The 55,130-nt window shown below is 59.2% G+C and carries 56 protein-coding genes and 3 pseudogenes (1 of these 59 only partly in view); 32 read left to right on the forward strand and 27 right to left on the reverse strand.

Annotated features, from left to right (window positions below; genetic code table 11):
* Positions 1-88: 88 nt before the first annotated feature.
* The gene (locus AAEZ10_RS09000) at positions 89-943 is read left to right on the forward strand and encodes a D-hexose-6-phosphate mutarotase (protein ID WP_350568840.1); all 855 of its coding nucleotides are present in this window, start codon (positions 89-91) and stop codon (positions 941-943) included.
* A 122-nt stretch (positions 944-1,065) separates the two neighbouring features.
* On the opposite strand, the gene AAEZ10_RS09005 is transcribed toward AAEZ10_RS09000, so the two are convergent.
* Positions 1,066-1,926, reverse strand: a complete 861-nt coding sequence (locus AAEZ10_RS09005) for a MurR/RpiR family transcriptional regulator (protein WP_169842436.1) — start codon at positions 1,924-1,926, stop codon at positions 1,066-1,068.
* A gap of 226 nt (positions 1,927-2,152) precedes the next feature.
* Between AAEZ10_RS09005 and zwf the strand changes: the two genes are divergently transcribed.
* From zwf to AAEZ10_RS09025, 4 genes are all read left to right on the forward strand, one after another.
* On the forward strand, positions 2,153-3,619 hold the full coding sequence (gene zwf / locus AAEZ10_RS09010) for a glucose-6-phosphate dehydrogenase (RefSeq protein ID WP_016773537.1): 1,467 nt from the start codon (positions 2,153-2,155) through the stop codon (positions 3,617-3,619).
* Positions 3,606-4,319, forward strand: a complete 714-nt coding sequence (gene pgl, locus AAEZ10_RS09015) for a 6-phosphogluconolactonase (protein WP_130928866.1) — start codon at positions 3,606-3,608, stop codon at positions 4,317-4,319. Before zwf ends, pgl begins: the two co-directional genes overlap by 14 nt.
* A gap of 17 nt (positions 4,320-4,336) precedes the next feature.
* The gene (locus tag AAEZ10_RS09020; protein WP_016773539.1) at positions 4,337-5,002 is read left to right on the forward strand and encodes a bifunctional 4-hydroxy-2-oxoglutarate aldolase/2-dehydro-3-deoxy-phosphogluconate aldolase; all 666 of its coding nucleotides are present in this window, start codon (positions 4,337-4,339) and stop codon (positions 5,000-5,002) included.
* Positions 5,003-5,172: 170 nt separating this feature from the next.
* A complete protein-coding gene (locus AAEZ10_RS09025; protein ID WP_350568843.1) occupies positions 5,173-5,745 on the forward strand; it encodes a peptidase associated/transthyretin-like domain-containing protein in 573 nt (190 codons plus the stop codon).
* On the opposite strand, the gene AAEZ10_RS09030 is transcribed toward AAEZ10_RS09025, so the two are convergent.
* On the reverse strand, positions 5,742-6,923 hold the full coding sequence (locus AAEZ10_RS09030) for an aminotransferase class V-fold PLP-dependent enzyme (protein WP_350568845.1): 1,182 nt from the start codon (positions 6,921-6,923) through the stop codon (positions 5,742-5,744). The genes AAEZ10_RS09025 and AAEZ10_RS09030 overlap by 4 nt on opposite strands.
* Before the next feature lie 30 nt (positions 6,924-6,953).
* On the reverse strand, positions 6,954-7,190 hold the full coding sequence (locus AAEZ10_RS09035; protein WP_350568847.1) for a DUF3820 family protein: 237 nt from the start codon (positions 7,188-7,190) through the stop codon (positions 6,954-6,956).
* A gap of 206 nt (positions 7,191-7,396) precedes the next feature.
* On the opposite strand from AAEZ10_RS09035, the gene AAEZ10_RS09040 reads away from it, so the two are divergent.
* Entirely contained in the window at positions 7,397-7,864 is a 468-nt protein-coding gene (locus AAEZ10_RS09040; protein WP_016773542.1) for a ferritin-like domain-containing protein, read from the forward strand.
* Between the two features lie 139 nt (positions 7,865-8,003).
* Here AAEZ10_RS09040 and AAEZ10_RS09045 read toward each other — a convergent pair whose 3' ends face one another.
* Positions 8,004-8,474 (reverse strand): MaoC family dehydratase, encoded by a 471-nt coding sequence (locus AAEZ10_RS09045; protein WP_003227420.1) that lies wholly within the window; start codon positions 8,472-8,474, stop codon positions 8,004-8,006.
* Positions 8,475-8,521: 47 nt separating this feature from the next.
* On the reverse strand, positions 8,522-9,466 hold the full coding sequence (locus AAEZ10_RS09050) for an alpha/beta hydrolase (protein ID WP_350568849.1): 945 nt from the start codon (positions 9,464-9,466) through the stop codon (positions 8,522-8,524).
* A gap of 225 nt (positions 9,467-9,691) precedes the next feature.
* Between AAEZ10_RS09050 and fadD2 the strand changes: the two genes are divergently transcribed.
* Both fadD2 and fadD1 read left to right on the forward strand, forming a co-directional pair.
* Positions 9,692-11,380, forward strand: a complete 1,689-nt coding sequence (gene fadD2, locus AAEZ10_RS09055; RefSeq protein WP_350568851.1) for a long-chain-fatty-acid--CoA ligase FadD2 — start codon at positions 9,692-9,694, stop codon at positions 11,378-11,380.
* Between the two features lie 347 nt (positions 11,381-11,727).
* Positions 11,728-13,425, forward strand: a complete 1,698-nt coding sequence (fadD1, locus tag AAEZ10_RS09060; RefSeq protein ID WP_024014053.1) for a long-chain-fatty-acid--CoA ligase FadD1 — start codon at positions 11,728-11,730, stop codon at positions 13,423-13,425.
* A 162-nt stretch (positions 13,426-13,587) separates the two neighbouring features.
* Here the strand turns inward: fadD1 and AAEZ10_RS09065 are convergent, their stop codons facing one another.
* Positions 13,588-13,965, reverse strand: coding sequence for a hypothetical protein (locus AAEZ10_RS09065; RefSeq protein WP_016775519.1), 378 nt, complete (start codon positions 13,963-13,965; stop codon positions 13,588-13,590).
* A gap of 194 nt (positions 13,966-14,159) precedes the next feature.
* On the opposite strand from AAEZ10_RS09065, the gene AAEZ10_RS09070 reads away from it, so the two are divergent.
* From AAEZ10_RS09070 to def, 3 genes are all read left to right on the forward strand, one after another.
* Positions 14,160-14,351, forward strand: coding sequence for a CsbD family protein (locus AAEZ10_RS09070; protein WP_016775518.1), 192 nt, complete (start codon positions 14,160-14,162; stop codon positions 14,349-14,351).
* Positions 14,352-14,514: 163 nt separating this feature from the next.
* Positions 14,515-15,471, forward strand: coding sequence for a YihY/virulence factor BrkB family protein (locus tag AAEZ10_RS09075; protein ID WP_130887394.1), 957 nt, complete (start codon positions 14,515-14,517; stop codon positions 15,469-15,471).
* Positions 15,468-16,007, forward strand: coding sequence for a peptide deformylase (def, locus tag AAEZ10_RS09080; protein ID WP_122704263.1), 540 nt, complete (start codon positions 15,468-15,470; stop codon positions 16,005-16,007). The genes AAEZ10_RS09075 and def overlap by 4 nt, the downstream gene beginning before the upstream one ends.
* Positions 16,008-16,088: 81 nt before the next feature.
* Here the strand turns inward: def and AAEZ10_RS09085 are convergent, their stop codons facing one another.
* A complete protein-coding gene (locus tag AAEZ10_RS09085; protein WP_350568855.1) occupies positions 16,089-16,496 on the reverse strand; it encodes a GNAT family N-acetyltransferase in 408 nt (135 codons plus the stop codon).
* An 827-nt stretch (positions 16,497-17,323) separates the two neighbouring features.
* Between AAEZ10_RS09085 and AAEZ10_RS27895 the strand changes: the two are divergent.
* Together AAEZ10_RS27895 and AAEZ10_RS27900 are read left to right on the forward strand one after the other, a co-directional pair.
* Positions 17,324-17,995: pseudogene (locus AAEZ10_RS27895) on the forward strand (PAS domain-containing protein); the annotation flags it as partial.
* Between the two features lie 117 nt (positions 17,996-18,112).
* Positions 18,113-18,538: pseudogene (locus AAEZ10_RS27900) on the forward strand (methyl-accepting chemotaxis protein); the annotation flags it as partial.
* Between the two features lie 134 nt (positions 18,539-18,672).
* Here AAEZ10_RS27900 and AAEZ10_RS09095 read toward each other — a convergent pair.
* Positions 18,673-20,097 (reverse strand): MFS transporter, encoded by a 1,425-nt coding sequence (locus AAEZ10_RS09095; protein ID WP_122752181.1) that lies wholly within the window; start codon positions 20,095-20,097, stop codon positions 18,673-18,675.
* 125 nt (positions 20,098-20,222) lie between these two features.
* Positions 20,223-20,663, reverse strand: a complete 441-nt coding sequence (locus AAEZ10_RS09100; RefSeq protein WP_350568857.1) for a PACE efflux transporter — start codon at positions 20,661-20,663, stop codon at positions 20,223-20,225.
* Between the two features lie 122 nt (positions 20,664-20,785).
* On the opposite strand from AAEZ10_RS09100, the gene AAEZ10_RS09105 reads away from it, so the two are divergent.
* Positions 20,786-21,658 (forward strand): LysR family transcriptional regulator, encoded by an 873-nt coding sequence (locus tag AAEZ10_RS09105; RefSeq protein ID WP_350568859.1) that lies wholly within the window; start codon positions 20,786-20,788, stop codon positions 21,656-21,658.
* A gap of 139 nt (positions 21,659-21,797) precedes the next feature.
* On the opposite strand, the gene gntR is transcribed toward AAEZ10_RS09105, so the two are convergent.
* Positions 21,798-22,829, reverse strand: a complete 1,032-nt coding sequence (gene gntR / locus AAEZ10_RS09110; protein WP_024014046.1) for an HTH-type transcriptional regulator GntR — start codon at positions 22,827-22,829, stop codon at positions 21,798-21,800.
* Between the two features lie 216 nt (positions 22,830-23,045).
* Here gntR and AAEZ10_RS09115 point away from each other — a divergent pair, with 216 nt between their 5' ends.
* Both AAEZ10_RS09115 and AAEZ10_RS09120 read left to right on the forward strand, forming a co-directional pair.
* Positions 23,046-23,579: a gluconokinase gene (locus AAEZ10_RS09115; RefSeq protein WP_016773550.1), complete on the forward strand. Its 534-nt coding sequence runs from the start codon at positions 23,046-23,048 to the stop codon at positions 23,577-23,579.
* A gap of 82 nt (positions 23,580-23,661) precedes the next feature.
* Positions 23,662-25,014, forward strand: a complete 1,353-nt coding sequence (locus AAEZ10_RS09120; RefSeq protein WP_016773551.1) for a GntP family permease — start codon at positions 23,662-23,664, stop codon at positions 25,012-25,014.
* Between the two features lie 186 nt (positions 25,015-25,200).
* Here the strand turns inward: AAEZ10_RS09120 and alaC are convergent, their stop codons facing one another.
* Positions 25,201-26,409, reverse strand: a complete 1,209-nt coding sequence (gene alaC, locus AAEZ10_RS09125) for an alanine transaminase (RefSeq protein WP_350568862.1) — start codon at positions 26,407-26,409, stop codon at positions 25,201-25,203.
* A gap of 138 nt (positions 26,410-26,547) precedes the next feature.
* On the opposite strand from alaC, the gene AAEZ10_RS09130 reads away from it, so the two are divergent.
* The 3 genes from AAEZ10_RS09130 to AAEZ10_RS09140 all read left to right on the forward strand — a co-directional run bounded on the left by AAEZ10_RS09130 (position 26,548) and on the right by AAEZ10_RS09140 (position 28,342).
* Positions 26,548-27,210 (forward strand): LysE family translocator, encoded by a 663-nt coding sequence (locus AAEZ10_RS09130; RefSeq protein ID WP_016773553.1) that lies wholly within the window; start codon positions 26,548-26,550, stop codon positions 27,208-27,210.
* A gap of 69 nt (positions 27,211-27,279) precedes the next feature.
* A complete protein-coding gene (locus tag AAEZ10_RS09135; protein WP_073472062.1) occupies positions 27,280-27,765 on the forward strand; it encodes a GyrI-like domain-containing protein in 486 nt (161 codons plus the stop codon).
* 88 nt (positions 27,766-27,853) lie between these two features.
* Complete coding sequence (locus AAEZ10_RS09140; RefSeq protein ID WP_024014042.1) at positions 27,854-28,342, forward strand: GNAT family N-acetyltransferase; 489 nt, start codon at positions 27,854-27,856, stop codon at positions 28,340-28,342.
* 142 nt (positions 28,343-28,484) lie between these two features.
* Here AAEZ10_RS09140 and AAEZ10_RS09145 read toward each other — a convergent pair whose 3' ends face one another.
* Positions 28,485-28,970 (reverse strand): GNAT family N-acetyltransferase, encoded by a 486-nt coding sequence (locus AAEZ10_RS09145; protein ID WP_350568865.1) that lies wholly within the window; start codon positions 28,968-28,970, stop codon positions 28,485-28,487.
* Between the two features lie 142 nt (positions 28,971-29,112).
* Between AAEZ10_RS09145 and AAEZ10_RS09150 the strand changes: the two genes are divergently transcribed.
* Genes AAEZ10_RS09150 through AAEZ10_RS09160 form a run of 3 tightly spaced genes read left to right on the forward strand, consistent with a single transcriptional unit; the run spans position 29,113 to position 31,151 of the window.
* Entirely contained in the window at positions 29,113-29,538 is a 426-nt protein-coding gene (locus tag AAEZ10_RS09150) for a YybH family protein (protein WP_350568867.1), read from the forward strand.
* Between the two features lie 40 nt (positions 29,539-29,578).
* The gene (locus tag AAEZ10_RS09155; protein WP_110646584.1) at positions 29,579-29,923 is read left to right on the forward strand and encodes a YciI family protein; all 345 of its coding nucleotides are present in this window, start codon (positions 29,579-29,581) and stop codon (positions 29,921-29,923) included.
* Positions 29,916-31,151: an RNA polymerase sigma factor gene (locus tag AAEZ10_RS09160; protein WP_350568869.1), complete on the forward strand. Its 1,236-nt coding sequence runs from the start codon at positions 29,916-29,918 to the stop codon at positions 31,149-31,151. Before AAEZ10_RS09155 ends, AAEZ10_RS09160 begins: the two co-directional genes overlap by 8 nt.
* 224 nt (positions 31,152-31,375) lie before the next feature.
* Here AAEZ10_RS09160 and AAEZ10_RS09165 read toward each other — a convergent pair whose 3' ends face one another.
* Positions 31,376-32,230 (reverse strand): LysR family transcriptional regulator, encoded by an 855-nt coding sequence (locus AAEZ10_RS09165; RefSeq protein ID WP_350568871.1) that lies wholly within the window; start codon positions 32,228-32,230, stop codon positions 31,376-31,378.
* Between the two features lie 89 nt (positions 32,231-32,319).
* Between AAEZ10_RS09165 and AAEZ10_RS09170 the strand changes: the two genes are divergently transcribed.
* Entirely contained in the window at positions 32,320-32,757 is a 438-nt protein-coding gene (locus tag AAEZ10_RS09170; protein ID WP_122704247.1) for a multidrug/biocide efflux PACE transporter, read from the forward strand.
* Between the two features lie 119 nt (positions 32,758-32,876).
* Here AAEZ10_RS09170 and AAEZ10_RS09175 read toward each other — a convergent pair whose 3' ends face one another.
* Entirely contained in the window at positions 32,877-33,635 is a 759-nt protein-coding gene (locus AAEZ10_RS09175; RefSeq protein WP_350568873.1) for an SDR family NAD(P)-dependent oxidoreductase, read from the reverse strand.
* Between the two features lie 119 nt (positions 33,636-33,754).
* Here AAEZ10_RS09175 and AAEZ10_RS09180 point away from each other — a divergent pair, with 119 nt between their 5' ends.
* A complete protein-coding gene (locus tag AAEZ10_RS09180) occupies positions 33,755-34,651 on the forward strand; it encodes a LysR family transcriptional regulator (protein ID WP_016773563.1) in 897 nt (298 codons plus the stop codon).
* A 138-nt stretch (positions 34,652-34,789) separates the two neighbouring features.
* On the opposite strand, the gene AAEZ10_RS09185 is transcribed toward AAEZ10_RS09180, so the two are convergent.
* Positions 34,790-35,812: a transporter gene (locus AAEZ10_RS09185; protein WP_350568875.1), complete on the reverse strand. Its 1,023-nt coding sequence runs from the start codon at positions 35,810-35,812 to the stop codon at positions 34,790-34,792.
* Positions 35,813-36,667: 855 nt separating this feature from the next.
* Here AAEZ10_RS09185 and AAEZ10_RS27905 point away from each other — a divergent pair.
* Positions 36,668-36,826 (forward strand): annotated as a pseudogene (locus tag AAEZ10_RS27905) (HAMP domain-containing protein); the annotation flags it as partial.
* Positions 36,827-36,943: 117 nt separating this feature from the next.
* Complete coding sequence (locus tag AAEZ10_RS27910) at positions 36,944-37,711, forward strand: methyl-accepting chemotaxis protein (RefSeq protein WP_408005036.1); 768 nt, start codon at positions 36,944-36,946, stop codon at positions 37,709-37,711.
* A gap of 291 nt (positions 37,712-38,002) precedes the next feature.
* On the opposite strand, the gene AAEZ10_RS09195 is transcribed toward AAEZ10_RS27910, so the two are convergent.
* Together AAEZ10_RS09195 and AAEZ10_RS09200 are read right to left on the reverse strand one after the other, a co-directional pair.
* Entirely contained in the window at positions 38,003-38,308 is a 306-nt protein-coding gene (locus AAEZ10_RS09195; protein ID WP_030142484.1) for a PepSY domain-containing protein, read from the reverse strand.
* A gap of 156 nt (positions 38,309-38,464) precedes the next feature.
* On the reverse strand, positions 38,465-39,592 hold the full coding sequence (locus AAEZ10_RS09200) for a glycerophosphodiester phosphodiesterase (protein ID WP_122704241.1): 1,128 nt from the start codon (positions 39,590-39,592) through the stop codon (positions 38,465-38,467).
* A gap of 220 nt (positions 39,593-39,812) precedes the next feature.
* Between AAEZ10_RS09200 and AAEZ10_RS09205 the strand changes: the two genes are divergently transcribed.
* Entirely contained in the window at positions 39,813-40,139 is a 327-nt protein-coding gene (locus tag AAEZ10_RS09205; RefSeq protein ID WP_350568878.1) for a DUF2025 family protein, read from the forward strand.
* Positions 40,140-40,247: 108 nt separating this feature from the next.
* Here AAEZ10_RS09205 and AAEZ10_RS09210 read toward each other — a convergent pair whose 3' ends face one another.
* The 3 genes from AAEZ10_RS09210 to AAEZ10_RS09220 form a co-directional block, all read right to left on the reverse strand.
* The gene (locus AAEZ10_RS09210; RefSeq protein ID WP_240996758.1) at positions 40,248-40,748 is read right to left on the reverse strand and encodes a DUF1003 domain-containing protein; all 501 of its coding nucleotides are present in this window, start codon (positions 40,746-40,748) and stop codon (positions 40,248-40,250) included.
* 135 nt (positions 40,749-40,883) lie between these two features.
* The gene (locus AAEZ10_RS09215; protein WP_256808959.1) at positions 40,884-42,203 is read right to left on the reverse strand and encodes a methyl-accepting chemotaxis protein; all 1,320 of its coding nucleotides are present in this window, start codon (positions 42,201-42,203) and stop codon (positions 40,884-40,886) included.
* Positions 42,204-42,434: 231 nt separating this feature from the next.
* Positions 42,435-43,043, reverse strand: a complete 609-nt coding sequence (locus tag AAEZ10_RS09220; protein ID WP_350568881.1) for a TetR/AcrR family transcriptional regulator — start codon at positions 43,041-43,043, stop codon at positions 42,435-42,437.
* A gap of 212 nt (positions 43,044-43,255) precedes the next feature.
* Here AAEZ10_RS09220 and AAEZ10_RS09225 point away from each other — a divergent pair, with 212 nt between their 5' ends.
* Positions 43,256-44,311 carry an MBL fold metallo-hydrolase gene (locus AAEZ10_RS09225; RefSeq protein ID WP_350568883.1) on the forward strand — a complete coding sequence of 352 codons (1,056 nt, stop codon included), beginning with the start codon at positions 43,256-43,258 and terminating at the stop codon, positions 44,309-44,311.
* A gap of 38 nt (positions 44,312-44,349) precedes the next feature.
* Here AAEZ10_RS09225 and AAEZ10_RS09230 read toward each other — a convergent pair whose 3' ends face one another.
* The 3 genes from AAEZ10_RS09230 to AAEZ10_RS09240 form a co-directional block, all read right to left on the reverse strand.
* Positions 44,350-44,607: a helix-turn-helix domain-containing protein gene (locus AAEZ10_RS09230; RefSeq protein WP_024014028.1), complete on the reverse strand. Its 258-nt coding sequence runs from the start codon at positions 44,605-44,607 to the stop codon at positions 44,350-44,352.
* Between the two features lie 12 nt (positions 44,608-44,619).
* Positions 44,620-44,937: a helix-turn-helix domain-containing protein gene (locus AAEZ10_RS09235; RefSeq protein ID WP_122752174.1), complete on the reverse strand. Its 318-nt coding sequence runs from the start codon at positions 44,935-44,937 to the stop codon at positions 44,620-44,622.
* A 93-nt stretch (positions 44,938-45,030) separates the two neighbouring features.
* On the reverse strand, positions 45,031-45,798 hold the full coding sequence (locus tag AAEZ10_RS09240; RefSeq protein WP_122507661.1) for an AraC family transcriptional regulator: 768 nt from the start codon (positions 45,796-45,798) through the stop codon (positions 45,031-45,033).
* Between the two features lie 113 nt (positions 45,799-45,911).
* Here AAEZ10_RS09240 and AAEZ10_RS09245 point away from each other — a divergent pair, with 113 nt between their 5' ends.
* The 3 genes from AAEZ10_RS09245 (at position 45,912) to AAEZ10_RS09255 (ending at position 49,281) form a co-directional block, all read left to right on the forward strand.
* Positions 45,912-46,727, forward strand: a complete 816-nt coding sequence (locus AAEZ10_RS09245) for a sulfite exporter TauE/SafE family protein (RefSeq protein WP_350568886.1) — start codon at positions 45,912-45,914, stop codon at positions 46,725-46,727.
* Complete coding sequence (locus AAEZ10_RS09250) at positions 46,715-47,965, forward strand: hypothetical protein (RefSeq protein ID WP_350568888.1); 1,251 nt, start codon at positions 46,715-46,717, stop codon at positions 47,963-47,965. Before AAEZ10_RS09245 ends, AAEZ10_RS09250 begins: the two co-directional genes overlap by 13 nt.
* A gap of 125 nt (positions 47,966-48,090) precedes the next feature.
* The gene (locus AAEZ10_RS09255) at positions 48,091-49,281 is read left to right on the forward strand and encodes a hypothetical protein (RefSeq protein ID WP_122704230.1); all 1,191 of its coding nucleotides are present in this window, start codon (positions 48,091-48,093) and stop codon (positions 49,279-49,281) included.
* A 3-nt stretch (positions 49,282-49,284) separates the two neighbouring features.
* On the opposite strand, the gene AAEZ10_RS09260 is transcribed toward AAEZ10_RS09255, so the two are convergent.
* The 4 genes from AAEZ10_RS09260 to AAEZ10_RS09275 form a co-directional block, all read right to left on the reverse strand.
* Positions 49,285-50,271 carry a hypothetical protein gene (locus tag AAEZ10_RS09260; RefSeq protein ID WP_350568890.1) on the reverse strand — a complete coding sequence of 329 codons (987 nt, stop codon included), beginning with the start codon at positions 50,269-50,271 and terminating at the stop codon, positions 49,285-49,287.
* Between the two features lie 250 nt (positions 50,272-50,521).
* Positions 50,522-51,235 carry an HNH endonuclease gene (locus tag AAEZ10_RS09265; protein WP_350568892.1) on the reverse strand — a complete coding sequence of 238 codons (714 nt, stop codon included), beginning with the start codon at positions 51,233-51,235 and terminating at the stop codon, positions 50,522-50,524.
* A gap of 227 nt (positions 51,236-51,462) precedes the next feature.
* A complete protein-coding gene (locus AAEZ10_RS09270; protein ID WP_016773579.1) occupies positions 51,463-52,713 on the reverse strand; it encodes a ribonucleotide-diphosphate reductase subunit beta in 1,251 nt (416 codons plus the stop codon).
* A 550-nt stretch (positions 52,714-53,263) separates the two neighbouring features.
* A complete protein-coding gene (locus AAEZ10_RS09275) occupies positions 53,264-53,524 on the reverse strand; it encodes a DUF2790 domain-containing protein (protein WP_016773580.1) in 261 nt (86 codons plus the stop codon).
* Positions 53,525-53,947: 423 nt separating this feature from the next.
* On the opposite strand from AAEZ10_RS09275, the gene acs reads away from it, so the two are divergent.
* Positions 53,948-55,130: the 5' portion of an acetate--CoA ligase gene (acs, locus tag AAEZ10_RS09280; protein WP_016773581.1), read on the forward strand. The gene runs 773 nt beyond the window's last position; the window shows 1,183 of its 1,956 coding nt (coding positions 1-1,183); it begins with the start codon at positions 53,948-53,950; its stop codon lies beyond the right edge, outside the window.

Consider the following 55,130-nt stretch of genomic DNA (forward strand, 5'->3'; position numbering starts at 1 on the left):
CGCAGTCGAACGGGGATAAATCCCCTCGCCACAGTATTCAAGGGTCACAAAGGTAATTGTACCCCCATGATTTTCAGGACCGTAGCCAATGCATGAGCATCCGCTGCAACGCTTCTTCAAATCCCTGCGCGAGCGGCCGGTGTTCGCCTGGGAGCGCTATCAGATGCGCGACGTGTTGGTGATCGATCATCCGCTGTGTCAGGCGGTGTTCAGTCGCCAGGGCGCGCAGTTGCTGCACTTTCAACCGCGCGGGCAGAAGCCGTGGTTGTGGTGCGCGGCGAAGTGGCCGCATGTCGGCGCGATTCGCGGTGGCGTGCCGGTGTGCTGGCCATGGTATGGCCGTCATCCGAGCGAAAACGCGTGGCCGTCCCATGGTTGGGCGCGACTGCTCGACTGGAAACTGCTCGACAGCAGCAGCGCCGAGGATGGCGTGCGCCTGCACTGGCAATTGCAGCTGTGCGATTGGCAGGTCGACCTGCACGCGCACCTGGGCGAACGCATGGAATTGCGCCTGAGCACCGAGCATCAGGACGACATGCCGTGCCAGTTGAGCCAGGCTTTGCACGCTTACTGGCGTATAGGCGATGTTGGTGAGATAGCGCTGTCTGGCCTCGAAGGCGCGCAGGGTTATGATCAATTGAATCGTCAGGTTTGCCAGCAGGAAGGCGAGTTGCGCGTCGATGGCGGGTGTCAGCGGGTGTTCCAGCATGACGGCGAATTGCAGCTCAAGGATCACGCCTGGCAGCGCGAGTTGTGCATCGATACCGGTGACAGCGGCGACACCGTCGTCTGGCATCCCGGAACGCGGCCGTTGCTGGGGGTAAGTTGGGACGAGATTTCCGAGTTCGTCTGCGTGGAAGCAGCGGCGGGTGGCACGGACAGCCTGCACCTGGCGCCGGGGGAGAAGGCGCATTTGAGTTTGCAGGCGTGGGCGGCGGCTTGATCGTTCCCACGCTCTGCGTGGGAATGCAGCCCGGGACGCTCTGCGTCCCTTTCGGAGCCGGAACGCGGAGCGTCCCTTGAGGCATTCCCACGCAGAGCGTGGGAACGATCAGCCTTCAGAGATCAATTGAACTCGTCACCCACCGGATACCGGCTGGCATTCAAGCTCTCTTTGATCTTGCGCAGATGCGGCTGGAAATCCACGCCACGGCGCAAGGTCATCCCGGTCGCCAACACATCCAGCACCGTCAACTGAATGATCCGCGACGTCATCGGCATATAAATGTCGGTGTCTTCCGGCAACGGAATGTTCAGGCTCAAAGTACTGGCCTTGGCCAGCGGTGAATTCTCCGCCGTCAGGCCCAAAACCGAAGCGCCGTTCTCCCGGGCAATCCGCGCCACTTCCACCAGCTCACGGGTACGTCCGGTGTAGGAAATGATCACGAACAGCTCACCGGTGTGCGCCACCGAAGCAATCATCCGCTGCATCAGCACATCGGCATGCGCGGTGACGGCGAGGTTGAAGCGGAAGAACTTGTGCTGCGCATCCAGCGCCACCGGGGCAGAGGCGCCGAGGCCGAAGAAATGGATCTGTCGGGCCTGGATCAACAGGTCGACGGCGCGGCTGATCAGATTCGGGTCGAGCGCCTGGCAAGCACTGTCCAGGGAAGCGATGGCGCTGCCGAAAATCTTCTGCGTGTACGCCTCGGGATTGTCGTCAGCCTCGACCGCGCGGCTGACATACGCCGCGCCACTGGCCAGGCTCTGCGCCAATTGCAGCTTGAGCTCGGGATAGCCGCTGACACCGAACGAGCGGCAGAAGCGGTTGACCGTCGGTTCGCTCACCGAGGCGGCCTGGGCGAGGGCGGCGATGCTGAAGCGGGTGGCCTGCTGCGGGTTGAGCAGGATCACCTCGGCGACCTTACGTTCGGCCTTGTTCAGCTCTTCAAGGCGACTCTGGATCTGTTCCAGTAAATTTCGCACGCGGTCCATATGGAATTCCTGATTCACCGACGCAGAGTTGCGTCGGGCTATGCAAATTGGGCCTTTGATATGGCCCGTGACGGTGGCCTATCCTACTGATGCGTCCGGGCGACCACCACTCGGATTGAGTATTCTGCGAAAATGTTGTGGTTATTACTACATTTTCGCTTGAGTGATGCCTTGAAAAAAGGTATTTGTAGCTTAACTTGATAAAAGAACAAACATCATGCCTTCCATTACGGTTGAACCGTGCACCTTTGCCTTGTTCGGCGCGCTTGGCGATCTGGCCCTGCGCAAGCTGTTTCCTGCCCTGTATCACCTTGACGGTGCCGACCTGCTGCACGAGGACACGCGCATCATCGCGCTGGCCCGTGAGCCCGGCAGCGAGCAGCAGCACATGGCGTTCATCGCCGCCGAATTGCGCCGTTACGTCGGCAAAGAGCTGAACGAAACCGTGGCCGAGCGCTTTCTCGCGCGCCTGACCTATCTGCACGTCGACTTCCTCAAGGCTGAGGATTACGTGGCGCTGGCGGAACTGGCCGGCAGCAGCCAGCGCATGATTGCCTACTTCGCCACCCCGGCGGCGGTGTACGGCGCGATCTGCGAGAACCTCGAGAAAGTCGGTCTGGCCGAAAATACTCGCGTGGTGCTGGAAAAACCGATCGGTTCTGACCTGGAGTCCTCGCGCAAGGTCAACGACGCCGTAGCGCAGTTTTTCCCGGAAGACCGCACCTACCGCATCGACCACTATCTGGGCAAAGAGACCGTTCAGAACCTGATCGCCCTGCGCTTCGCCAACAGCCTGTTCGAAACCCAGTGGAACCAGAATTACATCTCCCACGTGGAAATCACCGTGGCCGAGAAGGTCGGCATCGAAGGCCGTTGGGGCTATTTCGACAAGGCCGGCCAACTGCGCGACATGATCCAGAATCACCTGTTGCAGTTGCTCTGCCTGATTGCCATGGACCCGCCGGCCGACCTGTCCGCCGACAGCATCCGTGACGAGAAAGTGAAAGTGCTCAAGGCGCTCGCGCCGATCAGCCCGGAAGGCCTGACCACGCAAGTGGTGCGCGGCCAGTACATCGCCGGCCACAGCGAGGGGAAATCCGTTCCGGGTTACCTCGAAGAACCGAATTCCAACACCCAGAGCGACACCGAAACCTTCGTCGCCCTGCGTGCCGACATCCGCAACTGGCGCTGGGCCGGCGTGCCGTTCTACCTGCGTACCGGCAAGCGCATGCCGCAGAAGCTGTCGCAGATCGTCATCCACTTCAAGGAACCCTCGCACTACATTTTCGCCCCGGAGCAGCGCCTGCAGATCAGCAACAAACTGATCATCCGCCTGCAACCGGACGAAGGCATTTCCTTGCGCGTGATGACCAAAGAGCAGGGCCTGGACAAGGGCATGCAACTGCGCAGCGGCCCGCTGCAACTGAATTTCTCCGACACCTGGCGTAGCGCGCGGATCCCCGATGCCTATGAGCGGTTGTTGCTGGAAGTGATGAACGGCAATCAGAACCTGTTTGTCCGTAAAGATGAAATCGAAGCCGCGTGGAAGTGGTGTGACCAACTGATCGCCGGGTGGAAGAAATCCGGTGACGCGCCCAAGCCGTATGCGGCCGGGTCGTGGGGGCCGATGAGCTCCATTGCTTTGATCACGCGGGACGGGAGGTCGTGGTATGGCGATATCTGATGTGCAACTGCCGACGGGCGTGACTGCCCGCGAATTCAACAGCCCGGTGCTGCTCGCCGAAGGCCTGGCGCTGAACGTTGCCAAGCAACTGAGCGACGCCATTGCGGCACGCGGCAACGCGGTGCTGGTGGTGTCGGGTGGTCGTAGCCCGGTAGCGTTCTTCCAGCACCTGGCCAAGCAGGAGCTGGACTGGTCGAAGGTCGTTGTGACCCTGGCCGACGAACGCTGGGTGCCGGTGGAACATGCCGACAGCAATGCCGGCCTGCTCAAGCAGTATCTGCTCAAAGGCCCGGCAGCCAAGGCACAGTTCCTCAGCCTCTACAGCGCGGCGGCCAACGTCGAGCAGGCTGCTGAACAGGCTGATCGCTTGCTCGCGGAATTGCCGCCGATCGACGTGCTGGTGCTGGGCATGGGCGATGACGGTCACACCGCGTCGCTATTCCCCGACAGCCCGAACCTCGCCGTAGCCCTGCAAGCCGATGGTACGCGCCGTTGCTGGCCGATGCTGGCGCCCAGCGTGCCGCGTCAGCGCCTGACCATGAGCCGCGCGCTGCTGGCCTCGGCCCGGCACAAGATTCTGTCGATTTCCGGTCAATCGAAACTGACCACCCTGAATGCCGCGCTGGCATCCGATGACGTTGCGGCCATGCCGGTGCGCGCGTTTCTGCAACCTACGTTAGAGATTTACTGGTGCCCATGAGCCAAGGAACAGCCGCTATGACAACCCCATCCCCGACCGTTTCCATGGCGGACAAAGTTGCCCTGATCGACAGTCTCTGCGCCAAGGCGCGGATCCTGCCAGTGATCACCATCGCCCGCGAACAGGACGTGCTGCCGCTGGCCGACGCCCTCGCCGCCGGTGGCCTGACTGCGCTGGAAGTGACCCTGCGTTCGCAGTTCGGCCTCAAGGCCATTCAGATCCTGCGTGAACAGCGTCCGGAACTGATGACCGGTGCCGGCACCGTGCTCGACCGCAACATGCTCGCAGCGGCGGAAGCGGCCGGTTCGCAATTCATCGTCACCCCGGGCATCACTCGTGACCTGCTCGAAGCCAGCGTCGACAGCCCGATTCCGCTGTTGCCGGGCATCAGCAACGCCTCGGGGATCATGGAAGGCTACGGTCTGGGCTATCGCCGCTTCAAGCTGTTCCCGGCGGAAGTCAGCGGTGGCGTGGCGGCAATCAAGGCGCTCGGCGGCCCGTTCGGCGAAGTGAAGTTCTGCCCGACTGGCGGCGTCGGCCCGGCCAATATCAAGAGCTACATGGCGCTGAAAAACGTCATGTGCGTGGGCGGTAGCTGGATGCTTGATCCGGAGTGGATCAAGAACGGCGACTGGGCCCGCATTCAGGAATGCACCGCCGAGGCCCTGGCGCTGCTGGACTGATTGTTACCCGACACTTCGTTGTGTGCTTTACGGCTTTATGGTGCGCTTGGTCGGCGCACCTTTTTTTTGCGCTGAAAAAACTGCCGGTACATGCGGCGATACATAGTTACTGCACGCTGTCTTTTTCACGGGGTTAATCTGCGTCCATCTTATGGAAGAGAGAACGCCTCATGGACGACCGTCAGTCTCTGACCCTTACACCACAATCCCGTTATCAACCGAAGCAACTTCCCCTCGGCCGCCCCGCAGCCGATTCCCGAGTGCGCAATATCACCCAGGGTGTCCAAGGCCTGCCGCTGATCCTGCGTCTGTCGCTGGTCGATGCGATGACCAGCGAGCCGGTCATCGGCGCGCTGGTGCGCATTCAACAGCGTGTCGATGGCGACACCAGCCTGGGCGGCAGTCAATCGACTGACAGCCATGGCATCGTCCGCTTCACCAGTGTCTATCCGGATCGACCTGCGCACGGCGCTGTTTGCTTGAAGCTGAACGTATTCATTCCCGGCGACGAAGCAGGAGCGCAAGCTCACCACGAGGCCTGGGCCGGCACCTTGCACCTCCCAGGCCGCTGCGACTGTGAAGGTGCCGCCGAGGACGCCTTGCGGTTGGTATTGCAGCCGATCGCCGGCGCCGATCTTGAAGACGGCGCCTTCGCCTGCCAGACCCTCGGCATCGACACCTTCGCCGTGTCGTCGCAGCTTGGCCTCGAAGGCTACGAAAAAAATTCCGGAGCGCCGTTCTAGCGCAGTTGGTCCAGCGCCCGAACCAGCTGCTCCATTTCGCCGGCCGTAGTGGTCAACCCCGGGGTGATGCGGATACAAGGCCCGCATGCGGCGCCGGTGCGCACCACGGTGAACAGGTTGAATTCGCTGAGCAGACGCTCGGCCATGGCCTGCTGATCGGTATGCCGGGTGAAGCGCAGCGCGGTGATCCCGCAATACAGTTGCGGGTCGTCAGGCGTCAGCACCTCGATGCCCGGCAGGTGTCGCACGGCGCTGACCCACAAGTTGCGCAGGTAATTCAGACGTGGGCTTTTGGCTGCGGCGCCGCCGAGCGCGTCGTGCTCTTCGAACACCAGCGGCAAGGTCATCAGCGCCGGGATGTTCGGCGTGCTGTACGAGGTGCGCGCGCGGATATCGGTAATCGGGTAATGCATCTCGCCCATGTCCGGATCGATATCAGCCAGACGCTGCGGGGCGATATAGATGAAGCCAAGGGTCAGCGGTGCGCCGATCCATTTGTGCAGGTTGTAACCGGCGAAAGCGATGCCCAACCCTTGCAGGTCAAATTCAATCTGGCCGAGGGCGTGGGCACCGTCGAGGATGATGTCGACGCCGTGCTCTTTGGCCAGTGCGGCGATGGCTTGTACCGGCATGACCAGACCGGTGCGATGGGTAACATGGGTCAGCGCCATCAGTTTGAGTTTCGGGTGGCGGGTGAAAGCTTCGCGGTAGCTTTCCAGCAGGCTGTCGAAACTGGCGGGATGGTGGTGGGTGATCTCGATGACCTCAACGCCACGCTGTTGCGCCAGCCAGCGCATGGCGCCTTTGACCGTGTCGTACTCGAGGTCACAGATCAGCACCTGATCGCCCGGTTGCAGGCGATTGTAATTGCGGATCAGCGATTGCAGGCCTTCGGTGGCATTGCGCGTCAGCGCCACGCTTTGCGCGCGCACGCCGATCAGTTCGGCCAGTTGTGCGCGGATTTCGAGGTTGTCGTGCTGTTCAAAGCGCTGGCGTGCATAAATCGAGTTGCTGGCGTTGATCAGCTCGATATTGCGCTGGTACTCCTCGATCACCGTGCGCGACATGCGCCCGAAGTAACCGTTTTCCAGATTGACCGGGCCAGGCTGCACATCGTATCGGTCGGCGAATGTTTGCCAGAAGGCTTCGTCACGGGCGCGGCGGGTGTTGTCAGGCATGGTCGGCAAGGCTCAAGAGGGAAGGGCGCGTCAGTGGCGCGGGGCGGGTTTGCCGTGTTTGGCGCGCAGCGGTTCGAGCAGGTCGGACAGGCCGTTGTGGTCGATCTCCTGCATCAACGCCAACAGGCCACCGAGTTCACCGTGGGGAAAGCCTTCACGGGCGAACCAGTTCAGATAGGGGCCAGGCAAGTCGGCAATGACCCGCCCTTTGTATTTGCCGAAGGGCATCTCGCGGGTGATCAGCAGTTCGAGTTTTTCCGGATTCATCAGCACGCTTCATCGATTCACATGACAGCCTGGAAAATACAGGCATTCTGCATGCAGGCCAAATGACAGATCATGCAAAAAACCAGCATACAGATGGTTCAATCTTTCTTAAGTCGCTGAAAACAAAGATATTTTTACCTGAAGCGAAGCTGGCACGCACACTGCAATATCCCTTGCATCTTCAACCCATCGCAAGGAATTGAAAAATGACCGACATGAATAAAGAAGCCATTTCTGTACTCAACGACCTGATTGAAACCTGCAAGGACGGTCAGGAAGGGTTCAAGACTTGCGCTGAAGACATCAAGCACCCAGAACTGAAAACTCTCTTCGTGCAGCGCTCCGCCGATTGCGCCACCGCAGCAGCCGAGCTGCAGGCTCAGGTACGTTCGCTGGGCGGTGATCCGGAAACTTCGACCAGCGTTGCCGGGGATCTGCACCGTCGCTGGGTCGACGTCAAATCCATGTTCACCGGTAAAGACGAAGAGGCTGTGCTGAACGAAGCCGAGCGCGGTGAAGACCATGCGCTGAAGGCTTATCGTGAAGCGATCGAGAAGATCAACAAGCACAATCTGGTGGGCATCAAGGATCTGGTTGAGCGTCAGTACCACGGCGTACAACGCAACCACGACCAGGTGAAAGCTCTGCGCAACCAGGCTCGTGCGAACTCGTAAGAGTTAGTCGGCTGAAAAAAACGCCAGCTTGTCTGGCGTTTTTTGCGCGCGTCTGGAAAGCAAAGATCGCAGCCTGCGGCAGCTCCTACAGGGGAATGAATTCCAAAGTAGGAGCTGCCGCAGGCTGCGATCTTTTCGATCAGCCGATACTGATCGCCGGCAAAGTCGGCAACGTCACCGTCTGCTGTTTACGCGGCGCGAGAATCTCCGCCTCGCCATCCACCACCAATTCATCACGCTGATTGAATACGCGAGTAGCAATGCGCACGCGGAATTTCGGCAGTTTCTCCAGAATCTCCAGGCGCACCGTCAGCGTGTCGCCGATCTTCACCGGCTTCTGAAAGCTCATCTGCTGACCGATATAAATAGTGCCCGGCCCTGGTAATTCGCAGGCAACGGCGGCGCTGATCAGCGCACCGCTGAACATGCCGTGGGCGATGCGCTCCTTGAACATGCTGGCGGCGGCAAACTCGGCGTCCAGGTGCACCGGGTTGTGGTCGCCCGACATCGCGGCGAACAGCTGAATGTCGCGCTCTTCGACAGTCTTGCTGTAGCTGGCGGTCTGGCCGACTTCAAGGGCTTCGTAAGGGATGTTGGTAACCTGGGTCATCGGTTTCGATTCCTGTGACGGATTTCAGTGAATCCACAAAAAAAAAATTATTCGCTGCGCTGCGGGCGCCGGTGGCTCAGGGCCTGGTCGATCCAGGCGAGCACATCGGTGGTCACTTCGTCGCGATTGCTTTCATTGAACAATTCGTGCCGGGCCTGCGGGTAGATCTTCAGTTGCAGATGCTGGCTGCCGGCCCTGCGCAAGGCATTGGCCAGATCTGTCAGACGCTTGCCCTCGCTCACCGGATCACATTCGCCGCCAATTACCAGCAGCGGCAGGCCCGGATCGATCTGCGCGAGATTGGACGCTTTACTGATTTGCTGCAACCCACCGAGCAGGTCGATCCACAGCTGATTGGTGCAGCGAAAGCCGCACAGCGGATCGGCGGCGTACTTGTCGACCTCCGCCGCGTCGCGGCTCAGCCAGTCGAAACGGGTGCGCACCGGTTTGAATTTATTGTTGAACGAGCCGAACGACAGCCATTCGATCAATGCACTGCGGCCCTTGCCGCCCTGGCGCAGTTTTTCCAGTCGGGCAATCTGCCGGGCGGCGCGATACAGCGCCACCGGCTGGAAATTCGAGCCACTGAGAATCGCCCCGTGCAGACTGGCGCTGTGGTGCAACAAATAGCCTTGGGCGATGTAGCTGCCCATGCTGTGGCCGAGCAGGATGATCGGCACGCCGGGATGTTGCTGGCCGATGTGCTGGTTGAGGCTGGCCAGATCGCCGACGACCTTGCGCCAACCGTCGTCATCGGCGAAATGGCCGAGAGTGCCGTTGTCGGCGGTGCGACCATGGCCACGCAGATCCGGGGCGTAGACGCCATAGTCTTTGTCGCAAAACGTGTCAGCGAGGCGGGCGTAGCGAGCGCTGTGTTCGGCCATGCCATGAGCGAGAAGAATCACCGCTTTCAATGGCGTGGCCGGCAGCCAGCGGTTGATGTACAGGCGGCTGCGGTCACTCGCGTCCAGCCAGAAGGTGTCGTGGGTCATGGCGATTCCTTTGCTCAGCATCGCCACAGTGTATAGCGCGTCTGATCAGCTCACGCCACGGCAGGAAGATTCACGGGATTAATGAGGGCTTGCGTCATATTTGCCTCAATGGCCATAGCTGCTAGTGTCCGTGAAGCTCCGCTTTGTGCTTTTCGCCTTCCATGGACGAAGCAGAAACGACAGAAAGCGGCTCCCGGATCGGCTCAGGTAAAGAGGACAAGAACAATGCAACCTGATTTCTGGAATGACAAACGCCCGGCCGGCGTACCGCTGGACATCGACATGGGCGAGTTCAAGTCGGTCATCGAAGTGTTTGAGCGTTCCTGCAAGAAGTTCGCTGACCGCCCGGCGTTCAGCAGCATGGGCGTCACCCTGACCTACGCCGAACTCGAGCGCCAGAGCGCGGCGTTTGCCGGATACCTGCAGGCCCATACCGATCTGGTGCCGGGGGATCGCATTGCGGTGCAGATGCCCAACGTTCTGCATTATCCGATTGCCGTGTTCGGCGCGCTGCGCGCCGGGCTGATCGTGGTCAATACCAACCCGTTGTATACGCCACGGGAAATGCGCCACCAGTTCAAGGATTCCGGTGCACGCGCGTTGGTCTACCTGAATCTGTTCGGACAGAAAGTCCAGGAAGTGCTGCCCGACACCGACATCCAATATTTGATCGAAGCGAAGATGGGCGACCTGATGCCCACCGCCAAAGGCTGGCTGGTCAACACCGTGGTCAGCAAAGTGAAGAAACTGGTTCCCGAGTATTCGCTGCCGCAAGCGACCTCGTTCAAAAGCGCGCTGCGCATGGGCCGCGGCCTGGGCATCAAACCGCTGAACGTCGGCCTCGATGACATCGCCGTGCTGCAATACACTGGCGGCACCACCGGCCTGGCCAAGGGCGCGATGCTCACCCACGGCAATCTGGTGGCGAACATGCAGCAGGTGCGCGCCTGTCTGGCTCAGCTCGGCCCGGACGGTCAGCCGCTGTTGCGCGAAGGCCAGGAGGTGATGATCGCGCCGCTGCCGCTGTACCACATCTATGCTTTCACCGCGAATTGCATGTGCATGATGGTCTCGGGCAACCACAACGTGCTGATCTCCAATCCGCGCGACATCGCCGGCTTCATCAAGGAACTGAAAAACTGGCGGTTCTCGGCGCTGCTGGGTTTGAACACCTTGTTCGTTGCGCTGATGGACCACCCTGACTTCAAGACCCTGGATTTCTCCAGCCTGAAGCTGACCAACTCCGGCGGCACCGCGCTGGTCAAGGCCACCGCCGAGCGCTGGGAGCAGATGACCGGTTGCCGTATTACCGAAGGCTACGGCCTGACCGAAACCTCGCCGGTGGCGTGCACCAACCCATACGGCGATCAGTCGCGGCTGGGTACTGTCGGCTTGCCGGTGCCGGGCACGCTGGTGAAAATCATCAACGATGACGGCGTCGAACAGCCGCTGGGCGAGCGCGGCGAGCTGTGCATCAAAGGCCCGCAGATCATGAAGGGCTACTGGAACAAACCCGAAGCCACCGCCGAAGTGCTCGATGCCGAGGGCTGGTTCAAGTCCGGCGACATCGCCGTGATCGACCCGGACGGTTTTGTGCGCATCGTCGATCGCAAGAAGGACATGATCATCGTCTCCGGCTTCAACGTGTACCCCAACGAAATCGAAGACGTGGTCATGGCCCACCCGAAAGTCGCCAACTGCGCGGTCATCGGCGTGCCGGACGACCGTTCGGGGGAGGCGGTGAAGCTGTTTGTGGTAGCGCGGGAGAGCGGGGTCAGCCTGGAAGAGCTGAAGGCGTACTGCAAAGAGAATTTCACGGCCTACAAGGTGCCGAAACACATCGTGTTGCGTGAGTCGTTGCCGATGACGCCTGTAGGGAAAATTCTGCGCCGCGAGTTGCGGGATATCGCCTAGGCCCGAAGCGCAGCGCTTTTGACATTCGCGAGCAGGCTCGCTCCCACAGGTATCGATGGTTTCTGTGGGGGCGAGCCTGCTCGCGAATCTTTTGTGCCCGCTGAATTCGGGGGTTTTGGGGAGTTATAGGATTTTTGCTCTAAAATGACCGCTGGCAAGTCTTGAGTCATCAATATGACTGTAGGGGCCTCTTTTGGCTCTGGTCGGCCCTTGGCAAAGCTGCTACTCTCGGCGCGCTTTGTGACTTCTCGGCCTGTAAAACGCCGGATTCACCAATACAAAACACACACCAATAATAATCGCATCAAATGCGGTGAAGAATTCGCGTTGCTGAGGAGTGGGCTTCCATGATCGAAGACTTTTGGAAGGATAAGTACCCGGCTGGAATCGCAGCCGAGATCAATCCAGACGAGTATCCGAACATTCAGGCAGTGTTGAAGCAATCCTGCCAACGCTTCGCCAACAAACCGGCTTTCAGCAACCTCGGCAAGACAATCACCTACGGTGAGCTGTACGAGCTGTCCGGGGCCTTTGCCGCGTATCTGCAACAGCATACCGACTTGCAGCCCGGTGATCGAATCGCCGTGCAACTGCCCAACGTCCTGCAGTACCCGGTCGCGGTCTTCGGTGCCATTCGCGCCGGGCTGATCGTGGTCAACACCAACCCGCTGTACACCGCGCGGGAAATGGAACACCAATTCAACGACTCCGGCGCCAAAGCCCTGGTGTGCCTGGCGAACATGGCGCACCTGGCCGAAGCCGTGGTGCCGAAGACCGGCGTCAAGCACGTCATCGTCACCGAAGTCGCCGACCTGCTGCCGCCGATCAAGCGCCTGCTGATCAACAGCGTCATCAAGTACGTGAAGAAAATGGTCCCGGCCTATCACTTGCCCAAAGCCATCAAATTCAACGACGTCCTGAGCAAGGGCCACGGCCAGCCAGTGGCCGAGGCGAACCCGGACAGCGGCGATGTCGCGGTTCTGCAATACACCGGCGGCACCACCGGCGTGGCCAAGGGCGCAATGCTCACGCACCGCAACCTGGTCGCCAACATGCTGCAATGCAAGGCGCTGATGGGCTCCAACCTCAACGAAGGCTGCGAGATCCTGATCACGCCGCTGCCGCTGTATCACATCTACGCGTTCACCTTTCATTGCATGGCGATGATGCTGATCGGCAACCACAACATTCTGATCAGCAACCCGCGCGACCTGCCGGCGATGGTCAAGGAACTGTCGAAGTGGAAGTTCAGCGGTTTTGTGGGTCTGAACACGCTGTTCGTGGCGCTGTGCAACAACGAAGGTTTCCGCAAACTGGATTTCTCCGCGCTGAAAGTCACCCTGTCCGGCGGCATGGCCCTGCAACTGGCGGCGGCCGAGCGCTGGAAAGCCGTGACCGGTTGCGCCATCTGCGAAGGCTACGGCATGACCGAAACCAGCCCGGTGGCCACGGTCAACCCGATCCAGCACATCCAGATCGGCACCATCGGCATTCCGGTGCCGTCGACCCTGTGCAAAGTCATCGACGATGCCGGTGTCGAGCAGCCGCTGGGCGAAATCGGCGAGCTGTGCGTCAAGGGCCCGCAAGTGATGAAGGGTTACTGGCAGCGTCAGGAAGCTACCGATGAAATGCTCGACAGCGACGGCTGGCTGAAAACCGGTGACATCGCGCTGATCCAGCCGGACGGCTACATGCGCATCGTTGATCGCAAGAAGGACATGATTCTGGTGTCTGGCTTCAACGTCTATCCGAACGAACTGGAAGACGTGCTGGCGACTTTGCCGGGCGTGTTGCAGTGCGCGGCGATCGGTGTGCCGGACGAGAAATCGGGTGAGGCGATCAAGATTTTCATCGTCGCCAAACCGGGCGTGACCCTGACCAAAGAGCAGGTCATGGACCACATGCGCGCCAACGTTACCGGCTACAAAGTGCCGCGTTCGGTGGAATTCCGCGATGCGCTGCCGACTACCAACGTCGGCAAGATCCTGCGCCGCGAATTGCGGGATGAAGAGCTGAAGAAGATCAAGGCCAAGTCTGCCGCGTAAATAAAAAGCCCCGCAGATGCGGGGCTTTTTGTTGGTGAACTGATCGTTCCCACGCTCCGCGTGGGAGTGCCGCCCCGGACGCTCCGCGTCCAGCACTGCAGGGACGCAGAGCGTCCCGAGATGCATTCCCACGCAGAGCGTGGGAACGATCAAGTGCAAATCCTACTGACGAAACGGTGCAAAGTTGACGTTGGTCCCCGCCGGTCGCATGTCCTGCAGATACGAATCCTTGTCCGCGCTCAATTCCAGGCTCAGCGCCGCCTTGCGTTTGCCTTCATTGCGAATCACCAGCCCTTCGAGCTTTTCGCGCAGGAACACCGTCGGCACTTTCAGGTGCAGCAACTCATCGGTGGCCGGGGTGTGCAGCAGCAAGTGAATCCACTCGTACTGACCGATGGCCAAGCGCGACACCGGCAGGTCGAACCACCAGATATTGCGGTTACGGTTCAGTTCGGCGAAGTGGCAGTTGTTGGTGCCGAGCACGGCGCCGCCCAGTTCCTGGTTGCGACGGGCGATGGCCTGGGTTTTATTGAGCTTCATGACATTCCTGCGAATCGGTGTGCCGGGCTCAGCGCCCGTAGGCTGAGCATTCTCGGGGCAACGCCGGCAAACATAAAGCGCAACCTGCGTGCCACGACGAAATGCCGGCAAAATAAATGAAACTCGGCGCAAAGCGCACCGGTCAATCGTTACGTAATGACTTTTCTTCCCTTTATGCTTCACGGAGAAACACCATGAGTAGCACAGGCGATAAAGTAAAAGGCATGGCCAACGAAGCCGTCGGCAATATCAAGCAAGGCGTCGGCAAAGCTACTGATAACGACAAGATGCGCGCCGAAGGCAAGGTTCAAGAGAAAAAAGGTGAAGCCCAGCAAGCGGTCGGCAACGCCAAGGACGCTGTGAAAAAGGGCGTCGACAAGGCGTAAGCGAGCCTTGAACGAATCACACGAGCGGCCATCCAAGGATGGCCGTTTTTGTATCAGAACCCTGCGGTCATCCGCCAAAGGCTCGTCAACTAGGCTACCTTGAGGTAAAAAACGGCCCCTGAGTCGCCACGACTTCAACCTTTTGCGGCGCAAGGAGACGCGAATGATATTTCCGGACATGAAAGGTCTGCCCCTGCACCGGGTGATGGTGCGCACGGTCACTGAGTTCGTCGATGACGAAATGTCGACCTACGCCTCGGCATTGGCCTACCAGATGCTGTTCTCGCTCTTCCCGTTCATTCTTTTCCTGATCGCCCTGATCGGTTTCCTGCACCTGCCGGATTTCTTCTCTTGGCTGCGCCTGCAATCCGAACTGGTGCTGCCGCCGCAGGCGCTGGAGCAGGTCAACCCGGTGATCGACCAGTTGCAGCAATCCAAGGGTGGCCTGCTGTCCATCGGTATCGTGATCGCCCTGTACACCGCGTCCGCCGGCGTGCGCCTGATGATGAGCGCGATGAATGCCGCCTACGACGTGGTCGAAGGCCGGCCGATCTGGAAGCGTTTCCCGTTGTCGATCGTCTACACCATCGGCATCGCCGGCATGCTGCTGATCGCCGCCGCGCTGATGGTGCTCGGGCCGCAGGTGATGGGCTGGATTGCCGCACAAGTGGGACTGGAATACTTCATCGTCACGGTGTGGACGATCGCCCGCTGGCCGGTGATCGTGATTCTGATGATGGTCGCGGTGGCGCTGATCTATTACGTGATGCCCGACGTCAAACAGGAATTCCGTTTCATCACCCCGGGTTCAGTCTTGGCCGTGGTGGTGTGGATCCTCGCCTCGTTGGGGTTTGCCTTCTACGTAAAAACCTTCGCCAACTACAACGCGATGTATGGCAGCATCGGGGCGATCATCGTGCTCTTGCTGTATTTCTACATTTCCTCCGCAGTCCTGTTGCTCGGCGCGGAGATGAACGCGGTGATCGAGCATATGTCCGCCGAAGGCAAGGAAAAGGGCGAAAAAGCCCCTGGCGAGCCTGACGAATCCCCCAAACAACACGTCTCGGGCCTGGGCCGCGATCATTCGCTCAAGCCGGACACTGACGAAGCGCGACCATGATTCGTGAAATTCTGAAAATGGGTGATGAGCGCCTGCTGCGCATCGCCGCGCCGGTACCACCGGAAATGTTCAACAGCGCCGAGCTCTGGCAATTGATCGATGACATGTTCCAGACCATGGAAAGCGTCGGCGGCGTTGGCCTCGCGGCGCCGCAGATCGGCGTCGACCTGCAACTGGTGATCTTCGGCTTCGAACACAGCGAGCGTTACCCGGATGCTGAAGCAGTGCCGCAGACGATCCTGATCAATCCGCTGATCACGCCGTTGAATCCGTTGATGGAAGAGGGCTTTGAAGGTTGTTTGTCAGTGCCGGGCCTGCGCGGTGCGGTGGATCGCTTTCAGCAGATCCGCTACGAAGGCTTTGATCCCAAGGGCGAGCCGATCGTGCGCGTGGCCTCGGGGTTTCATGCGCGAGTGGTGCAGCATGAATGCGATCACCTGATCGGCCGGCTGTACCCGTCGCGGATTACCGATTTCAGCAAGTTCGGCTTTACCGAAGTGCTGTTTCCGGACCTTGATCCCAACGTTGACGATTAACCAGAATCAAAAGATCGCAGCCTTCGGCAGCTCCTACAGGGATCGGTGTAGGAGCTGCCGAAGGCTGCGATCTTTTGATCTTCAAACTAGCCCCATCGCAATCATCGGCTTGCTCCGCGCATACCGGCTCAACCGCTCGGCCATCGCCTGCGGCAGCGGCGGATTGAAACTGAAGCCACGCCGCTCATAAAACCCGCGCAGATCCGGATGGCAGAACAGCCACACCGGCTCGTCCACCTCAGCAACCGCCGCCGCGATCAGTTGTGCAGCAATGCCCTGCTCGCGACACCCCGGATCAACAAACAACCCCGTCAGCCAGTGTCCGCCCGCTGCTGGACGCAGGCACAGCGCCGCAACGATCTCGCCGCGCCGCGCTACCCACAACTGCGCCTCGCGCACGGCCTTCATCGACGACTGGTGGCTGCGGTAGAACTTGTTCATCAGCGGCCACAACGATTCGTCGAGCTGGCTGTAGTGGATATCGGACATGGTTCGGGCTGTCGCTGCGAAAAGCGCCGATTATAAAAGAACGCGCGCTTCGGGATAGGTGTATACCTGAACTCACACCCCTGTGAGTGGAGTACCGATCATGTCCAAAGGTATGGATTCAAAGAAAGCCGCGAAGAAGAAGCCGGCCAAGACCGCGATTGAAAAACGTGCCGAGAAGAAAGCCAAGAAGGTCGATATTTTCGGCCATTGATCAAACCATGCGGAAGCCCGGTTCACGGGCTCCCGCCTCGCTGGCGAAAACGTCCGTTTTCACCACACTGTTTCCCCGCGCTGAACCGTTTCTTGTGCAAAAAATGCCAGATACTGGCCGACTAGTGGCCTTGCGCCCGGCGTCGGGATGGCTATGCTTTGCAGGTAACTAACCATGTCGACCGTCATGCCAACAGGGCGGCGGTACCAGGTTGGTCCGTGATTCATGCTGCCAGAGTGCGCATTCCAAGGCACCGACACTGAACCAACAAGGAGCGTCATCTAAATGGAAGTTCTTCTACGCGTTAGGGCTGGCCCGCTTGCGGGCTATCAAGAAAAGGATGTCTTGATCAGAGCGTCGCTGCAGGGACCCTCCGATTGATCATCATTTATCACCTGACAACTTCCTCCCGTTGAGGAAGGCGTGTGCCTGTTCTGTGGAACGTAGTGATGGATCTTGCAAGACCTGAACTTTCATCAAATCAAAAGAACGCGCGGAAGGTGATACAACCATGTTCAACCTACATCACAAGGCTGACCTGCGGGAAATCGAGCGTTTCAGCTGTGCGCTGACCGAGGCCAACGCGAAAATAGAGGCAATCAGCCGCTCGATGGCGATGATCGAGTTCACTCCGGACGGCATCGTCCTCGACGCCAACGAGAACTTCTGCAAGACCATGGGCTACAGCGCCGATGAAGTGCGCGGCAAACACCATCGGATCTTTTGCGAAGAAAGCTTTTATCGCAGCGAGGACTACGCGAAGTTGTGGCGCGACCTGGCCCGTGGTGAACCGCTCAGCGGCACTTTCCTGCGTCTGAACAAGAGTGGCCGGGAGATCTGGCTTGAAGCCAGTTACATGCCGGTGTTCGGGCCCGACAAACAGGTCAGAAGTGTGATCAAGGTTGCGGCGGACATCACCGCACGCATCAACAAAGAACATGAAGAAGAAGCCATGCTGGCGGCGATCGGTCGTTCCATGGCGGTGATCGAGTTCACCCCCGAAGGCCATGTCATCCGCGCCAACGACAACTTTCTGCAGACCATGCAGTACGCGCACCCTGAAATTGTCGGCCAGCACCACAGCCTGTTCTGTCACCGCGCCGAAGCCGAATCCGCGCAATACAAAGCGTTCTGGGCTTCGCTCAATCGCGGCGAATATCACTCGCACCGTTTCGAGCGCAAGAACAAGTCCGGGCAGATGGTTTATCTGGAAGCCTCGTATAACCCGCTGTTCGATGCCAAGGGCCGCTTGTACAAAGTGGTCAAGTTCGCCAGTGACATCACCAAGCAGATGACCACCCTGCAAAACGCTGCGGAATCGGCCCACAGCACCTCGGTACAAAACGACGCCTGCGCGCAAAAAGGCTCGCAAGTCGTGCAGCAGACCGTGCAGATCATTCAGGACATCTCCCGCGATCTGAACGAAGCGGCGGTGAGCATCGATGCGGTCAGCAAACAGTCGGACATCATCGGCACCATCGTCCAGACCATTCGCGGCATTGCCGACCAGACCAACCTGCTGGCACTCAATGCAGCGATCGAAGCGGCGCGCGCCGGTGAGCATGGACGCGGTTTTGCCGTCGTCGCCGATGAGGTGCGCAGCCTCGCCGCGCGGACCAGTCAGGCCACTCTGGAAATTGTCGACGTGGTGCGCAAGAACCACGACCTGTCGCTGAGCGCGGTATCGAGCATGCAGTCGAGCCTGAGCCGAACCGGGTTGGGCGTGGAGCTGGCGAACGAGGCGGGCGAGGTGATCCTCGAGATTCAGCAGGGCTCGCGGCATGTGGTGGATGCGATCAGTCAGTTCAATGAAACCCTGCAATTGAACTGAGCTGTTCAACGTCACCAATAGCCAATGTGGGAGCGAGCCTGCTCGCGAAAGCGTTGTGTCAGTCAAGCCTATAGCCACTGACACGACGCCTTCGCGAGCAGGCTCGCTCCCATAGGTGAGTCCTGCGTTGGCCTTCAACGATGAGCAATATTCTCCAGCGCCAGATTACGCGTTCGTGGGCCGAACCAGCCGATGGTCAGCATCACGATCAGCATGCTGCTGACGATAAACGCCAGTACCCCCGGCGTGCCGAAATTATCCAGGAACATGCCGATCAGCAGACTGCTGAACACCGTCGACAAGCGACTGAACGAATAGCAGAACCCGACCGCGCGGGCGCGGATGTTGGTCGGGAACAGTTCGCTCTGGTAGGAGTGATAACTGAAGCTCAGCCAGGCGTTGCAGAAGGTGATCATTACCCCGCAGAAAATCAGCCCGAACGCGCTGGTCTGCAGGGCGAACAGGGTGCCGAAGGTCATCGCGCCGAGGGCCGAGCCGACGATCTGCCATTTGTTCTCGAAACGGTTGGCGAACTTCACGAACAGCAACGGCCCGAGCGGGTAGGCGAGGGTGATGATGAAGGCGTACATCAAACTGTGGGTGACGCTCACGCCTTGCCCCGAAAGCAGCGCCGGCAACCAGTTGCCGAAACCGAAGAAACCGATCGCCTGAAAGATGTGGAAGACGATCAGCATCAACGCGCGGCGGCGGTACGGCGGCTGCCAGATATCGGCGAAACGGCCTTTGCCTTCGACATCGACGGGCACCGGTTCCGGCGCATCCAGCGCTTTGCCGTAATCCTTGGCGCAGCGCGCTTCGAGATGGTCGAGGATCCGGTTGGCCTCATCAAAGCGACCATGCTGCGCCAGCCAGCGCGGCGATTCCGGCAGACGCTTGCGCAGCCACCAGATAAACAGCGCGAACACCGCGCTGGCCAACACTACCCAACGCCAGCCGGAAATGCCGAACGGCGCTTGCGGCACCAGCCACCACGACATCAAGGCCACCGCCGGCACCGAGAGGAACTGCACGAAAAACGCAAAGGCGAACGCCGAGCTGCGCATGCGTTTAGGGACCAGTTCCGAGAGGTAGGCATCGATCGTCACCAATTCGATACCCAAGCCGATGCCGACCAGAAAACGCATGCCGATGATGCCCAGCGCCGAGGTCTGAATCCCCATCAGCACTGTCGCCACCGTGTACCAGATCAGCGCGAAGGTGAAGATCGCCCGGCGGCCGAAACGATCCGCCAGCGGACTGAGCAGGCTGGCGCCGAGGAACAGGCCGAGGAACGTCGCCGAGGCGAACGCCGCCTGATCGGAGAAGCCGAACACCCCCTGACTGCCAGTGGCGAACAGGCCGTCGCGAATCAGCCCGGGACTGATGTAGGCGGTCTGGAACAGATCGTAGAGTTCGAAAAATCCACCGATCGACAGCAGCGCCACCAGACGCCAGATGGTGGCGACGGCGGGCAGACGGTCGATGCGGGCGGAAATCTCGGCGGCGCGTACCGGGTCGATGCCATCACTGGGCGCGGCGGCGGGAGCGTGAGCAGTCATAAGCTGATCCATTTTTTATTGATGGAAAAGCTTAGCCTGCTATCGGTGTTGGCGGATTGTGAATACCAGCGGTTTACCCGGTCAAACCGCTGATTTCTCGCAATATCTGCTTACGAATTAGCGATTTATGCCGCAGCGGCAGAATCCGGCAGCGCCGAGCTCGGCAGGCCGAAGATGCGGTCGAACAGCCAGTTGAATACGAAGGTGTAGCACGGGATGAAAATGATCAGTGCCAGATCCAGCAGGAACGCCTGCACCAGACTGATGTTCATCCACCACGCAATCAGCGGAATCAGGAACACGATCAGCGTCAATTGAAAGCCGACCGCGTGGGCGACGCGCCGTTTGACCGTACGGGTGCGCGAGACCTGGCGACTTTCCCAACGCTCGAACAACGAGGTGTAAATGAAATTCCAGGTCACGGCGATGCTGGTGATGATCACCGCCAGCGGCCCGGTGCTGCCCGGCGTCGTGCCCGACAGCAACGCCAGACCGAGGGCCGAGAAGGTCATCCCAATCACTTCGTAGAGCGACACGTAGACCAGTTTGCGTTTCACGCCTTGCATGCAGATTTGCCTCTTTCTTGCCGAATGTTGGCCAGCAGGGCTGGCGAAGGCGGCGAAAGATAGCTTCAATAGACCTGACAGAAAAAGTCGGTAGCTTTCAGTTTTATTGATAGGTGAGGCATTTGAATTTCAGCAGCGACAGCATCGAATTGTTTCTCGCGGTGATCGAACGCGGCTCGTTTTCCGCTGCGGCGCGGCAGTTGGGCAAGGTGCCCTCCGCGGTGAGCATGGGCATGGCCAATCTTGAAGCGGAACTCGGTTACCCGTTGTTCGACCGCAGCCATCGCGAGCCGCAACCCACGGCGATGGCGCAGTCGTTGGTGCCCCACGCGCGACTGATCGCCGAGCAGCTCAAGCAGCTGCAAGTGCACGCGGTGGAGCTGTCGTTGGGACTGGAAAGCAGGTTGTCGATCGGCGTGGTTGCGGACGTTGATCGGCGGCGCTTGCTGGCAGCGATCAAGGTGATTGCCGAGCGGCATCCGTTGCTCGACATCGAAGTGCTGACTGCGCCGCAGGATGATGTGCTGGCTATGTTGCACAGTGGCCGGGTCAGCCTGTGCCTGGCGTTCGCCGGTTTGAGCGTGAATGCGCTGGAGCGGTTTCAGTTTGTCGGCAGCGAACGCATGATCGCCACGCTGGCGGCGGACAGCCCGTTGTTGCAGGGGCGGGATGTGTTTCTCGAAGATCTGGTGCAAGTGCGGCAGATCATCGTCGCCAGCCGTGACTTGCCGATCAGCGAAACGCGGCCATTGGTGGCTGAATCCTACTGGCGTACGGACAATCTCGAGACGGCAATGGAAATGGTCGAAGCGGGGTTGGGTTGGGGGAATTTTCCGCTGTCGGTGGTGCAGCCATGGCTGGACACGGGACGTTTGAAAAGGCTGAATTTTCGCAACATCGAAAATGGCCTGGTGCTGCCGGTGCATGCGGTGTGGCTCAAGAGCCAGCCCTTGCAGAAGGGCGCGCAGGCTTTGGTTGACCTGCTCAGCCATTGAACTTGGTAGAGATCCCCTGTGGGAGCGAGCCTGCTCGCGAAGGCGTCGTGTCAGCTGTATCAATGCTGACTGACCCACCGCTTTCGCGAGCAGGCTCGCTCCCACAAGGGTTGTGTTTCAACTCAGCATTTGTGAAGGGTCAGGTACTCTCGCGAACCTTCAGCTCAAACCCCATATCCTCCACCGGCCGCGCCACTTTGTTACCCGCCATCAACGTCAGCATCTGCTCTGCCGCGCGCCGGCCGATCGCCTCACGCGGGGTGTTGATGCTGCTCAGGCGCGGCACCATGTGCTCGGACATCGGCAAATCGTTGAAACCGAGGATCGCCACCTGCTCGGGAATCTTGATGCCGTTACGCAACGCTTCCAGCAGCGCGCCTTGGGCCAGGTCATCGTTGCCGAAGAAAATCGCATCAACATCCGGATGCGCCGCCAGCAATTGCAAAAACAACTCGCCACCCAGACCCACCGACGAAGCACGTGGCGTCAGCACTTCCAGGTCCGGGTCGTAACGGCCCGCCTTCTGCAACGCCTTGCGGAAGCCTTCACCGCGCAACAACGTGCGCTGATCCAGCTGCGCACCAATGTATGCCAGACGTTTACGCCCACGAGACAGGAGATGTTCGGCGGCAGTTTCCCCGGCGCTCAACTGCGAGAAACCCACGCAATTGACTCCGGCAGCACTGTCCAGCTCCATCATGTACACGCAAGGAATGTTGCTGGCCTCGATCATCCGCCGCGAACTTTCCGTGCGATCAAACCCGGTCAGCAGAAACCCGCGCGGCTGATAGGCCATGTAGTTGCGCAGCAGGTTTTCTTCTTCATCGCGCGAATAGTGAAAGTTGCCGATCAGCACTTCGAAGCCCTTGGGCGTCAGCACCCGATGAATGGCTTCCAGCGTGTCGATGAACAGCAGGTTGGACAACGACGGCACCAGCACGACAACCGAATGGCTCTGCGCCGAGGCCAGTGCGCGGGCGGCGGGGTTGACCACGTAGTTGAGTTCGAGCGCGGCTTTCTGCACTTTTTCCACCAGTTCGGTGGCTACCGTGCTCACCCCGCGCAAGGCGCGCGAGGCAGTGATCGGGCTGACGCCGGCCAGGCGGGCTACTTCGTTGAGGGTCGGACGGCCGGTGGTGCGGGTATTTTTATCGTTCTTGGGGGAGGTCATCGGGCGGCTTGCCAAACAAAAATCAAGGCACTAAGGTAGCGCTGTCCTGATGCAGCTGCAAATGCGTGAGCACGGTCCTGCCTGATCTGTGCTCTTTGGCGTCAGGAACAAACCTGCTGCAACCCAAAAAAACGACAAGAAGGCGTCGGCAACTTCTGCCTGTGCACTAGAGTCATAGCTAGCAAAGGTAGCGCTGTCTGCGCGCTGAGGTGTTATATGAGTCATCCCATCACCGCCCTGGTCATCATGGGCGTTGCCGGTTGCGGCAAGACGTGCGTCAGCCAGGCCCTGTGCCAATTGAGCGGCGCCACTGCCATTGAAGGCGATACTTTTCATCCGGCCGCGAACATCGAAAAGATGAGCGCGGGGATCCCCCTGAACGACGAAGACCGCGCCGGCTGGCTCGACAGCCTGTGCGATGAACTGCGTCGCGTCGATGCCCAAGGCCAGCGCCCGGTGTTGACCTGCTCGGCCCTTAAACACAGTTACCGCGAACGTCTGCGCAGCGCCTTGCCGGGCCTCGGTTTCGTGTTTCTTGAATTGACTCCGGAAGTCGCCGCCGAGCGTGTATCGCACCGCCCGGGCCACTTCATGCCGGCGACGTTGATCGAAAGCCAGTTCGCCACCCTCGAATCGCCAAAGGGCGAGCCGCTGACTCTGCCGCTCAATGCCTCGATTCACAGCGTCGAAGAGCTGGCCCTGCAGGCTCACGTCTGGTGGCAGGCCAACGGTCTGAAACAGGCGGTATGAGTATGTTGAAAAAGACAGCGCTGTCCTTCCGACTTCTGTTCAACCCGCTTTAATAACAACAACAATCCAGGAGACACCCCCCATGTTTGGCATGTCCCACGAGACGTTCCTGCTGCTCGATGCGGTGGTCACGGTAATCGGCCTGATTATCCTGATCACCAAATTCAAGATTCACCCGTTCATTGCACTGACCATCGCCGCCGCCTTCCTCGGCCTGACTTCCGGCATGCCGATCAACACCATCATCAAGGCGTTCCAGGACGGCTTCGGTGGCGTGCTCGGTTTTGTCGGCATCATCCTCGCCCTGGGCACCATGCTCGGCAAAATGATGGCCGAATCCGGCGGCGCCGATCAGATCGCCCAGACCCTGATCCGCGCCTTCGGCAAGGACAAGGTGCAGTGGGCGATGATGTTCGCTGCGTTCCTGGTGGGCATTCCGCTGTTCTTCGAAATCGGCTTCGTGCTGCTGATTCCGCTGGTGTTCATCGTTGCACGCCGCACCGGTGTGTCGATCATCAAGATCGGTATCCCGCTGCTCGCCGGCCTGTCCGCCGTGCACGGTCTGGTGCCGCCGCACCCGGGTCCGCTGCTGGCCATCGGCGTATTCGGCGCTGACATCGGCAAGACCATTCTCTACGGTCTGATCGTCGCGCTGCCGACCGCCATCATTGCCGGTCCGATCTTCGGTACTTTCATCGCCAAGCACATCCCGGGTCACCCGAATCAGGAACTGGTCGATCAACTGGCCCGTGAAAACGATTCGGCCAACCTGCCAAGCTTCAGCATTACTCTGGTCACCGTGCTGTTGCCGGTGTTCCTGATGCTGCTGAAAACCTTCGCTGACGTGGCACTGCCGGACGGCAACTTCTTCCGCATCTGGATGGACATGATCGGCCACCCGATCTCCGCACTGCTGCTGGCGCTGCTGCTGTCGCTGTACACCTTCGGCTACAAGCAGGGCATCGGTTCCAACCAGATGCTCAAGTGGCTCGACGCAAGCCTGGCGCCTACCGCTGCGATCATTCTGATCATCGGTGCCGGCGGTGGCTTCAAGCAGATGCTGGTGACCAGCGGCGTGGGTGACGTGATCGGCCACATGGCGGTCAGCGCGCAGATCTCGCCGATCCTGCTGGCCTGGCTGGTGGCGGCGGTGATCCGTATCGCAACTGGTTCGGCGACCGTGGCGACCATCACTGGCGCCGGCATTGTGGTGCCGGTTGTCGGGATGATTCCGGGCGTCAACCGTGAGCTGCTGGTGCTGGCAACCGGCGCCGGTTCGCTGATTCTGTCCCACGTCAACGACGCTGGTTTCTGGCTGGTCAAGCAGTACTTCAACATGACCGTGGCCGAAACCTTCAAGACCTGGACCGCGATGGAAACCATTCTGTCGGTAGTGGGCCTGGGCTTTATCCTGCTGTTGTCGCTGTTCGTTTAAACGGCAGTTTGCAGGCACAAAAAAACCGCAGTGATGCGGTTTTTTTGTGGGCGTGGACTTCCTGCTTGATCGTTCCCACGCTCCGCGTGGGAATGCCTCAATGGACGCTCTGCGTCCGCTTTGAGACGCAGAGCGTCTCGGGCTGCATTCCCACGCAGAGCGTGGGAACGATCAGAGATGCGCCACTTATTTCGCGGCCAGGCCATCCGCGCGGAACATCCCGCGAATCCCGCGCACGGCCTGACGAATGCGGTCCTGATTTTCGATCAGGGCAAAGCGCACATGATCATCGCCGTACTCGCCAAAACCCACCCCCGGCGAGACGCAGACCTTGGCCTCGGCCAGCAGTTTCTTGGCGAACTCCAGCGAACCCAGATGCGCATACGCCTGGGGAATCTTCGCCCAGACGTACATCGAAGCCTTCGGATTCTCGACCATCCAGCCCAGCTCATGCAGGCCTTTGACCAGCACGTTACGGCGCTGACGATACTGCTCGGCGATGTCGCGCACGCACTGTTGATCGCCTTCCAGCGCGGCAATCGCCGCCACTTGCAGTGGGGTGAAAGTGCCGTAGTCGTGGTAGCTCTTGATCCGCGCCAAGGCGTTGACCAGTTCTGGATTGCCGACCATGAAACCGATGCGCCAGCCGGCCATGTTGTAGCTCTTGGACAGGGTGAAAAACTCCACCGCAATGTCCTTGGCCCCGGGCACCTGCATGATCGACGGTGCTTTCCAGCCGTCGTAGACGATGTCGGCGTACGCCAGGTCGTGGATGACCAACACGTCGTATTGCTTGGCCAGGGCGATCACCCGCTCGAAGAAATCCAGTTCCACACACTGTGCAGTCGGGTTCGACGGGAAGCCGAGGATCATCATTTTTGGCTTGGGGATCGAACCGCGAATGGCGCGCTCCAGCTCATCGAAGAAATCCACCCCCGGCACCAGCGGCACCGAACGCACCTGAGCGCCGGCAATCACTGCGCCGTAAATGTGGATCGGATAGCTCGGGTTCGGCACCAGCACGGTATCGCCCTGATCGAGGGTCGCCAGCATCAAATGCGCCAAGCCTTCCTTGGAGCCGATGGTGACAATGGCTTCGCTTTCCGGGTCGATATCGACTTCGTAGCGCTGCTTGTACCAGTTGGAAATTGCCCGGCGCAGGCGCGGAATGCCTTTGGACGTCGAGTAACCGTGGGTGTCCTCACGTTGGGCGACCTGCACCAGTTTTTCGACAATGTGCGGCGGCGTGGCGCCGTCGGGATTGCCCATGCTCAGGTCGATGATGTCTTCACCACGGCGGCGAGCGGCCATCTTCAGCTCGGCGGTGATGTTGAAAACGTAAGGGGGGAGTCGATCTATGCGCGCAAAGCGGCGCGGCGAACCTTGTTCGGCCATTGTTGCCTCGGATAACGTAAGCGCCCGGAACCGTCCGAGCGACGCTGGTCACTGCGGTGACCTGTGGCGGAAGATAAGGGCAGTGATGGCATACTGTCCAGCGCGGTTGTAAACATTTTTTTCAAGGAAAATCGGTCAATGGAATTCACCAGCGGCTTCTTGCTGAGCCTTTCGCTGTGCCTGGATATCGGCGTAGCCAACATCGCAATGATCACCTTGGCCATGCAGCGCGGCTACTTTCAGGGCTTCGCCCTGGGCCTGGGCACCTGCGTCGGTGACCTGATCTATGCGGTGCTGGCCTTGGCCGGCATGACCGTCCTGCTGCAGTACGAAACCGTGCGCTGGGTTCTGTGGATTGGCGGTTCGGCGCTGCTGATCTACTTCGCGGCGAAGATGATTTATTCGGCGATCCACCACGAAGCGCTGCTGGCGGAAACCGCGGAAGTGGGGCAGAACTCCCATCGCAAGGAATTCTTTCGCGGCATCTTCCTTGCCATGTCATCGCCCAGTGCGATTCTCTGGTTTGCTGCGGTCGGCGGTACGCTGATCGCGCGATCCGGTGGCGGTGGTCCGTTGAGTTCGGCGCTGTTTTTGGGCGGCTTTCTCTGCGCCGGGCTGCTCTGGTCAGCCGGTCTGTGCTTCGCGGCAAGCCACGGCGGCAAGCTGCTGGGCGACAAGCTTCTGCGCTACTCCTATCTGGCATCGGCGGCGATCTTCTGCTATTTCGCGGTGTACGTGATCGTTTCCGGCTACAACGAGTTCGTCGGATCGGGCGCCGTCGAGCAGTTGCACTCGCTGTAAACGTGCGAAACGGGTCGGGCTTTCTATACTCCCAGCCGAATCCACTTTTCCGTTCTGAGGAGTCGCGTCATGGATGAACAACAACGCGTCGAGATAACCGAGCCTCGCTTCGAACACGGGCAATTTCTGCTGATTGCCGGTTTCGGCGGGCGATTCACTCAGGAGACCACCGAAGACATTCCCGCGTTGTGGGAAAAGTTGATCCCGCACTTGGGAAAAATCCCCGCGCAAGTCAACGAAGTGACCTATGGCGTTTGCTGCAACGCGGACGGCGAGGGCGGTTTCGAATACATCGCCGGGGTGCAGATCGACAAGCTCGACGACCTGCCGGAAAAGTACCGCTGGGTTGAAATCCAGCCGCAGCAATATGCGGTGTTTGAGCACAAGGGGTCACTGGCGCAACTCCCTGACACCTTCCAGTACATCTGGAACACTTGGCTGCCGCAGTCCGGCCACGAAGCGGCGGACGCCCCGGAATTCGAGCGCTACAGCGAGGATTACAACCCGAAACTCAATACCGGCACCCTGGAAATCTGGCTGCCGATCAAGGCCTGAGCGGCGTAACAATCGAGGTGGAGCATGTCCGCCCCGTTGGTTCTGCATTATGCTGGCGGGCCTTGTTTCCACAGATTTTTGAGCTGCCATGAACACCGTGATCCGCAACGTCAGCGCCGCCGACCTCGACCGCTGCTACGCCATCGAAACCGTCGCCTACGAAGGCGACGAAGCCGCCACCCGCGAAAAGATCGCCACGCGCATCGCCACTTGGCCGGACGGCTTCATCGTCGCCGAGGTGGACGGCGTGGTCGCCGGTTTCATCAATTCCGGCGCGGCGTTCGACGTGCAGATGTCCGACGAAGCCTTCAAGGAACTGATCGGCCACGACCCGAAAGGCCCGAACGTGGTGATCATGTCGGTGGTGGTGCACCCGGATTACCAAGGGCAGGGCCTGGCCAAGCGCCTGCTCGCCGAATTCATCGAGCGCATGCGCGCCATGGACAAAGCGACGATTCATCTGATGTGCAAGGAACAGCACATCGCGCTATACGCAGGTTTCGGTTTTGCCTACATCAAACCGTCCGAATCCGACCACGGCGGCATGGCGTGGCACGAGATGATCCTCACTCTCTGAAGCCAACACTTATCGAAACTGCCTGATCGTTCCCACGCTCCGCATGGTAATGCAGCCGGGGACGCTCCGCGTCCCAAAACCGTGACGCAGAGCGTCACAAAGAGGCGTTCCCACGCGGAGCGTGGGAACGATCAGGGGATACTCAGAAGAACAGCCCCATCCGCCGCTCGTAACCGATCCGGCCCTTGTACGCCTCGCCGCTGTCGACATAGCCATGCTTGGCGTACAGCGCAATCGCCGCCTCGTTATCAGCGTCCACCGACAATTCCAGTCCTTTGATTTCCGGCCATGCTTCACGGGCGACAGCGGGCAGCGCTTGCAGGCAAGCCTTGCCGTAGCCCTTGCCTTGCGCGCGCCGATCGACCTGCAGCGCATGCAACGTGGCGCTGTGTTCGTCGGCCCAGTCGGGCAACACCGGTGGGCGCTTGAGCAGCAGAAACGCTACCGGTACGTCGTCCGCCAGCAGGGCAAAACCCTTCACGCCGGGGCCGGGTTTCGACAGCAGGGTGTGCAAGGCACCGTGGATGTCGCCGGAGAATTTGATCTGCTCGGGGCGGATTTCAATGGCCTCGACTTGCTCACGCTGCAAAGGGCTGAGGCTGTCGTAAGGCACGAGTTGGGCTGACACGGGAATTTCCTTTTTCCTACAAAGAGTGAGCCTCGGATTCTAGCGAGATTGTCGTCGGCGAATTTTTTTTGTTTGTCCTGTCGATCCGCGCATTGGGCAAACGACTAAGGGTGTCTTCACAACAAAAAACACGGAGAACACCATGAGCGCACAGACTGATATCCAGACTCTGATCAACACCTATCGCGAAGCAGTAATGGCCAAGGACGTCGAGAAAGTCATGGCCCTGTACGCCGACGACATCGTCTCGTTCGATGCGATCAAGGCCCTGCAATTCAAAGGCAAAGTGGCCTACCGCGCACATTGGGTCGAGTGCATGGAAATGTGCCCCGGCCCGCACATCTTCGAGTTCCACGAAATCGCCATCGAAAGCGCCGACAACATTGCCTTCGCCCATTGGGTGGCCAATTGCGGCGGCACCAACGACAAGGGCGAAACCCAGAGTTGCTGGATGCGTGTCACCGCCTGTTACCGGCAAATCGGCGGGGCGTGGAAGATTGCCCACGAACACTGGTCGGCACCGTTCGATCCGATGAGCGGCGCGACGCTGTTCGATGTAACCCCCTGATCTTCAGCCATAGTTGTTCCGTTCGAATCAGGAGATCGCCATGAAATACCTATGCCTGGTCTACAGCGATGAACGCCTGCTGCACACCTCGCCGGACAGCCCGGAAGACGCCGAATGCTGGGCCTACGCCGAGTCGGTGCAGGGCAGCGGGCGGATGATCGCCGCCGAAGCGCTGGAATCGGTAGAGACCGCCACCACGGTACGCATGCGCAACGGCAAGGTGTCGATCACCGACGGGCCTTTCGCTGAAACCAAGGAGCAACTGGCCGGTTTTTACCTGATCGATGCCAAGGATCTCAACGAAGCGATTCAGGTCGCCGGCAACATTCCGGCAGCGCGGGTCGGCAGCGTTGAAGTGCGCCCGGTGCGGCAGTTGAATGTCTGACGTCAGGGCGCGGGTCGAGCAGGTCTACCGTGAGGATTCGCGGCGGATTCTGGCGACGCTGATCCGCCTGCTCGGTGATTTCGACCTCGCCGAAGAAGCCTTGCACGAGGCGTTCTTCGTCGCGGTCGAACGCTGGCAGCGCGACGGCGTGCCGGACAATCCGCGCACCTGGCTGGTCTCCACCGGACGTTTCAAAGCCATCGATGTGCTGCGCCGGCGCGCGCGGTTCAAGGCGTCGCAACCGTTGCTGCTGGCACAACTCGATGAGCTGGAGCAGGCTGACTGGAGTGGCGAAGACGTGGAAGACGATCGCTTGCGGCTGATCTTCACCTGCTGCCACCCGGCACTGGCGGCAGATGCGCAAGTGCCGCTGACCTTGCGCGAAGTCTGCGACCTCACCACCGAAGAAATCGCCCGCGCTTTTCTCTCGGCGCCGGCGGCGATTGCCCAGCGTATCGTGCGCGCCAAGGCCAAGATCCGCGACGCGAAAATCCCTTATCAAGTGCCCACGCTGAACGAATTACCCGAGCGCCTCGACAGCGTGTTGCGGGTGATTTATCTAGTGTTCAACGAGGGTTATTCGGCATCGGTCGGCACTGAGCTGACCCGCGAGGATCTGACGCGCGAAGCGATTCGCCTCGGGCGCTTGTTGATGGAGTTGCTGCCGGAGCCGGAAGTCATGGGTCTGCTGGCGCTGATGCTGCTGCACGAATCACGTCGACCGGCGCGCACCTCGCCGAGCGGTGAACTGGTGTTGCTCGACGATCAGGATCGCTCGTTGTGGGATGCCGGGCTGATGGCCGAAGGCTGCGCGCTGGTCGAGCACGCGCTGAGTACGCGGCGGTTCGGGCCGTATTGCCTGCAAGCGGCGATTGCAGCGGTGCATGCGGAAGCGCCGTCGGCGGCGCAAACGGACTGGCAGCAGATTGTCGGCCTGTATGACGTGCTGCTGCGCGCGGTGCCGTCGCCGGTGATCGAGCTGAACCGGGCGGTGGCGGTGGCCAAACGGGATGGAGCGTTGGCCGGGTTGTTGTTGGTTGAAGGGATTTTGACTCGGGGCGAGTTGCAGGATTACCACTTGGCGCATTCGGCGCGGGCGGAGTTTTGCCGGCAATTGGGCCGGGTGGAGCAGGCGCGGGCGGCGTATCAGCGGGCGCTGGAGCTGACGCGGCAGGAGCCGGAGCGGCGGTTTATTCGAGGACGGATCATGGCGCTGGAAATGCTCTGACCTTGGCGCTCTGGCGATTGTGAGCAGTCTGTGGATTGCCCTCACCCTAACCCTCTCCCAAAGGGAGAGGGGACTGATCGGGGGATATTGGAGGGATTCACCGACTTGAACGAATTGTCTTGAATCCATAATCGATAAGGTTTTTCAGGTCGATGCATAACGCCAGACACTTCGGTCGGCCCCCTCTCCCTCCGGGAGAGGGCTGGGGTGAGGGGCTTTTGATCTTATTCGAGCATCTTGCTGAGCAACCAGCTCCCCGCCGGCCCCGGCGGATACAAGCGCGACCACAAGGCGTCGACAAACACCGGTTTCGGCCAGCCGCGCACGTCGAGCTCTATTAGCAAATCATTGGCATAACGCTGCACCAGCCACCTCGGCAACGGTGCCCAGCCAAAGCCTTTTTCCGCCATTTCCAGCAGCATCAGGTAACTCGGCGCCGACCACACCCGGCCTTTGCCGCGACTGTCATACGGATTGACGATGGTCGCCAGCCGCAATTCGCGATGTTGCTCGAGGATCTGCTGATCTACATGCTCAAGCTTCGCCAACGCATGCTCGCGGCTGACGAACAGGGCGATCTCCGTGCGCTCGGCCACAGTGGAGGTCACAAGATCCGGCGGATAGTTGTCCTGCATTTCCGCGAAGGCCAAATGCGCTCGGCCACGCTGGACCAGCTCGATCAGGTCTTCACACTCGGCAATCAGGCATTCAAGCTCAAGCTCCGGATAACTCTGCTCGAAATCCACCAGCGCCGCCTCGAAACGATAGGACTGATAAGTGTCGGAAATCGCCACGGTCAGCTTCGGTTCCACGCCTTGGGCCAATTGCCGCGCGCTCATCTCCAGACGACTGGTGGCGGCCAGAATCGCCTCGGCTTTTTGCAGCATGACGTGGCCGGCGGGGGTGAGTGTCGGTTTGCGGCTGCTGCGGTCGAATAGCTGTAGATCCAGATCGATCTCCAGGCTTGCCACTGCCGCGCTAATGGTCGACTGACTACGCCCCAGTTTGCGCGCCGCTGCGGAAAATGAGCCCTGCGTCGCTGCCTGGACAAATGCCAACAGCACTTCCTGCGAAGCCATGAACTATCGCCTTGATCGATGGTTATTGGTTTTGAAGTATCGGTATTCAGTTGGATCATGGCAACCATCGTCAAACAAGGAGTCAGGCCATGACTGCCCACAAGTCCATCACCGAACGTGTTTTCCAGGCGGTTGGTTTCGAGTTTCTCGCGATCCTGATCTGCACACCGCTGCTCGCATGGATCATGCAAAAGCCGTTGCTCGACATGGGCGCGGTGACCGTGTTGATCGCGCTGTTGGCGCTGGCGTGGAACGTGGTGTTCAACCGTTATTTCGACCGTGCATTGGCGCGGATGAATCTGCCGCACAACGCCTGGGTCCGTGTAGTGCATGCGTTGCTGTTCGAAGGTGGACTGATCGTGATGGGCGTGCCGCTGATTGCCTGGTGGCTGTCGGTCAGCCTGTGGCAGGCGTTGTTGCTCGACATTGGCGTGCTGCTGTTCTTCCTGCCGTACACCTACGTCTACCACTGGGGTTATGACGTCCTCCGCGAGCGCTTCAAGGCCCGCCGCGCATATGAAAGCTGAGGTAGCCCTGTGGCGAGGGGATTTATCCCCGTTGGGCTGCGTAGCAGACCCGATTTTGGGGCCGCTCCGCAGCCCAGCGGGGATAAATCCCCTCGCCACAAACAGTCTGTTGGTTGAGGTCAGAGAAACATGCCGCCGGATGCCTCGACCCGCTGACCGTTGATCCACTGTCCACCCTCCGACAGCAGCAGCGCCAGTGCACCGCCAATATCATCCGGCAGCCCGACCCGACCCAGCGCGGTATTGCTGGCGACCATCGCGTTGACCGCGCTGTTGTCGCGCACCGTGCCACCGCCAAAATCGGTTTCAATCGCACCCGGCGCCACAACGTTCACGCCAATCTGCCGCGCCCCCAGCTCTTTCGCCTGATAACGCGTCAGCACTTCCATCGCGCCTTTCATCGCCGCGTAAGCGCCGTAACCCGGCAGGCTGAAGCGGGTCAGGCCGCTGGAAATATTGACGATGCGCCCACCGTCATTGATCAGCGGCAGCAACTGCTGAGTCAGGAAAAACGGCCCTTTCAACTGCACGTTCATCAGCAGATCGAACTGCTCCGGGGTGGTTTCGCTGAACAGCGCATGCACGCCGACCCCGGCGTTGTTGATCAGGAAATCAAAGCGCTGACGCTCAAAGGTTTGCCCCAATACCTGTTCAACCTGCGCGGCAAACGCGGCGAAGTTTTCGCTGTGGCCGACGTCCAGTTGCAGCATCGCCGCTTTCGCGCCGAGTGCCTGCAATTCAGTGACCAGCGCCTGGGCCTCGTCGGCGCGGCTGTTGTAGGTGCCGATGATGTCGATGCCTTGCGCGGCGAGGTGCAGGGCGGCACTGCGGCCCAGGCCACGACTGGCGCCAGTGATCAGTGCGATTTTGCGGTTCATGCGGACTTCCTCGATTGCGTTGAATGGGATGGAAGAAGTTTATTTATCCGCCCTGAGGTGATAAACACGGCAAAAGCGGAATCACTGATCGGCTCAGCCGAACAATCACCGGGGCTTGCATGAACAAACTGGAACTGCTGCGCACCTTCGTCCGGGTCAGCGAACTGTCGAGTTTCACTCTCGCCGGGGAAAGCCTCGGCCTGCCGCGCTCCACGGTGTCCGAACAGGTGCAGGCACTCGAAGCCTTGCTCGGCACGCGGCTGTTGCAGCGCACCACGCGCAAGGTGCAGGCCACTCAGGATGGACTGGTGCTGTATGAGCGCAGCAAGGACTTGCTTTCGCACATGGATGAGATCGAAGGGTTGTTCCGTCAGGACGAGGCTTCGCTGACCGGGCGCATCCGCGTCGACATGCCGAACATCCTCGCGCGACGCTTGATCATGCCGCGCCTGCCGGAATTCATGGATCGCCACCCGAATCTGCAGATGGAAATCAGCAGCACCGATCGCCGTGTCGATCTGCTGAGCGAAGGTTTCGACTGCGTATTGCGCATCGGCGCGCAGCCGGATCAGTCGGTGGTCGCCCGGCATCTCGGCGACTTCCCGATGGTCAATTGCGCCAGCCCGGCTTACCTGCAACGTTACGGCGTGCCGCAGACCATCGAGGATCTGGCGCAGCATCGACTGGTGCATTACGTCGGCGTACTGGGCTCGCGTTCGGAAGGGTTTGTGTATGAGGAGGGTGGCGAAGTGCGACGGGTGGCGATGGCCGGCAGTGTCACGGTCAACAGCACCGATGCCTATGAAGCGGCGTGCCTGGGCGGCTTCGGCCTGACGCAGGTACCGCGCACCGGCATGCAGCCGCATCTGGAAAATGGCGAACTGGTGACCGTACTGCCACAACACACCGCACCGCCGATGGCGATTTCGTTGTTATACGCACGGCAACGGCATTTGCCGCTGCGGGTGCGGGTGTTTATGGATTGGCTCGGCGATGTCGTTCGTTCAACGCTCTGACATTGAGCACATTGCCCCTGTGGGAGCGAGCCTGCTCGCGAAAACGCCATGTCATTCAACATTGACTTATCTGACACACCGACTTCGCGAGCAGGCTCGCTCTCACAGGGAGGGCTGTGTTGTGTGTGGGATATGCGCTCAGTAATCGCCACGCTTGCGAAACGCCCAGCGCCCGGCAATCACGGTGAACGTCGCCACCAGCGCGACCAGCACCCAAAATCCGTGCGGGTCCTGGGACAGCGGCACACCGCCGACATTCATCCCGAAAAAACCGGCAATGATGTTGATCGGCAAGGCCAGCACTGTCACCACCGTCAGGGTGAACAGCGTACGGTTGCTCTGTTCGTTGAGGTTGGCGGCGATTTCTTCCTGCAACAGTTTGATGCGTTCGCCGAGGGCCGTGAGGTCGTTGATGATCAGCGCAAACTCCTCGGTGGATTTGCGCAACTCCTTGACGTCCTCCTTCTGCAACCACGGCGGCGGACGATTGAGCAGGCGCAGCAGCGAACCCGGCTCCAGCGCCAGCAGCCGTTGCAGACGCACCAGCACGCGACGGTTGGCGCCAAGTTCGGCGCGGTTGGTCGACAGGCGCGAGGAGAGCAGTTCGTCTTCGACCTGATCAACACTCAGGCTGGTCTTGCGCACGATCTGCGTCAGCACTTCGCCCTGATCGCGCAGCAAATGCACGAGCAGTTCCGAGGGCGAGCGAAAGCACTCGCCGGCCTTCACCGACGAACGCAATTTATCTACCGAATGCAGCGGTTGCAGGCGCGCGCTGACGATCAGTTTGCTGCGCACGCAGACCCACAGCGTCGACACGTCGGAGGAAACCATGCTGCTGAGGTTGAACACCACATCGTTGACCACCGCCAGCAGCGCCGAATCGACATGCTCGATGCGCGTCGAACGCGAACCTTCGTGCAACGCCTCGAAAAATTCCTCGGGCAATTGCAGATGACTTTTCATCCAGCGCTCGCACGCGGCGTGGGCCAGGTTCAGGTGCAGCCAGAGGAATTCGCCACTGTCGCTGTCGTCCTGCAAACAGCGCAAAGCCGTCGCCGAATCGATCTCGCGACCGCGCTCCCCGGGCAGAAAACGAAAGCCGTAGAGCAAGCCAAACAGGTCCGGGGCACGATGGCTGATATCGAGGCTGTGGTTCATGGCGGCTCACTGCGAGGAGGGTGTCTGGTGGGGGATTTTCAGGTTCACCTGAGCGGCATCATCGCAAGCCAACATGACCGTTTTGTGACAGTAAAGTGACTGCAAATCAACGCGTTACCGACTGTCGGAAGATTCTCAAGAAGCCCTCTGGCGCGCCGATCTCAGGTGAGTTAGGTTGCGCGCCATCGGCCCTTGGCCATGGTACGTCGACAGGGAAGTCCGGCCATTTTTCACGTCCGCTCGGGCGTGCCTCATCCCTGCTTCGAGTACCTTGCAATGCTGCAAAAATCCCTGAGAACGCAAATTCTCGCCCTGCTGAGCGGCAGTCTGCTGGCGATATTGTTGATCGCGCTGGCCTGCTTTCATTTCCTCTCCAACGGCGTGCAAAGCTATAGCCAGTTGATCGCCGGCCCGTTGCACACGTCGCAACTGATCGATGAAGCCAACCTGCAATTCAAAGTGCAGGTGCAGGAATGGAAAAACGTCCTGCTGCGCGGCAAGCAACCGGCGGATCTGGCGAAATACTGGAGCCAGTTCGAAGAGCGCCAGCGCGACGTGCAGAACATTCTCGGCGAACTGGCCGGCCAAAAAGGCATCGAGGCCAATCTCAAATCCCGCATCGAACGCTTGCGCGAGGAGCATCGCCAGTTGGGCGCGGCCTACCAGAAAGGCCGCGATGCCTACGTCGCTGCCGGTGGTGATCCGAGCGCCGGCGACGCAGCGGTCAAAGGCGTTGATCGCGCCACCAGCGAGCAGATGAGCGCACTGGTCGCCGAGCTGCGCGAGCAGGGCACCGCGCAATCGGCGTTGATCAGTGCCAGCGCTGACCGTACCGTGTGGCTGGGGCTGTTGGTGATGCTCGCGTCAGGCTTGTTGATCGGTCTGCTGAGCCTGTGGCTGGTCAGCCGCAACCTGATCGAGCCGATCCGCAACCTCATCGATTACGTCACCCGCTTGAGCCGTGGCCAGTTGGCTGAACGTGTTGTCAGCGAGCGTCGCGATGAACTGGGCAACCTCGCCGCCGCAGCGAACACTCTGCGCGATTTTCTCGCGGACACCTTCACTCGCTTGCAACGCAGCGCCGGTGATCTGGACAGCGCCAGCGGCGAGTTGAACGCCATTGCCACGACCATGGCCGGCGGCACCAGCGAGCAATTCAACCGCACGGATCAAGTGGCCACGGCGATGAATGAAATGTCCGCCACGGCCCAGGAAGTCGCCCGTCACGCCGCCGATGCCGCGCGTGCTGCCGACGATGCCGATCAGTCGGCGCAGCAGGGTGAAAAGGTCATGCAGACCACCATCCATTCCATCACGCAGATGCGCGGCGAAATCGCCAACACCGCCACGGTGATCCGTCGCCTGGAAACCGACAGCGGTCGTATCGGCAAGGTGCTGGAAGTGATTCGTGGCATCGCCGAACAGACCAACCTGCTGGCGCTCAACGCGGCCATCGAGGCGGCGCGGGCGGGTGAGGCCGGGCGTGGTTTTGCCGTCGTCGCCGATGAAGTGCGCAACCTCGCCCAGCGCACGGCGGAGTCGATCATCGAGATCAACCAGATTATTCAGAACGTGCAGACCGGCGCTGTCGATGCCGCGCAGGCCATCGAGAGCGGCCAGGCACGCAGTGATGAAAGCGTCGAGCAAGTGACCCAGGCCGGCGCGATGCTGGAGCGCATCACCTTGGCGGTGGAGGCTATTCGCGACATGAACCGGCAGATCGCCACGGCGGCAGAAGAGCAGACGTCGGTGGCCGAGGATATCTCGCGCAACCTGACTGAAATCACTGCGATTGCCAGCACCAACCTGGACAACGTGCAGCGCACCGAAAGTGCCAGTCAGAACCTGCATGGGTTGTCGGGGCAGTTGAATGAGGTGACGGCGCGGTTGAGTGCTTGATTTGCTGGGTAACGGTTTGTCAGTGTTTTCGGCGTGATCGCTTTGGCCCCTCACCCTAGCCCTCTCCCGGAGGGAGAGGGAACTGACCGCGTTGTTTGGTCGAGGTACGCCGACCTGCAGTAGCGAGTCGAACATAAGCTCGAAATGCTTACAAATCAGCTCCCTCTCCTTGGGGAGAGGGCTGGGGTGAGGGGGACCGATTCCACAGACCACACAAAGTTTGCGCCCCAATTCGCAGCCACAAAAAAGCCGCACGATCGTTAAATCGTGCGGCTCTTTTACAGCGGTCTATCAAGTGTCTTGCTTGTTGCTCAGCACTTTACCGGTGGTGGCATCAAAGTCCACGTCGAACTCTTTGCCGTCAGCAGTCTTAAGTTCAACTTCATACTCGTAACCATTGAAGTGGTTATCCAGGTCGGTGTCGGTAATCGTTGCGCCCGGGTGCAGTTTCAGTGCTTCGGCGTTCATCGATTCCAGCGACTTGATCTTGCCGTCCTTGACCAATTGCGGGATCTGGTCGATGCGAACATCAGCCTGAGCCAGGCCAGCGGTGAGGGTCAGGGCAGCGGCGGTAAACAGGGCAGTCAAAGTTTTCATCGGTTCATTCCTTGGCAGTGCGTTGAAGTGGTTGATCTGTGTAAGTGGGTTCAGATTAACCAGCGCAACTTAACTCACCCTTAAATCTCTGCTTCGCGATAAAACTGCTCTTTGTGGGAGCGAGCCTGCTCGCGAAGCAGGCGACTCGATAACAACTTAGAAACCGTTCTTCTTCAGAACCTCATCAACACTGCCAACAGCCGGACGCTTGTAAAACTTCAACAGTTCACTGGCGCGGTTGGTAAAGATGCCGTCGACACCCGCCGCCATGACTTTCTCGTAGTCCACCGCCTCGTCGACCGTATAAACATGCACCAGCATGCCCTGATCGTGGGTGTACTTATTCATCCACGGTTGCACCAGGTCGGAGTAACTCTGATCACCACCCTGAGTCAGCTTCGCCGAAGGGCCGGTGCCGATCGCGCCCTGGGCCTTGGCGTAGTCGACCCATTGCTTGAATTCCGCTTCCGACTTCGGTTCCTGCTTGCCGTAGAAAACGTTTTTGTCTTTCTCGCCGGACGCGGCGAACGTCACGGCGGATTTAGGCTCGATGCTGCCTTCGCCGACCCACAACAGCAGAATCTTCGGCACTTGCGGCATTTCCTTTTCCAGCAATTGCAGGCTGTTTTTGTCGAAGGTCTGCAGGATCACCTTGCCTTTGCCCTGACCGACGCCGAGCGCACTTTTCGCCAGTTTCGACCCGGCCGGGCTCAGCCAGCCGCGATCCTGGAGTTTTTCCTTGAGGTCATGTTCGATGCCGGGAAACAGCTGCGGCTCTTTGGTTTCGATGTACAGGCCCGGCTTGTGCTGCGGGTTGGCGCGGGCGATGTCGATGATTTCATCGAGGGTAAGAATTTTCAGCCCGGCGTAGGACGGGCGTGCGCGGTCAGGATATTTGCTGTTGAACCAGCTGCCGGCATCAAGGGTTTTCAGTTCGGCCATGGTGAACGCGGTGGCCGGGCTGTCCTTGCGCTCGGGGAATTTACTGGCGACGTCGGTGGTGCGTTGCAGGTTGTCGTCGTGCAGGGCGAAGAGCACGCCGTCCTTGCTGCGCTGTAAATCCATTTCCAGGTAATCGGCGCCCAGGTCACGGGCCAGTTTGTAGGCCGCAGCGGTGGATTCCGGGGCATCGAACGACGCGCCACGGTGGGCAATCACCGCCGGATGCGGAATGCCATGGGCGGCAGCGATTGCCTTGGGCTCGGGGTGGCTGGCGGCATGCGCCTGACCGAGGCCGAACAACAGACTCAGCACCAGAGCGCTTCGGGTAAAAGTGGCAGGCATGGTCGAGTTCCTTTCGCAGGTTTTTTTCGAGACGTACCTTTTAACAATTGACGCGCCGTAGGGCTATCGCCAGACCGACATAAAGCGAGCAAAACGGAAATTTCCTGCACTTTTGTGGCGTTGTTTGCAGTACGCTTGCCCACGGCATATGCCCCGGCAGAGGGCGCGCCGCTACATTGCCCTGCGTGTAAACCATCGATCATCTTTCGTGAGGTTTACCATGCGCATCACCTCCCAACTCATCTGCCAGGCTGCCGACGATCTCAAAGGCTTCGTTGGCCTCAACCGCAAGACCGGCCAATACATCGTGCGCTTCAGCGAAGATTCGTTCGGCATGGACGTGGCAGACGACGGCATCATCCCGGCCAGTGAATTCGTCTGGGCGAAGGCGTCGGAAACCACCATGACCCTCAAGCGCGAATTGATTCAGTTGCTGCTCGATCAACACATCGACGACCGGATCAACATCACCGAACCGTTACGGATTTATATGAGCAAGGTTGAAGTGCCGGAGATTGTTGCGGTGCGGAGTCTGGTGCGCGGTTGAGGCTTTGCAGTGGGGTTGCGGGCCTCTTCGCGAGCAGGCTCGCTCCCACAGGGATTTTGTGAACGCCACAGATCCAATGTGGGAGCGAGCCTGCTCGCGAAGGCGGCCTTAGTTCTGGCACACGTGAGCGTGCAACTCGCTGGTCAGTCCTTCGATGCGCTCGGTGAGGGTTTTCGTCATTTCGGTAAGGCGGGTGTTTTGTTCCAGCAACGCCAGCAATTGTGCGGAATTCTTCGCCGCCTCAGCCTGACGTTCGGTATTGGCCAATGCCAGAGCTTCGCGGTGCTGCGCATCGGCGTCGGCCTGCGCTTTGTCGCGCGCGGCCTGACGGGTTTGTGCAAGCAGGATCAATGGCGCGGCGTAGGCCGCTTGCAGGCTGAAGGCCAGGTTCAGCAGGATGAACGGGTAGACGTCGAATTGAGTCACGCCCCATACGTTGAGGCTGATCCATACCGCAACGATCAAGGTTTGCGCTCCAAGGAACAGCGGCGTGCCGAAGAACCGCGCAAAGGCTTCGGCGCGCAGGGCGAAGGCGTCGTTGCCGAAGGTCGTATTCAGATGGGCGTGGGGGCGGTGGAAGCGCAGGTGATCGATGGGGGCGTTGGACATTCCAGGTTTTTCGTTATTCATGGGGCACTCGGCGGGGCTTGGGACGTGTCGTCACTATAGCTCTGCGTTGTGGCGGCCGACCTTCGCGGACTGCCCACGAAGGTTGCGACTCGTTCTATCGACCCTGTACAAACCTCAATTCGACACCCGCTCATTGGCAAACATGCTCACCGCATCCACCGCCTCACTGGCGCCATCGCGAATCTGCAGAATCACCGTGCCGGCCTGATTGGCCAGTTCCACGCCTTCTGCGGCGCGGTCGCGGGTGCCTTGCATGCTCTTGATCGCCTGCCGTGTTTCGCTCTGGATCAGACTGATCATGGTGGAGATCTCCGCGGTGGAACCGCTGGTGCGCGCCGCCAGTTGCCGTACTTCATCGGCCACCACGGCAAAGCCGCGGCCCTGTTCACCGGCGCGCGCGGCTTCGATGGCGGCGTTGAGGGCGAGCAGGTTGGTCTGATCGGCGATCGCGCGGATGGTGTTGACGATGGCGGTGATCTGCTCGGAGCGGTCGCCCAGTTGCGCGATCAGCGTTGAGGACTGGCTGATGTCCTCGGCGATTTCGCGCATTTCGCTGGCAGCCTGTTGAATCACCTGCGTACCTTGCTCGGCGACTTTTCGCGTCGCTACAGAGATGTGATAAGCGGTGCTGGCACTGCGCGCGTCCTGCTCGTGTTGCTCGACACGGGCGGTAACGTCAGACGCGAACTTCACGACTTTGTACAAACGCCCCGAAGCGTCGTAGACCGGGTTGTAGTTGGCCTCCAGCCAGACGATCTGACCGCGTTTATCCACGCGCTCGAACTGCCCGTGGAAGAACTCGCCCTGATTCAGGCGCCGCCAGAAATCCTGATAGGCGCCGCTGTTGACCAGCGCCGGGGTGCAGAACAGGCGGTGATGCTGGCCCTTGAGCTCTGCGAGGCTGTAACCCATGCGCGTGAGAAAATTCTGGTTGGCGGTAAGAATGTTGCCGTCGAGATCGAACTCGATCACCGCCATCGCGCGATCGATCGCCTGCAGCTTGGCGTTGGCCTCGTTCTCCTGCTGCACCTTGGCGGTGACATCCATCGCGTACTTGACCACTTTGATCACCCGTCCCGACGCATCCTTGATCGGGTTGTAACTGGCCTCGAGCCAGATCGGCTGGCCTTTGCTGTCGACCCGTTCAAAGGTGCCGGACTGGAACTGACCGTTTTTCAGGCGCGACCACAGCTCAGTGTATTGGGCACTGCGCCCGAACTCTGGTGTGCAGAAATGCCGGTGCGGCTGGCCGATCGCCTGGGCAGCCGTGTAACCCATGGTCTTGAGGAAATTGTCATTGGCACGCAACACCACGCCATCAAGATCGAATTCGATCACCGCCATCGAACGGTTGATCGCTTCGAGCATTGCAGCTTGGTCAAAAACGGTGTGTTGCAGTTCAGCGAGGGCGGCTTTCTGGCGATTGAAGAACATGCTTGCGATACTCGGAAGTGGGGAAAATCAAAAGGATTCAGTCCCTATTCCTGCGCCGGCAGACCGAAATGCACAGACGGCATTCGGTGGTGACTGCTCAATGCCAGCGTTCCGTTACTGGCAGATGGCTACTTATACAAAACTTAATAAAGTTGTACAAGAAAGGAATTTTTCACGACTTTGTATAACTTTTTGCGAAATTAGTTGTACGCGGCTCGCCGCGCCAGTGATTCACCGCTGATACAGTGCCAGGAACATCACCAGCGCCGACTCGGCAACTGCATTCTGCGCGTCTGGATCAAGGGCCGCGCGACCCAGCGAGATCTGCGGCCAGAATGCGAATGCCTTGAGCAAACCTTGTACTTGATGCGCGGCAAATTCTGGATCCACCGGTTTGAGCCGTCCGTCGGCTTGCGCCGCGCGTATCCAGACGGTCAGTCCTTCCTCGCGCTCGCCCATGCGCTCAATCATGTTCTGCGCACGTTCAGGGGAATGAATGGTTGCGGCAATCGCCACCCGGGCGAGGGTGAGAAAATTCTCGTCGGCCATCATCTGCACTTTTTCTCGCAGCATCAGGCGCAGCTGCTCATGCAGCGGTTGCTCGCGGTCGTAGCTCACCGATGGCTCGGCAATGATCCGCGCCCACAACTGATTAAGGATCTCGGCGAACAGCTCTTCCTTGCTCGGGAAGTGGTTGTACACCGTCCGCTTCGACACCCCCGCCGTGGCGGCGATCTTGTCCATGCTGGTGATTTCGAACCCGTGGGCACGGAATTCGGCGATCGCCGCCTGGATGATGGCTTCGCGTTTGCGATCGGTGAGGCGTTGTGGAACGGTCATGAGCGGACTTCGGCAGAGAAGGGGGGGAAATTACACTCGGCAGTTTACTTGGCGCCGGCTTTGATGCAACCTAGAAACTACACCGCTCAGTGTAATGTTGCGTTAATCCTCGCACCTTACAAACCAGAGCGTTTGGCCTTTGCGTGCAGCTTGGCCATTTTCATTTCCCGTGGAACACCGTGCAGCACACGGTTTTTCGGAGTCGTTCAGTCATGGCCAATCCAGTCTCTCTCCCGGATAACACTCCCACGCCTGAAGCCTCTCGACAGGATCAAGGGCTGTTTCGCAATCATGCGCCGGTGCAGCGCGAAGGGGTACGCAAAATGCTGCGGATCATGTGGAACATGATTTTCCACAAACCGCGCGACACCCGTCCGAGCGCCGCCATTCCTGTGCAGCCGCTGACCCGTGAAGATCTGCTCGCAGCCCCCAATCACAGCGTTTACCGCTTGGGACACTCGACGCTGCTGCTGAAGATGCGCGACAAATTCTGGATCACCGATCCGGTCTTCGCCGAGCGCGCCTCGCCGGTGCAATGGGCGGGTCCGAAACGCTTCCACCAACCGCCGATCAGCATTGACGAGCTGCCGCCGATCGAAGCGGTGATCCTCTCCCACAACCATTACGACCATCTCGACTACGAAGCGGTACTCAAACTCGCCAACAAAACCACGTACTTCCTGACCCCGCTGGGCGTGGGCGACACCCTGATCAAATGGGGCATCGACGCCAGCAAGGTGCGCCAGTACGACTGGTGGCAGGGCACCGAAATCGCCGGTATCCGCTTCATCGCCACCCCATCGCAGCACTTCTCCGGCCGTGGCCTGTTCGACGGCAACAGCACGCTGTGGGCGTCCTGGGTGATGATCGACGCCGACACACGAATCTTCTTCAGCGGCGACAGCGGTTACTTCGACGGCTTCAAACGCATCGGCGAACAATACGGCCCGTTCGACCTGACCCTGATGGAAACCGGCGCCTACAACGTCGAATGGCCCCACGTGCACATGCAACCGGAAGAAACCCTGCAAGCCCACATCGACCTCAAGGGCCGCTGGCTTTTCCCGATCCACAACGGCACCTTCGACCTGGCCATGCACGCCTGGCACGAACCTTTTGACCGCATCCTTGCGCTTGCATGGGAACGCAGTATTGCGATTACCACACCGCGGATGGGGGAGGCGTTCAACATTGCGCATCCACAACGGGGGAATGCGTGGTGGATGGCGGTTGAAGAGGAGGGGGAGGCGCTAGTGCAGAACGCCTGACGATTTCATCCGGTTCGCCTCGGTGCGAACCGGATGAATCAGATTCCTATTTCCTTCATTCGCCGGTGGTAATCCTCCATCGTAGCGACTGACAAATCCCTGAATTTTCCACGAAGTATCTGACTTAGTGTTTCCAAGGTGATGCCAGTAATTTGCGCCGCTTCAGATTCGTTCAGGTTGGCAGTCTTGATCAACGCGGCCATTTTTGTCGCATATCCCGATTTGATCAGCATTTCATCTGCACCCTGCAGTCCCAAATCTGCGTAGACGTTGCCCGTGCTTCTTTCGATGTCCATCCTTAGCGCTCCTTATTCGGCCATCGCAAAATCCCCACGCCCCACCGATTCCCCCGCCATAGCCTGCGCCCTGACACTGCGCCCCGGTGCAAACCCCGGGAAGAACACCAACCCCTGCGCTTCAAACCGATAAGCCAGTGCCAGCCTTGCGGCGTCCGCCACGTCCTGCTGCGCTTCGAACCGCTGGATATCTGCCACCGCCACCTCGGCCTCGCGCGACAGTTGTTCAACGCTCCAGCCCAGCATGGCGCGGGCCTGGACGCAGTGGGTCGGGGTGAACTGGAAAAGGGCAATGCGTTCGAGGACGTGGTTCATCGCAAGAGAGGCCATGGTGTGCTCCGGGCTCAAAAGTGCTGATTGAAAATGTACTGTGTTTTTGTACAGTTGTTTTTGGCCGGGATCAAACGCATTTTTCGAATTTGCCTAGTTCGTCGGCTCCAACCAGACGGACGGTGCCTGTCCCAGCACTCGCCGAAACATCGTCGAAAACGCCGCCGGGCTCTCGTAGCCGAAGTCCAGGGCAATCCGCGTCACCGCTTCCCCCGCCGCCAACCGTGCCAACGCCTGCACGACGCACGCCTGCTGGCGCCACTGACGAAAGCTGAGCCCGGTCTGCTGCCGAAACAATCTGTTAAAGGTACGCAAGCTTATGTGTAACTGATCGGCCCAATCCTGCGGGGATTGATGGGTGTTGGGCATGTTCAGAAAGGTCTGACACAGACTGAGGAGCTTTCCTTCGGCTGGCATGGGAATGTGTAGGGCAAGGGGCGCGCTGCGTGCCAGTTCATGCAACAGCAAGTTGATAAGCACGCCGTCGCGTCCGGCCTGGTCGTACATCAGTGGCACGTCCACCGCTTCCATCAGCAAATGCCGCAGCAGCGGCGACACATTGAGCACTTGGCAGTCCGGCCCCAATTCCACGTTGCCCGGTTCGATGTAAAGGCTGCGCGTGCTCACCCCGAGCATTAACACCTCGTGGGCCACGCCCGGCGGAATCCACACCGCGCGCTGCGGCGGCACCACCCAATTACCGTTCCGAGTGCTGACCTGCATCACGCCGGTGGCGCCGTAGAGCAATTGCCCACGTCGATGCGTATGAAACGGGAGTAGGTGGCCGTGGGAATAATCGGTACCGATGGCCACGACCGGGCGAGGCGTGTCATCAAGCTGATTGATCGAAATATTGCGCATCAGGCGAGTTCCAGCGATTGGCGTAAACGCGAACATTATTGGCCCGACTACTGAAGCCGGCCAGTGCATCGCGCTTTAATGTTCTGGGCTCCCCCCGATCCTGGACGTCCACCATGTTCTACCTCCTGCTTACGCTGTTCGGTTGCCTCACCGGCATCAGCGCCGTGCTCTTCGGTTTCGGCGGCGGCTTCGTCATCGTGCCGCTGCTCTATCGCATGCTCACCGCCAGCCATGCAGCCGACGACCCCATCGCGCAATCGGCCATGCACATCGCCGTGGCCACCTCGACCTGCGTGATGGTCGTCAACGCCCTGATCGCCACACGCAAACACCAACGCGCTGGCAATCTGCTCCGGGAATACCTCTGGCCATTGGGCGGGTTTATCGGCGTAGGCGCGGTCGTCGGCGCCATCGCTGCGATGTGGGTCAGCGGTCAAGTGATCCGCTACGCCTTCATCGCCTACCTGGGCGTGACCATCGTCGATTGCCTGCTGCGCCGAGGATTTCTCACACAGTCCCAAACGACATTCCCACGGCGACTGACCACGACGGAAACATCCGCCGGTGGCGCAGGCATCGGCGCCATCGCGACCTTCCTAGGTGTAGGAGGAAGCGTCATGACCGTGCCGCTGCTGCGCCGTTGCGGGCTGAGCATGTCGCAAGCGACCTCCATGGCCAATCCGCTCAGCGTGCCGGTGGCGTTGGCCGGCACACTGACGTACATGGCGCTGGCCGGGTTCACTGAGTCTGATCTGGGGATTTGGTATATCGGGTATGTCGATGTGCTGGCGTTTGCGCTGCTGACGGTTGGTTCGTTGCTCGGGATCAGATTGGCTGCGCCGTGGATAGGGCGGATACCGGATCGGCTGCATGCGCGCGTGTACATCGGTTTACTTATGGTGGTGATGATCAGCATGTGCTTGAGCTGAGCGCGACGGCGCTCGATTCCAGCGCGCAAGCTCGCCATAATCCGCAGCTACTTTCGCTGGCAGTTGCTCGCTTATTCAAGGATGAAGTGATGTACCGAGGACTGTTACGTCTTTTTGCGGTTTTTCTTCTAACGGGTTTTTTTGTCTCGACGGCAACTTGGGCCGAGACCGGCGCGCAGTTGTTCACCGGCACGTTGGGTAAATCGTCAATCGTCCTCGAAATAAATCCTCGTACCGGAGAGGGACGTTACTTTTACAAGAAGTACCGCAAGGATCTACCACTCGACGGTGCTCTGGACGGGGAAACGCTTGTGCTGGAAGAAGGCTCGCGGATGGACGACTCACGCCCGACCTTGCGTCTGCAGCCGACAACTGATGGTTGGTATGGCGAGTGGACGAGCACCACTGGGAAAAGCCTGAAGATCGAGTTACAGCCAGCCGTCATCCCCGATGTAGCGGATGATGCCTTGCCATTTTTCACCACACTTCACGACAAGTACCCTTATGAATACCTGCGGCTGCAGGGCGTCACACTCAAAAAAGGCAACATCGACACCTTCATGGGCTACACGCTGCAGTGGTGGAGCGAGCCGAAGACAGGCACTTCTCTGTTTGAAGTGGTCTCGGGTTATTCCCTTGAAGAGCGTCGACGCATCAACCAACAATTGATGGCGCGTTTGTGGAGCGAGGTATTGTCGTCTTATGGATGTTCAGGCAGTTACGCGCAGTCGAGCCAACCACTGTGGATGTCGTCAACAGTGATGAGTGTTCTAATTTCATCAGATTATTTCTGCGGCGGTGCCTATCCGGATCAAAGCCAGGATGCGCTCAACTTCGACACTAAAACAGGCAGACTCCTGACCCTTGATGATGTTTTGTGGGTGGGGCAGGGCAAGCCATTGCATTTCCAACGAGAGGGCGACTTCGGCGGGGAGGCGTCCGGCTCGTCTGATTCCTGGTCTAACTACCGCAGTGAGGAACTGGCACCCTGGCTGGTCGCGCAGCTGCTGAAACTCTACTCCAGTGAAATGACCGTTACCCCCGAAGGCGAAAACGACTGCAACTACGACGAGAGTTATCCCTGGCAATTTCCCGGTTGGCACTTCACGGAACTGGGCATCAAGCTCGAGCCATCATTTCCCCACGTCGCGGCGGTCTGCGGATTCGTCGACTGGAGCGTTCTGCCGTACACAATCGTCAAACAACATCCGGGCGGGGTTGCACTGCAACTGCCTTGATGTCGCGTTTACTTTCATGCGCAGCCCCTCGATTCCCGACCACAACCCCGCCATAATCGCCGCGAATTTATCCGCGCCGGCCCTCAAATGCCGGCGCGACCTCTGACTCTTTCAAGGAACGATCAATGCTCAAGGGACTGATGCGCCTGGCGCCATGCGCTGCTGTGCTGTTCTCGCTGATTCCAAGTGTCCACGCCGATGATGGCCGACGCGTGTTCACCGGCACGTTGGGCAAAATGCCGATCGTCGTAGAGCTCAATATCACGCAGCAGGACGAAGTAACCGGTCGGTACTTCTACGAAAAATACCATCGTGATTTGCCGCTCAGTGGCGCGTTGCAGAACAGCACGCTGACCTTGACCGAGGGCAATAATCGCTATGGTGACGACAAGCCGCTGTCAACGTTGGAACTTGAAGAAACCGGCAGCGGCTGGCAGGGCGAATGGAAAAGTCCGCAGGGCAAGAAGCTGCCAGTGAAACTCATCGAGGCCAGACTTACCGCCCCCACCTCATCAACTTTGCCGTTTATTGCCGCTTTGCCCTACAGCGAGCCTTACGAGTATTTGCGCCTGCAGGGACTCAAACTGAAACCGGCGAAGAAAGAAAACTTCATGGGCTACGACCTGCAATGGTGGACAGAGCCTGAGACAAAGATTTCCCTGTTCAGCGTGGAGTCCGGATTGTCGAAAGATGATCAGCAACGGGTTAACCAGCAGTTGCTTGGACGCCTCTGGAATGAAGTCATCAGTTACCACGGCTGCCAGCTGCAGGGCGGCGAAAACGTCGAATTTATGCAACAGGTGCAACCGAAAATGATCTCGCCAGCCGTGGTCAGCCTGAACATCTCGACCAGCTATTACTGCGGCGGCGCGCATCCAGACTTCGGCGATTCACCGCTCAACGTTGACGTCAAAACCGGCCACCCGCTGTCCCTCGAAGATGTGCTGTGGGTCGGTGAGGGCAAACCACTTTTACATGCCGAACGCGACAGCTTGGGCGACGAACCTCTGAGCAAGGACGAAAGTAACGCGCGCTATCAGTACGTAAGCAAAGAGTTGGTGCCGTGGGTGATCAAACAATTCACGGCCCTGTACCCCACAGAAATGAAGACACCGACGGGAGATGACGACTGCAACTTCCAGGACGAAAGCATCTGGGGGACTTCACCTTGGTACTTCACCGAGAAGGGCTTGTACCTCGGCGCGTACTTCGCTCGCGTGCAACGCTCTTGCGATAGACCTGACTGGTCGATCCTGCCGTACTCCCTAGTCAAACAACACCCTGGCGCCGTAAAACTGCAACTGCCCCAAGGCTAGCCATCACTCCAACCCCGGCGCTTCACGAATAATGAAGTGATCCAGGTTCTCGATATTGGCATTGAAGACCTCGAAAGGCTTTTCGGGGTTCTTCTTGCCGGGTACCTGCTTCAACTCCGGCGTCACCCCATAGAAGAAACAGAACAACGCCTTGTCGCTATCCACCGCGTGCTTGATCTCCTCCAGAAAGGCCTTGCGCTTGCGGTAGTTGTCGATCAGCTTCTTGTTCAGATAAACGCTGACCGGATACGGCTTCTTCTTACTGTCCTCGGGCTTCTTGAACCAGACCTTGTCCTCGAAGTCGATCCGAAAACTGGCACTGTGGAAGTCCTCGATCTTCTTGATCCGCCCCCAGTAAATCAGCCCCTTGTTGTCCGTCAGATACTCGATCTTCTTGAAGAACGAACTGTACGGCGCCGTATGCTCGCCAATCTTCAACGGCATGCGCTTAAGCAAATCCTTGTCGGCGAAGTTGGAAACAAAACACTCCACCGGATGCGCAAACACACTGGTCTTGTCCGGCGCCGACTCACGACCCACCGACTCTTTACCACTGTCCGCCGCCGCCCGCACCGAGTCATCGCGCAACACATCCGCCGCCCCCGCTGGCGCGGCAGGCTTGCGCACATACTCACGCCGGGTCAGCAACAACTCTGATGGGAAGTGTTCCTCACGCCCGTCATCCACCTCGCCATCCGCCGTCTCAACGCCAGAAGCCGACGCCTTCAAACTCACATATGGACAACCCGCGACGTGCTGTGTAGTGGGCAGATTCTTGAAGTGCGGCGTGCGAACGTAATTCACGTTCTTGGCGTTGAACGTGCCCAACTCGTTGGAAGCCTCGAACGCCGAACGACAGGCATCGTTGGGGCACTGGAAGTGTTCCTTCGCCGAGTCAAACGCCACCGTCTCATCGAAATTGAGATCGCGAACATCATAGATCGACAACTTGTCGTCGAGGCTGAGGCAGTAGGCGAGGTCGAATTTCATGGTGGGGCTCGGATCCTTGAGTGGGGGAGGGGTATTAATAGCGGGAGGCGGCGCGGGTTGCACTGATTGTTTTCAGGATGATGCGGGATTTGTGGGAGATAGCCTGCTGGCGATTGGTGGCATCAACCTAATCTCGAATCCAGACACCGACCCAGCAGCAACACATTGAATTGTGGTGAGGGGATTTATCCCCGTTGGGCAGCGAAGCTGCCCCAAATCCAGCAAATGAGGTTAGCCAGACAAACTGCAATTATTCCTTTTCGAGTCTTCCAACGTTGTCATAAAGCCAAGCAGTGAATTCAGCTCTGTCGTCCGAATGATGGCAACGTTGGTGACAGTTGGGACACAACGCCACAACATTCGAAGGAAGGTCCGAACCCTCTTGCGACATATGTTTAACGTGATGGGCTTCCAGAAACGGTTTCCCATTCTTTTTAAATGGAGCTAGTTCGCCACAGCCTTCGCACTTTCCGTTGGCCTGCTGGCGAACCCAGCCCCTCAATTCAGGATCGCGAAAGTAAACCTTTCTAGTGGAAGTCGTTTGGATTGGTGTTTTTATCCCTTTGGGGACGTAATCAAATTGCTTTTGCTCAAATTTAGCCGCGCGTTGCTCGAGCAATGCTTCGTCCGCCGTTGGATTGGAATCTTCCAGTGTCAGAACGGCAGAAGCATCAAGTGCCTTACGAATGCTGCTCGCTACATTCGCGCCAACATTCTTGGCAGGTTTGTAGCCTTCAATACGCTTTCTATCCATCTCGACCAACACGGTAGAAATGTTCTGCATCCGGAACTCGACAGAGCCTTTAGTCCGACCAGCTAACGGGCCTTCGCGCAGGATGCGATTCTCCTCAGTCTTGACGAATTTCTGGCCGCTCTGCTCGCGTACAAGCATCTTCAGATAGGCATCGACTGCCGCCTGAATCTCGACCTCACTCCAATCGCTATTACTTTTTTCCGTGTCCATAAAATCGCCGAGGGTTGAAAACCCTCGGACGATACTGAGTGGCCATCACTGCTGTCTAGGAAATTTCCTACAGGGAAAAGCGACTGATCCTGCCAAATCCTACCAATGCATCGTTAACCTAATTACCGCTTATCGCCCATAAAAAAGCCCCGATCAGATCGGGGCTTTTTTGCTTTCTCGATTCGCCGACTTAAACCGCAATCGTCAAATCATGCCGAGCGAGACCATTAGTCCCAGCTCAACGCACCACCAGTTTGGTATTCGATCACGCGAGTCTCAAAGAAATTCTTCTCTTTCTTCAAGTCCATAATCTCGCTCATCCAAGGGAACGGGTTAGTCGTCCCTGGATACTCTTCCTTCAAACCAATCTGCGACAAACGACGGTTAGCGATGAACTTCAGATAATCCTCCATCATCGCCGCGTTCATGCCCAGTACGCCGCGAGGCATGGTGTCGCGAGCGTATTCGATCTCCAGCTGCGTACCCTGCAGGATCATCTGGGTCGCTTCTTCTTTCATCTCAGCATCCCACAGGTGTGGGTTTTCGATTTTGATCTGGTTGATCACGTCGATGCCGAAGTTCAGGTGCATGGATTCGTCGCGCAGGATGTATTGGAACTGCTCGGCGACGCCGGTCATTTTGTTGCGGCGGCCCATGGAGAGGATCTGGGTGAAGCCGCAGTAGAAGAAGATGCCTTCCAGAACGCAGTAGTAGGCGATCAGGTTGCGCAGCAACTCTTTGTCGGTTTCCGGGGTGCCGGTTTCGAACTTTGGATCGGAGATCGAGCGGGTGTACTTCAGGCCCCAGGCTGCTTTTTTCGCGACCGATGGGATCTCGTGGTACATGTTGAAGATTTCGCCTTCATCCATGGCCAGCGATTCGATGCAGTACTGGTAGGCGTGGGTGTGGATCGCTTCTTCGAAAGCCTGGCGCAGGATGTACTGGCGGCATTCCGGGTTGGTGATCAGGCGGTACACGGCCAGGACCAGGTTGTTGGCAACCAGGGAGTCGGCGGTGGAGAAGAAGCCGAGGTTGCGCATGACGATGCGGCGCTCGTCGTCGGTCAGGCCTTCCGGGTTTTTCCAGAGGGCGATGTCGGCGGTCATGTTGACTTCTTGCGGCATCCAGTGGTTTGCGCAACCGTCCAGATACTTCTGCCAGGCCCAGTCGTACTTGAAAGGTACGAGTTGGTTGAGGTCGGCGCGGCAGTTGATCATGCGCTTTTCGTCAACGGCGACACGGGCGGAGGCGCCTTCGAGTTCGGCGAGGCCTTCGGCGACGTCGAGGGAGTTCAGTGCAGCCTTGGCGCGGGCCACGGCGGCCGAGTCGTCGGCGGTGACGGCGCGGGCTTCCAGCGCTGCGGCGCCGCCGGCGTTGTCGAGGCGGTCCATGTTGGCTTCGCTTGCGTGGCCGGCGTTGGCGCCTTTCACGGTTGCGACTTCACTGTCTTCTTTATCGAATTCGTCCCAGCTCAGCATGACGTGTCGTCTCCTGCGTGAGGGCTTGTGCCCGTGTGAAACCTGATGGGTTGGTTTTTCACACGGCCAAACAAGCCGCGTTGGATGTCGTTTTTTGCAGCGCTGCACGCAGGCAAATAAACAGAAATTTTGACGGGTTCCGAGAGCCTCTGATGGGCGCAATCAGCGTCTGGCACTGTTGCGGGGCTTCAGAATGGCTTTTGCTCCCTGTAAGGGAATATTGCTGACCCGTATAGGGCGGCATTATAGGGAAATTTTTACCGGCGTGGTGCGGCGAATCGGCTCATGGCGAGGCCGAGGAGGGGGTGGATTTCGGTCCGACCGAGGGATTACAGGGCTTTGCGCGGAATCGACCCGAGCAGATTTTTTTTCGTTAATTTTTTGGCAGGTGTTTTTTTGTTTAAAAAATAGCCAGAAAAGCGGGTTTTTCACTATATCTAGTGTTTTGCAAGCGTTTTTCACGGCTCCAGACACAACTGAGCCCGACCGAAGCCGGGCTGGAATCGACCCTCAATGTAGCGCTGAGCGATCCGATTCGGTGCAGTCTGATTCAGTTCGTGCAGCCGTTGCCCATGATGCTGTAGCGCAGGATGTGGCGTTGGCCTTTGGAGTCGTCGTATTCCATTTTTGCCGGTACAACTTCGCAGACATTTGGAATTTCGCTCATCGATACAACTTTGGCGATGTCCAGGTGTGTGGAGTAAGTGTATTCCTCGATGACCGGTTGTTGCTGTGCGACATCAGTCGGGACCTCGTCTGCCATGGCGGTTGCGCACAGACTGCTGAGGGCCAGAACCAATAAAGCTTTCATTTCTAATTCACCTTTTTGAGGTCGAGTGGGGTCACGCAACCTTTTTAGGGTTGCGTGTGGAGCTTGAGTATTTGATGCGTTACTTGGAGAGCTGGATTAACGGCCTTCGTGGGGGCTGTAACGTTGTTAATCGCGGTTGCCTTGTTGGCGAGGTGAATTTTAGGGCGGTGGGGTGTCGGTAAACAGGGGCGGTTTTGATAAACACTTTTGATAGATTTGGTAACAATCGATTGAGGTCTTGGTGTCTGGCCGGATGGGGTTTGCCTGACGGATCGCGTTGACTGCATCGCTGGCAAGCCAGCTCCCACATGGAATGCGGACATTTTGTAGGGGCTTGTTACTACCATCGTCGAATGGTTCTATGGGGCCCACCCGGCTACAACGGGGTCATACAAAAACAACTATTACACCGAGGTAGGAAAGATGAGTGCGGCTTCTCTGTATCCCGTTCGTCCCGAGGTTCTGGCAAACACGCTGACTGACGAGGCGACCTACAAAGCCATGTACCAGCAGTCGGTCGTCAACCCTGACGGCTTCTGGCGCGAGCAAGCCAAGCGTCTGGACTGGATCAAGCCTTTCACCACGGTGAAGCAGACGTCGTTCGACGATCACCATGTCGACATCAAGTGGTTTGCCGACGGCACCCTGAACGTTTCCTATAACTGCCTCGACCGTCATCTGGCCGAGCGCGGCGATCAAGTCGCGATCATCTGGGAAGGCGACGATCCTTCCGAAAGCCGCAACATCACCTACCGCGAACTGCACGAGCAAGTGTGCAAACTGGCCAACGCCCTGCGTGGTCAGGACGTGCACCGTGGCGACGTGGTGACCATTTACATGCCGATGATCCCCGAAGCCGTGGTCGCCATGCTGGCCTGCACCCGGATCGGTGCGATTCACTCGGTGGTGTTCGGCGGTTTCTCGCCGGAAGCCCTGGCCGGTCGCATCATCGACTGCCGCTCGAAAGTGGTGATCACCGCTGACGAAGGCATCCGTGCCGGCAAGAAGATTTCCCTCAAGGCCAACGTTGACGACGCCCTGACCAACCCCGAAACCAGCAGCATCCAGAAGGTCATCGTGTGCAAGCGCACCGGTGGCGACATCAAGTGGAACCAGCATCGCGACATCTGGTACGAAGACCTGATGAAGGTCGCGGGCACCGTTTGCGCACCGAAAGAGATGGGCGCCGAAGAAGCGTTGTTCATCCTTTATACCTCCGGCTCGACCGGCAAGCCGAAGGGCGTGCAGCACACCACCGGCGGTTATCTGCTGTATGCGGCGATGACCCACGAGCGCGTGTTCGACTACCGTCCGGGCGAAATCTACTGGTGCACCGCCGACGTCGGCTGGGTCACCGGCCACAGTTACATCGTCTACGGCCCGCTGGCCAACGGCGCGACCACCGTGCTGTTCGAAGGTGTGCCGAACTACCCGGACATCACCCGGGTGGCGAAGATCATCGACAAGCACAAGGTCAACATCCTCTACACCGCGCCGACCGCGATCCGCGCGATGATGGCCTCGGGTCAGGCCGCCGTGGAAGGCGCCGATGGCAGCAGCCTGCGTCTGCTCGGTTCGGTGGGTGAGCCGATCAACCCGGAAGCCT

The organism is Pseudomonas sp. H26/SER47-MNA-CIBAN-0231, assembly GCF_040310465.1.
GTDB classification, from domain to species: domain Bacteria; phylum Pseudomonadota; class Gammaproteobacteria; order Pseudomonadales; family Pseudomonadaceae; genus Aquipseudomonas; species Aquipseudomonas atacamensis.

Coding starts and splice junctions, on each gene's coding strand:
- AAEZ10_RS09000 (WP_350568840.1), top strand. CDS start 89: ATGCATGAGCATCCGCTGCAACGCTTCTTCAAATCCCTGCGCGAGCGG.
- zwf (WP_016773537.1), top strand. CDS start 2,153: ATGCCTTCCATTACGGTTGAACCGTGCACCTTTGCCTTGTTCGGCGCG.
- pgl (WP_130928866.1), top strand. CDS start 3,606: ATGGCGATATCTGATGTGCAACTGCCGACGGGCGTGACTGCCCGCGAA.
- AAEZ10_RS09020 (WP_016773539.1), top strand. CDS start 4,337: ATGACAACCCCATCCCCGACCGTTTCCATGGCGGACAAAGTTGCCCTG.
- AAEZ10_RS09025 (WP_350568843.1), top strand. CDS start 5,173: ATGGACGACCGTCAGTCTCTGACCCTTACACCACAATCCCGTTATCAA.
- AAEZ10_RS09030 (WP_350568845.1), bottom strand. CDS start 6,923: ATGCCTGACAACACCCGCCGCGCCCGTGACGAAGCCTTCTGGCAAACA.
- AAEZ10_RS09035 (WP_350568847.1), bottom strand. CDS start 7,190: ATGAATCCGGAAAAACTCGAACTGCTGATCACCCGCGAGATGCCCTTC.
- AAEZ10_RS09040 (WP_016773542.1), top strand. CDS start 7,397: ATGACCGACATGAATAAAGAAGCCATTTCTGTACTCAACGACCTGATT.
- AAEZ10_RS09045 (WP_003227420.1), bottom strand. CDS start 8,474: ATGACCCAGGTTACCAACATCCCTTACGAAGCCCTTGAAGTCGGCCAG.
- AAEZ10_RS09050 (WP_350568849.1), bottom strand. CDS start 9,466: ATGACCCACGACACCTTCTGGCTGGACGCGAGTGACCGCAGCCGCCTG.
- fadD2 (WP_350568851.1), top strand. CDS start 9,692: ATGCAACCTGATTTCTGGAATGACAAACGCCCGGCCGGCGTACCGCTG.
- fadD1 (WP_024014053.1), top strand. CDS start 11,728: ATGATCGAAGACTTTTGGAAGGATAAGTACCCGGCTGGAATCGCAGCC.
- AAEZ10_RS09065 (WP_016775519.1), bottom strand. CDS start 13,965: ATGAAGCTCAATAAAACCCAGGCCATCGCCCGTCGCAACCAGGAACTG.
- AAEZ10_RS09070 (WP_016775518.1), top strand. CDS start 14,160: ATGAGTAGCACAGGCGATAAAGTAAAAGGCATGGCCAACGAAGCCGTC.
- AAEZ10_RS09075 (WP_130887394.1), top strand. CDS start 14,515: ATGATATTTCCGGACATGAAAGGTCTGCCCCTGCACCGGGTGATGGTG.
- def (WP_122704263.1), top strand. CDS start 15,468: ATGATTCGTGAAATTCTGAAAATGGGTGATGAGCGCCTGCTGCGCATC.
- AAEZ10_RS09085 (WP_350568855.1), bottom strand. CDS start 16,496: ATGTCCGATATCCACTACAGCCAGCTCGACGAATCGTTGTGGCCGCTG.
- AAEZ10_RS09095 (WP_122752181.1), bottom strand. CDS start 20,097: ATGACTGCTCACGCTCCCGCCGCCGCGCCCAGTGATGGCATCGACCCG.
- AAEZ10_RS09100 (WP_350568857.1), bottom strand. CDS start 20,663: ATGCAAGGCGTGAAACGCAAACTGGTCTACGTGTCGCTCTACGAAGTG.
- gntR (WP_024014046.1), bottom strand. CDS start 22,829: ATGACCTCCCCCAAGAACGATAAAAATACCCGCACCACCGGCCGTCCG.
- AAEZ10_RS09115 (WP_016773550.1), top strand. CDS start 23,046: ATGAGTCATCCCATCACCGCCCTGGTCATCATGGGCGTTGCCGGTTGC.
- AAEZ10_RS09120 (WP_016773551.1), top strand. CDS start 23,662: ATGTTTGGCATGTCCCACGAGACGTTCCTGCTGCTCGATGCGGTGGTC.
- alaC (WP_350568862.1), bottom strand. CDS start 26,409: ATGGCCGAACAAGGTTCGCCGCGCCGCTTTGCGCGCATAGATCGACTC.
- AAEZ10_RS09130 (WP_016773553.1), top strand. CDS start 26,548: ATGGAATTCACCAGCGGCTTCTTGCTGAGCCTTTCGCTGTGCCTGGAT.
- AAEZ10_RS09135 (WP_073472062.1), top strand. CDS start 27,280: ATGGATGAACAACAACGCGTCGAGATAACCGAGCCTCGCTTCGAACAC.
- AAEZ10_RS09140 (WP_024014042.1), top strand. CDS start 27,854: ATGAACACCGTGATCCGCAACGTCAGCGCCGCCGACCTCGACCGCTGC.
- AAEZ10_RS09150 (WP_350568867.1), top strand. CDS start 29,113: ATGAGCGCACAGACTGATATCCAGACTCTGATCAACACCTATCGCGAA.
- AAEZ10_RS09155 (WP_110646584.1), top strand. CDS start 29,579: ATGAAATACCTATGCCTGGTCTACAGCGATGAACGCCTGCTGCACACC.
- AAEZ10_RS09160 (WP_350568869.1), top strand. CDS start 29,916: ATGTCTGACGTCAGGGCGCGGGTCGAGCAGGTCTACCGTGAGGATTCG.
- AAEZ10_RS09165 (WP_350568871.1), bottom strand. CDS start 32,230: ATGGCTTCGCAGGAAGTGCTGTTGGCATTTGTCCAGGCAGCGACGCAG.
- AAEZ10_RS09170 (WP_122704247.1), top strand. CDS start 32,320: ATGACTGCCCACAAGTCCATCACCGAACGTGTTTTCCAGGCGGTTGGT.
- AAEZ10_RS09175 (WP_350568873.1), bottom strand. CDS start 33,635: ATGAACCGCAAAATCGCACTGATCACTGGCGCCAGTCGTGGCCTGGGC.
- AAEZ10_RS09180 (WP_016773563.1), top strand. CDS start 33,755: ATGAACAAACTGGAACTGCTGCGCACCTTCGTCCGGGTCAGCGAACTG.
- AAEZ10_RS09185 (WP_350568875.1), bottom strand. CDS start 35,812: ATGAACCACAGCCTCGATATCAGCCATCGTGCCCCGGACCTGTTTGGC.
- AAEZ10_RS27910 (WP_408005036.1), top strand. CDS start 36,944: ATGGCCGGCGGCACCAGCGAGCAATTCAACCGCACGGATCAAGTGGCC.
- AAEZ10_RS09195 (WP_030142484.1), bottom strand. CDS start 38,308: ATGAAAACTTTGACTGCCCTGTTTACCGCCGCTGCCCTGACCCTCACC.
- AAEZ10_RS09200 (WP_122704241.1), bottom strand. CDS start 39,592: ATGCCTGCCACTTTTACCCGAAGCGCTCTGGTGCTGAGTCTGTTGTTC.
- AAEZ10_RS09205 (WP_350568878.1), top strand. CDS start 39,813: ATGCGCATCACCTCCCAACTCATCTGCCAGGCTGCCGACGATCTCAAA.
- AAEZ10_RS09210 (WP_240996758.1), bottom strand. CDS start 40,748: ATGTCCAACGCCCCCATCGATCACCTGCGCTTCCACCGCCCCCACGCC.
- AAEZ10_RS09215 (WP_256808959.1), bottom strand. CDS start 42,203: ATGTTCTTCAATCGCCAGAAAGCCGCCCTCGCTGAACTGCAACACACC.
- AAEZ10_RS09220 (WP_350568881.1), bottom strand. CDS start 43,043: ATGACCGTTCCACAACGCCTCACCGATCGCAAACGCGAAGCCATCATC.
- AAEZ10_RS09225 (WP_350568883.1), top strand. CDS start 43,256: ATGGCCAATCCAGTCTCTCTCCCGGATAACACTCCCACGCCTGAAGCC.
- AAEZ10_RS09230 (WP_024014028.1), bottom strand. CDS start 44,607: ATGGACATCGAAAGAAGCACGGGCAACGTCTACGCAGATTTGGGACTG.
- AAEZ10_RS09235 (WP_122752174.1), bottom strand. CDS start 44,937: ATGGCCTCTCTTGCGATGAACCACGTCCTCGAACGCATTGCCCTTTTC.
- AAEZ10_RS09240 (WP_122507661.1), bottom strand. CDS start 45,798: ATGCGCAATATTTCGATCAATCAGCTTGATGACACGCCTCGCCCGGTC.
- AAEZ10_RS09245 (WP_350568886.1), top strand. CDS start 45,912: ATGTTCTACCTCCTGCTTACGCTGTTCGGTTGCCTCACCGGCATCAGC.
- AAEZ10_RS09255 (WP_122704230.1), top strand. CDS start 48,091: ATGCTCAAGGGACTGATGCGCCTGGCGCCATGCGCTGCTGTGCTGTTC.
- AAEZ10_RS09260 (WP_350568890.1), bottom strand. CDS start 50,271: ATGAAATTCGACCTCGCCTACTGCCTCAGCCTCGACGACAAGTTGTCG.
- AAEZ10_RS09265 (WP_350568892.1), bottom strand. CDS start 51,235: ATGGACACGGAAAAAAGTAATAGCGATTGGAGTGAGGTCGAGATTCAG.
- AAEZ10_RS09270 (WP_016773579.1), bottom strand. CDS start 52,713: ATGCTGAGCTGGGACGAATTCGATAAAGAAGACAGTGAAGTCGCAACC.
- AAEZ10_RS09275 (WP_016773580.1), bottom strand. CDS start 53,524: ATGAAAGCTTTATTGGTTCTGGCCCTCAGCAGTCTGTGCGCAACCGCC.